The organism is Bradyrhizobium sp. USDA 4473 (assembly GCF_054063335.1).
Genome location: NZ_JBSSGE010000001.1, coordinates 5,567,391 through 5,623,034, shown reverse-complemented (window position 1 = coordinate 5,623,034; position 55,644 = coordinate 5,567,391). Strand labels below are relative to the sequence as shown.

Sequence of the window (55,644 nt, the reverse complement as noted above, 5' to 3'; positions counted from 1 at the left end):
GTCGGCCTTGGTGGCCGGACGACCGGTGAAACGCTCGTAATGGCCGAGATCGAGATCGGTCTCGGCGCCGTCGTCGGTGACGAACACTTCGCCGTGCTGATACGGCGACATCGTTCCGGGATCGAGGTTGAGATAGGGATCGAGCTTGCGAAGGCGGACTTTGTAGCCTCTGGCCTGCAGCAGAGCGCCGAGCGCCGCTGAAGCCAGACCCTTGCCGAGCGAGGAGACCACGCCGCCGGTGATGAATATGTACCGCGCCATGGGACTTTACCTTTAATCCGCTTGCTGCGATTCGCAAAACGAATCGGCTGTTCCCGGCAAACAAATCACCGGGCTGTGGGTTACGTTAAACTGAGAGCGATTTCAGAGCATTAATGGGGGTTCTGGATGCAGGATGCCAGCGCCGCATCCTGCATGGCCACCCCGCTTTATTGCGACCGTGGCGCCTGCGGACCGCTCGGAGCCTGCTGGCCCTGCTGCTCGTCGGTCTTCTTCAGCGAATCGAGGATGCCGCCGGAGGTCGGTGGCGTCAGCGGCGTGCCGCTGGCCGGCTGCGTCTGCTGCGCCGGCGCGCCGGTGCCGATGATCGAGCTCGGCTTGCGGTCGTAGCCCGCGTACCAGGACAGGAACAGGCTGGTCACGAAGAAGCCGACCGCGAGGATCGCGGTGGTCCGCGTCAGCAGGTTCGCGGTGCCGCGGCTCGACATGAAGCCGGCACCGCCGCCCATGCCGAGGCCGCCGCCTTCGGATTTCTGCAGCAGCACGGCGCCGATCATGACGGCAACGATCATGAGATGGATGATGATAACGACAGTCTGCATCGCAAGCCTTCCGTCACAAGCCGCCAAGCGGCCAGACAAACGGCGCTATCGGCTTTGCGGGTTTCGTGAAAGTCGCGCCCTGTTACACGATTGCACCGGGCATTGTCACCCCCGAGATAGTCGCAACGGCCGACATCACAAGCAGCACAGACGGCGCCCGCCGGGGCCCTTGATCGGAACCGGTCAATTCCACTATGATCGACGTATGGATACTTTAGTAGACAACCTGAGCCAGCGCCTGGCGCAGCGGATCCGGCTCGAGCGGGATGGCCGCGGCTGGTCGCTGGCCGAGCTTGCCGAACGCGCCGGCGTCTCGAAAGCGACGATCAGCAAGATCGAGCGCGCCGAGGTCAGCCCGACTGCGGTCGTGCTGGTGCGGCTCGCCTCGGCGTTCGACCTCACGCTGGCCGGCCTGATGCTGCGCGCCGAGGGCGAGGGCGAACGGTTGTCGCGCGCCGCCACCCAGCCGCTGTGGCGCGATCCGGAAACCGGCTATCTGCGCCGCCAGGTGTTCAGCCGTCCCGACCATCCGGTCGAGCTGGTGCGGGTCGAGCTGCCGCCGAAGCAATCCGTCACCCTGCCCGCCTCGTCCTACGCGCATATCCGCCAGCTGGTCTGGGTCTTGAGCGGCAGCCTCGTGATCACCGAAGGCGGCGCGCGTCAGGTGCTCGCGAGCGGCGATTGCTTCGGCTTCGGCCCGCCGGCGGAAACCACCTTCGCCAACGAGACCAACACCGGGTGCACCTATGTGGTCGCCCTGGCCCGGAGCTGACGCATGCCGCAGTTTTCGATCAAGCCGCTCGCCGACGGGCCCGGGATTCGCAGCGCGCTCAGCGGGCTGTTGATCGAGACCGTCGCCAGCGGCGGCTCCGTGAGCTTCATGCATCCGCTATCGCCGGGCGATGCCAATGCGTTCTGGCAGGACTCGCTCGGCGCTGCCGCGCGCGGCGAGCGCATCGTGCTCGGGGCATTCGAGGGCGACGATCTGATCGCGACCGTGACGCTGCTGCTCAAGCTGCCGCCGAACCAGCCGCATCGGGCGGAAATTGCAAAAATGATGACGCGGCCCAGCCACCGCAACCGCGGCGTCGCGACCGCATTGCTGCGCACGGCCGAGCGGCTCGCGATCGAGCACGGACGCACGCTGCTGGTGCTCGACACCGCGGTCGACGACGGCGCCGCGCCGCTCTACGAGCGATCGGGCTTTCAGCTCAGCGGCATCATCCCGGACTACGCGCTGAAGCCGCATGGCGGGCTCACGGGGACGATGATCTACTGGAAGCGGATCGGCGCTGCTGCAACCTAGCCCGAGGCGTCATTGCGAGGAGCGAAGCGACGAAGCAATCCATCGATCCACATATGCGGTGAAATGGATTGCTTCGCTTCGCTCGCAATGACGTGGGTGGAGCGCCGTCCGCCTAACACCCCGCGGCGATGGCCAGGAAGTCGGAGGCCTTCAGGCTGGCGCCGCCGACCAGCGCGCCGTTGACGTTGGCGACGGCCATCAGCTCGGCCGCGTTCGACGGCTTCACCGAGCCGCCATAGAGGATCCTGATCCTGTTTCCCTCGGCCTTGAAGCGATCGGTGAGCTGACCGCGGATAAACCGATGAACGTCCTCGACATCTTTGGCGGTCGGGGTCAGGCCGGTGCCGATCGCCCAGACCGGCTCATAGGCCACCACCAGGTTGGCCGCGGTCGAGCCGTCGGGCAGCGAGCCCGCAAGTTGGGTGCCGCAGACATCAAGCGTCTTGCCGGCATCGCGCTGCTCGCGGGTCTCACCGATGCAGACGATCGCGGTCAGTCCGGCGCGCCAGACGGCCTCCGCCTTCTGCCGAATCAAGGCGTCGGACTCGCCATGGTCGGCGCGCCGCTCGGAATGGCCGACGATGATGGCGACCGCGCCGAGATCCTTGAACATCTCCGCCGAGAGATCGCCGGTGTGGGCGCCCGACGGCTTCGGATGGCAATCCTGGGCGCCGACGGCAACCTTCGAGCCGCGTGCCTTGTCGGCGAACGCCCCGACCAACGTCGCCGGCGGACAGACCAGCAGGTCGGCCTTCCCTGCGACGTCGCCGGCGCCGGCCAGCATCGCGTCAAATTCGGCAAAGGAGGATTTCAGGCCGTTCATTTTCCAGTTGCCGGCGATCAGCGGCCGGATGGCGTCGGTCATGTCGGATTTTCCCATCTTCGAAGCGTCGTCAGCGCTATCAGAGCCAGGCGGCGACTTCCAGAGCGCGGCTTGGCTCCCGTTGCGCGGCGTGCAGAGCGTTTTCGAGCGAAGCGGGCACCGGTTCGCGTGAAGAAAACGCGTCCGAACAAGAGCCTACCCGCTTCAATCCGCCCCCTCACCCATGGTTGCGGGGGGGCTTCGGCCACTTTATAAGCGTTTTCAATTCGGTGACGCCCTGCTGCCGGACCAAAAGTCCCGACTTTCGGTCCCATTTGGGCGCGACCGGTTCCCCTCCTGTAAAACAAGTTGGACCCATGCTTCGAGGAATGCGGAAAGCCTCATCAAACTGGCTCGGCAAGACGATTATGGCCGTGGTGATGGGCGTTTTGATCGTCAGTTTCGGGATCTGGGGCATCGCCGACATTTTCAAGGGGTTTGGCCAGTCGACCTTCGCCAAGGTCGGCGGGACCGAGATTTCGGCCGAGCAGTTCCGCCAGATCTATACCGACCGGTTGCAGCAGCTTGGCCGCCAGTTCGGCCGTCCGCTGACCCCGGACCAGGCCCGCGCCTTCGGCATTGACCGCCAGGTGCTGCAGCAGACGCTCGCGGAAGCAGCCCTCGACGAGGAGGCGCGCCGCATGGGTCTCAATCAGTCCGACGCCGAGGTGCTGCGCACGATCTACAACGATCCGAACTTCAAGGGCCTCAACGGCCAGTTCGATCCGCAGCGCTTCCAGGCCGTGATCCGCAATTTCGGCTACACCGAAGGCCGCTACATCGCCGAGCAGCGCCGCGTCGGGCTCAGGCGGCAGATCGCCGGCACCGTCTCGTCCGGGATCGAGCCGACCAAATCGATGGTCGAGGCGCTGACCCGCTTCCAGAACGAGCAGCGCTCGATCGATTTCGTCACGCTCGGTGCCGCACAGGCCGGCACCATCGATCCACCCTCGCCCGAGGCGCTCGCTGCCTATTTCGAGGACCACAAGGTCCAGTTCCGCGCGCCCGAATACCGCAAGATCGCCTTCGTCGCGATCACGCCCGAGGAAATCGGCAAGTGGGAAACGGTGTCGGATGAGGATGCGAAGAAGCTGTTCGAGGAGCGCAAGGACCGGCTCAGCAAACCGGAGAAGCGCGAGGTCTCGCAGATCGTGTTCCCGGACGCCGGCGAGGCGCAGGCCGCCCGCGCGCGCATCGCCTCGGGCACCTCGTTCGACGACATCGCCAAGGAGCGCAACCTCAACCCGGCCGACGTCAATCTCGGCCTGGTCGCGAAGTCGGCGATCCTTGACCCCGCGGTCGGCGATGCCGCCTTCGCGCTGCCGGCAGGCGACGTCAGCCAGCCGGTGCAGGGCCGCTTCGGCATCGCGCTGGTCAAGGTCGGCAAGATCGAGCCGGGCGTGACCCCGACCTATGAGAGCATGGCGCAGCAGGTGAAGAGCGAGATCGCCGCCGAGCGCGCCCGCACCAAGGTCGCCGAGCTGCGCGACAAGATGGAAGACGAGCGCGGCGGCGGCTCCAGCGTCATCGATGCGGCGCAGAAGCTGAAACTGGCCGCTGTCACGATCGACGCGGTCGACCGCTCGGGACGTCTGCCGAACGGCCAGGTCGCGACCAACATTCCGCGCGGCCTCGACGTGGTATCGCAGGCCTTCAACAGCGACGTCGGCGTCGACAACGACCCGATCTCGTTCAACAACGGCTATGTCTGGTACGACGTGCTCGGCATCACGCCGTCGCGCGAGCGTACCCTCGACGAGGTGCGCGACCAGGTCGAGGCCAAATGGCGCGAGGACCAGATATCTGCCAAGCTGCGCGCCAAGGCGACCGAGATCGTGCAGAAGCTCGACGGCGGCGCCAAGCTCGCCGACGAGGCGGCTGCGGCCGGCGTCAAGGTCGAGACCGCGGCGAACTTCCGCCGCGAGGCAACGCCGCCCAACGTGCCGGCCGGCGTGATCGCGGCCGCGTTCCGCACCGCCAAAGACGGCGACGGCCAGACCTCGGTCGCCGGCGGCAGCCAGTGGGTGGTGTTCCGCGTCACCGACGTTACGGTGCCGCCGGTCGACTTCGCCTCCAACGAGGTCAAGCAGCTCACCGAGGCGTTGAAGCGCTCGCTGAGCGACGAGCAGGTCGCGCAATATGTCAGCAAGATCGAGTCTGACATCGGCGTGACCGTCAACGAGGCAGCCTTCGCACAGGTGACAGGCGCGAATAATTGAGCATGATCCGGACAGCGCGACGGCGCGCTGTCCGGAGATCAAGCTCCAACAACAGACCCTGAGCCAGCGAATGGACGACCTGAAATCGATCATCGGAAAAGTCGCCACCGGCGCCACGCTGACGCGTGAGGAAGCGGCATCCGCCTTCGACAGCATGATGTCGGGCGACGCCACGCCGTCGCAGATGGGCGGGCTGTTGATGGCGCTGCGGGTGCGCGGCGAGACCGTCGAGGAGATCACCGGCGCGGTGAGCGCGATGCGCGGCAAGATGCTGCCGGTCAAGGCGCCGGCCGAGGCGGTCGACATCGTCGGCACCGGCGGCGACGGCTCCGGCTCGGTCAACGTGTCGACCTGCGCGGCCTTCATCGTCGCCGGCGCCGGCATCCCCGTCGCCAAGCATGGCAACCGCGCGCTGTCGTCGCGCTCCGGCTCGGCCGACGTGCTGGCCTCGCTCGGCGTCAAGATCGACCTGACGCCCGAACAGGTCGGGCGCTGCGTCAAGGAGGCCGGCATCGGCTTCATGTTCGCGCCCGCGCATCATCCGGCGATGAAGAATGTCGGCCCGACCCGGGTCGAGCTCGCCACCCGCACCATCTTCAACCTGCTCGGGCCGCTGTCGAACCCGGCGGGCGTCAAGCGGCAGATGGTCGGCGTGTTCTCCCGGCAATGGGTGCAGCCGCTGGCGCAGGTCTTGAAGAACCTCGGCTCCGACAAGGTCTGGGTCGTGCACGGCTCCGACGGCCTCGACGAGATCACCCTCACCGGCCCGACCTTCGTTGCCACGCTCGAGAACGGCGAGATCAGGACGTCGGAAGTCACCCCCGAGGACGCCGGCCTCGGCCGCGTCGGCGGCGAGGCGCTGAAGGGCGGCGATGCCGATGCCAATGCGATCGCGCTCTCCAGCGTGCTGAACGGTAAGCCGAGCGCCTATCGCGACGTCGCCTTGCTCAACGCCGCCGCGGCGCTGATCGTGGCCGGCCGCGCCAAGGACCTCAGGGAAGGCGTGGCGATCGGCGCGCAGTCGCTCGACAGCGGCGCTGCCGCGGCGCGGCTTAAGCACCTGGTCGCAGTTTCCAACGGGTGAGCATGATCCGAAAAAGTGGGAACCGGTTTTTCGAATCAGATCATGCGCAAGCAAGGCGTTGAGTCATGTCCGACATCCTGACCAAGATCGAGGCTTACAAGCGCGAGGAAATCGCCGCTGCAAAGCGCGCGTGTCCGCTCGCCGAGGTCGAGGCGCAGGCCAAATCGGCCTCGGCCCCGCGCGGCTTCGTCCGCGCGCTCAGGGACAAGCACGCACGCGGCGACTACGCGCTGATCGCGGAAGTGAAGAAGGCCTCGCCTTCGAAAGGGCTGATCCGTGCTGACTTCGATCCGCCTGATCTCGCGAAGGCCTATGAAGCCGGCGGCGCGGCGTGCCTGTCGGTGTTAACAGATGCGCCCTCGTTCCAGGGCCATCTCGACTTCATGGTCGCAGCCCGCGCGGCGACCAATCTGCCGGTGCTGCGCAAGGATTTCATGTTCGACACCTATCAGGTCGCGGAAGCGCGCGCCCATGGCGCCGACTGCATCCTGATCATCATGGCCGCACTCGACGACGCCGCGGCCGGGGAGCTCGAGGACGCCGCGATCTCCTACGGGATGGACGTCCTGATCGAGATCCACGACCGCGCCGAGCTCGACCGCGCCTTGAAACTTCGCTCGCCGATGATCGGCGTCAACAACCGCAATCTGCGCACCTTCGAGACCACGCTCGCGACCAGCGAGGCGCTGGCGCCGCTGATCCCGCGCGACCGCCTGATGGTCGGCGAGAGCGGCATCTTCACGCCGGACGATCTCGCCCGCCTCGAGCGCGTGGGGATGTCGACCTTCCTGGTCGGCGAGAGCCTGATGCGCCAGCAGGACGTCACGGCGGCGACCCGGACCCTGCTGACGCGGCCGACCGCGCCCCGCGCCTCCGGCACGCGCTGACGCGATGGCGCGGAAGACCAAAGCCAAGAGCAAGGCTGCAAGCAAGGTTGCGAGCAAGGCTGTGACCAAGGCCGAGCCGACCGGCACGGCCCTCACCCATATCGACGCCAAGGGTGAGGCGCGCATGGTCGACGTCTCGGCCAAGCCCGCGACCGAACGGACCGCCGTCGCCGAAGGCCGCGTCCTGATGAGCAAGGCCACGCTCGTGCTGATCGAGCAAGGCCGGGCCAAGAAAGGCGACGTGCTGGCGACCGCACGGATATCGGGCATCATGGCGGCGAAGCGGACCTCCGAATTGATCCCGCTCTGCCACCCGCTGGCGCTGAGCAAGGTCACGATCGACATCGCAACCGACGCCAAGCTGCCCGGCTGCATCGTCCGCGCCAGCGTCAAGGTGACCGGGCCGACCGGCGTCGAGATGGAGGCGCTGACCGCGGTCTCGGTCGCCTGCCTGACGATCTACGACATGATCAAGGCGGTCGAGCGCGGCGTGCGCATCGAAGGCATCCATCTGATCGAGAAGATCGGCGGCAAGTCCGGGCACTACCGCGCGGGTGAGTGACCGCGCGCGCGGTCACCTCAATGAACCGCGGATCGAATGGACGGTGCCGGGCAGCTTGGCTGTCGACGCAAGGCAACCGCTCGTTAACCAATCTCGCTAACTAGCGCTCCATTTCGTTTGGATACGACTTTCGCGGGCCGGAGGTGCATGAAAGCTACTTCCGGGTGAAACGCGGGGATCCGATTGCGTCAGATGAATCCAAACGGCAGCGCGTCATTCAATATCACCTCGGTGATCGGCAGCGGTCCGATCCGCTGGCTGATCCTTGGCGGCGCCGTGCTGATGGCCGCGATCGCGATCGGCGCGACCCTGATGGCGGAGAATTTCCGCGAGCGCGCGTTGCACAACAGCGAGCGCGAACTCGAGAACACCGTGCTGCTGCTGGCGCGGCATTTCGACCAGCAGCTCGATGATCTCGAGGTGGTGCAGCGCGACCTGATCGCGTTCATGCGCGATAACGGGATCGCGACGCCGGAGAATTACAAGCGGCGGATGTCGGCCGCCGACATCCATGCGATGCTCAAGTCCAAGATGGAGGCGCTGTCCAATGTCGGCAGCCTCAACGTGTTCGACGCCGACGGCGCGCTGATCAACAGCTCGGGCGCCTGGCCGCTGCCGCAGGTCAACATCGCCGACCGCAGCTACTTCCAGATCTTCAAATCGAGCCCCTATTCGCCCGACATGCAGGTCGCGCCGGTGGTCAGCCGCGTCAACGGCGGCTGGACCACGGTCATCGTCCGCAAGGTCACCGGTCCGCATGGCGAATTCCTCGGCGTGGTCGGCCGCGGCATCGAGCCGGCGACCTTCGAGAAATTCTTTGCAACCGTTGCGCTCGGCGAAGGTGCCGCGATCTCGATGCACCATCGCGACGGCACGCTGCTGGCGCGCTATCCGCATGTCGAGGAGCTGATCGGGAAGAATTTCCGCAGCGGCCCCGCCAACCAGCAGCAGGTGTTCGAGCTGCCGGCGAGCACCACACGGTTGCCCAGCCCGGTCGACGGCAAGGACCGACTGTTGTCGTCGCGGGCGTTGACCAAATTCCCGATCGTCGTGGTCGCGACAACCACCACGGAAGCGGCGCTCGCCAATTGGCGCGAGCAGATCGGCATCCTGATCGCGGTGACCAGCATCTCCGTGCTGGCGATCGCGATCCTGCTGACGCTCGTGGTGCGCAAGCTGGTGCAGCAGCATCGCGCCCAGCAGCAGCGCCTGACCCTGGAGAAGCTCCGGCTCGACACCGCCGTCAACAACATGACCCAGGGCCTGCTGCTGTTCGATGCCGCCCAGCGCCTGGTGATCTGCAACAAGCGCTATATCGAGATGTACGCCCTCTCCGCCGATATCATCAAGCCCGGTTGCAGCTTCCGCGACGTCATCGTGCACCGCCATTTGACCGGCTCGTTCCAGGGCGATGTCGAACGTTACGTCAGCCTCGTGCTGCGCGACGTCGGCGTTCGCAACACCATGGTGATCACGACGCCCGACGGGCGCTCGATCCAGGTCGTCAACGAGCCGCTCGCCGACGGCGGCTGGCTTGCCACCCACGAGGATGTCACCGAGCGCCGCCGCGCCGAGGAACGGATCACGCACCTTGCCCACTACGATGCGCTCACCGACCTGCCGAACCGCGCCCTGTTCCACGAGGAGATCAAGCGCGAGCTATCGCATGTCACATCAGACAGCCAGCTTGCCGTGCTCTATATCGACATCGACGAGTTCAAGGGCGTCAACGATTCGCTCGGCCACATGGTCGGCGACGAGCTGCTCAAGTCCGTTGCCAGGACGCTGAGCGGCGTGATCGGCGGCGGCGATTTCGTCGCCCGCCTCGGCGGCGACGAATTCGCGATCGTGCAGACCGGCGTGAAGAGCGAGATCGAGGTCACCGACCTCATCGCGCGCATCTACGAGGCGATCCGCTCGCCCTATCAATGCCTCGGCCACCAGGTCACGACCGACGCCAGCATCGGAATCGCGATGGCGCCGAAGGACGGCACCGATCTCGACCAGATCATGAAGAACGCCGACCTCGCGATGTATGCAGCCAAATCGGCCGGCCGGCGCGTCGCGCGCTTCTTCGAGCCGGCGATGGACGCCGACGCCCGCGCCCGCCGCGAGCTCGAGATGGAGCTGCGGCAGATCATCGCGGCCGGCAGCGGGCTCGACGTGTATTACCAGCCCTGCGTCGACCTGCGCAGCAACGAGATCACCGGCTGCGAGGCGCTGGTGCGCTGGCGTCATCCGCTGCGCGGCATGATCTCGCCGGCCGAGTTCGTGCCGATCGCCGAGGAGACCGGGCTGATCAACCAGCTCGGCGAATGGGTGCTGATGACGGCCTGCAAGGAGGCCGTGAACTGGCCCGACCACATCAGGCTCGCCGTCAACGTCTCGCCGGTCCAGTTCAAGAGCGGCACGCTGGCGCTCAAGGTGATCGCGGCGCTTGCGGCGTCGGGCCTGTCAGCCGGCCGGCTCGAGCTCGAGATCACCGAGGCGGTGCTGATCCGCGACGACGAGACCGCGCTCGCCGCGCTGCATCAGCTCCGCGCCATCGGCATCCGGATCGCGCTCGACGATTTCGGCACCGGCTATTCGTCGCTGAGCTATCTGAAGCGCTTCCCGTTCGACAAGATCAAGATCGACCGCTGCTTCGTCACCGACATCGCCGACCCCCAGGGCTCGGCCGGCATCGTCGAGGCCGTCGTCAACATCGCCGCCGAGCGCAGCATGACCACGACCGCGGAAGGCGTCGAGACCGCCCAGCAGCAGCAATTGCTGCGCGAGCTCGGCTGCTCGGAAATGCAGGGCTATCTGTTCAGTCCGCCGAAGCCGGCGGTGCAGATCCGCGAGCTGCTGGCCGGGCACCGCCACGGCCCCGCGGCGGGTGCGGGCGCCACACGCCGGCGCAAACCTGTCGCCGGCGCGGCGTAGGCTTCGCTACATAGGACTCGTCATGCCCGGGCTTGTCCCGGGCATCCACGTCTAATGCATCCGCTTCGGGAAAGTCGTGGATGGCCGGGCCAAGCCCGGCCATGACGTGTAGAAAGGTTCGTCTACTAACTAGTTCGGCACCGGCCGCTTCTGCGCGGCCTTGGTGTCGGCGTTCTTGGCGTCGGCGTTGACGGTGACGCCGCGCAACTGGTTGAAGGCCGCGGCCAGCGCCTTGTCGTTCTTCTCGTCCGGCGGGACGTAGGACTGCGAGCCGGACTGAATTACGGTGACAGTGCATTTAATTGGCACGTCCCGGCGTGCACCATGCGGCATGGCTCGCCTTGCCCGTGTCGTGATCCCCGGTTGCCCCCACCATGTCACGCAGCGTGGCAATGGACGCGCGCAGACCTTCTTTGGCGACAACGACTGCGCTCTATCGCGACCTGCTCGCCGCCCATTGCGCCGCGGCCGGGGTCGAGGTGTGGGCGTGGTGCCTGATGCCGAACCACGTTCACCTCATCCTGGTGCCGTCCGATCCCGACGGGCTGCGCCGCGCACTGGCGCGCGTGCATCGCATCTATGCCGGCACGATCCAGGCGCGGCGCAAACGCACCGGTCATTTCTGGCAGGGCCGGTTCGGCGCCGTCGCGATGGACGAGCCGCATTTCGCGGCGGCGCTGCGCTATGTGTCACTCAATCCCGTGCGGGCGCGTTTGGTGCAGCGTGCGCAGGACTGGCGCTGGTCGAGCACGCGGGCGCATTTGCGCGGCAAGGACGACGGCATCACGGCGCTGGCGCCGGTGCGCGATCGCTTTCCGGATTTCGCCGATCCTGGCATGCGAACCGGAGGCGGATCTGTTTGAGAGGCTACGCGCCGCGGAGAGCATCGGGCGGCCGCTCGGTGACGAGCGTTTCCTTGCCCGCATCGAGCGCAAGACGGGCCGCATTCTCAAACCAGGCAAACGCGGGCCTAAGGCGTCTGTGGAGCAGCACGATTGAGCGCGTGTTAAGTGCACTGTCACCGTAATTGCTCTGCGCTGAATTCAACCTATCAACTCAGACTTCAGACGTACTACTCTGTTGTAACCAATCAACCGTTTACCGTATATACCAGCCGTCCCATTGGGACTGTATTAGCCGACTATTTCGTCCGATGGGGCGTGCGTACGGCACCGATTCGCTGAGGAGCCTAGCGATGGAGTACAAGTTCACCCGCCATCAAGTGCCGAGGAAAGCTCGACCAGACGCTGAAGCGGCGGGTAAGATCTACCTAATCAAGAACGTCAAGGAACTCCGCGCGACGTATCAAGTACGCCTACTTGCGTTCAACGCGTCGACGACCGGGAGGAAGCTGATTCTGAAACTGCCGAAGAAATCCCGGTTGGCTCCATCCCTGAAGGAATTAATACGCGACCTGCCAAATGTCATTAAGCGGGAACCTCTTTGATGGGCCTTTATCTTTGTGTTTTTGCCGATGACGAAGACATCGCGGGTGTCGAAGTTGGCTCCTACGCCGATTTTGATTTTTTTCGAAGCTATGTGGTCAACGAGCTGGAAGGTGGCAAAGCAGGAACCAGATTTCCAACGCTGATCTTGCATTCGGATTGCGATGGAGAATGGAACGTTCTGGAGTGCAAGAAGCTCGCGGACGAACTGGATGCGGTTGCGGAAGATGCGAGACAGCGACCGGCTGTGGCGTTTCCGTCGGAATGGCAACGGACGGTTGCCAGATCGATAGGTCTTGCGCCGAGAAATGCATTAGAATCGTTCATTGATGTTGACGGAGAGCTCCTAGTCGAGAGAATGCGAGGATTGGTTGATGTTGCACTAGAGCGGCAATTGCCGATCCTCTTCCAGTAGATGCCTCGACGTCATGTTCCGCGCCGATATCCGCGATGTTGCGGACGCTGCGGACGCTGCGGCGCTGGCTCGACAGGCAGCCGAGATTATAGAGCCGCATAATCCGGAATTACGGTGACAGTGCACTCAATTGAGGACCACGCGCTGACGTGCACCATGCGGCCCGTGTCGTGTCCGCGGTTGCTCCCACCACGTCACAAAGCGTTGCAATGGCCGCGCGCAGACCTTCTTTGGCGATGGCGGCTATGCGCTTTATCGAGCGCCAGCCGCCATCGGCTCCTTTGCATGGGGTTGTTTTCCATATTTTGGCAGCACACCCCTGCGACGGCAGCTGCGCAACGCGCGCCCGATGACAGGCTCGGCGCAATCCGGGACCTCGCCTCCGGGAGACCGGTCCCGGATTTCGCTTCGCTCCATCCGGGCTACACAGCTCAGCGCCTAGTTCGGCACCGGCCGCTTCTGCGCGGCCTTGGTGTCGGCGTTCTTGGCGTCGGCGTTGACGGTGACGCCGCGCAGCTGGTTGAAGGCCGCGGCCAGCGCCTTGTCGTTCTTCTCGTCCGGCGGGACGTAGGACTGCGAGCCGGTCTGCTCGGCGCCCTCGGCCGAGAGATGGCCGCGCATCGAGGCCTCGCCCTTGATCTCCGAGCGGGTCTTGAACTCGTCCGGCACCTCCTGCAGCACCTCGATGTCGGGCTTGATGCCGAGCGCCTGGATCGAATGGCCCGACGGCGTGAAATAGCGCGCCGTGGTCAGCGCCAGCGCGCCGTTGCCGGTGCCGAGCGGGATGATGGTCTGCACCGAGCCTTTGCCGAACGAGCGGGTGCCGATCAGGGTCGCGCGCTTGTGGTCGTGCAGCGCGCCGGCGACGATCTCGGAGGCCGAGGCCGAGCCGCCGTTGATCAGCACCACCAGCGGCTTGCCCTTGGTCATGTCGCCGCCATGGGCGGTGAAGCGCTGGGTCTCTTCCGGATTGCGGCCGCGGGTGGAGACCACCTCGCCGCGCTGCATCAGGGTCGAGGTCACCGACACCGCCTGGTCGAGCAGGCCGCCCGGATTGTTGCGCAGGTCGATGACATAGCCGTCGAGCTTGTCCTGCGGCACCTGCTTCTGGATATCCGTGATCGCCTTGCGCAATCCGTCGGTGGTCTGCTCGTTGAACGAGGTGATCCGGATATAGCCGATGTCGTTGCCCTCGACGTGATACTTCACCGGGCGGACGCGGATGATCTCGCGGGTGATCGAGAGCTCGATCGGCTTGTCGGCGTCCTTGCGCACGATCTTCAGCCGGATCGAGCTGTTGGGCGCGCCCTTCATCTTGTTGACGGCCTGATCGAGTGTCATGCCCTGGATCTGGTCGTCGTCGATCGAGGTGATCACGTCGCCCGACATGATGCCGGCGCGCGAGGCCGGGGTGTCGTCGATCGGCGCCACCACCTTGACGAAGCCGTCCTCCATCGTGACCTCGATGCCGAGCCCGCCGAACTCGCCATGCGTGGTCTCCTGCATCTCCGCCCAGCCCTTCTCGTTCATGTAGCGGGAGTGCGGATCGAGCGAGGAGATCATGCCGTTGATCGCCCCTTCGACGAGCTTGGAGTCCTCGGGCTTCTCGACGTAGTCGGTCTTGACCTTCTCGAACACCTCGCCGAACAGGTTGAGCTGCGAATAGGTGTTGGAGTTGTCGGAATGCGCGGCGGCATTGGCGACGGCGAACAGATGCGCCCCCTGCGGCGAGGCCACGAGCAGGGTGAGACACGCTCCCGCAACCGTCCCGAGGAAGAAGCCAACATGTTTGCGCATTATCCGTGATCCCTTCGCTATCGGCCGGCAACGTTTCGCAACATTCGGCCCGCCTCACCCCGACGCGGGGCACCACACAACGGCTTTTTGGTCGGATCAAGGCCGCTTCGTCACCGGACCATTACGGTCCTGTCACGAGGCCCCGATCGGCGCCAAATCAGCACTTAGTCAGGCACTTGGCCGGCCTCAAGTCAGCTCCCGGTCGGCCTCTGGGCCAGTTTCCAGCAATCCGTTCTGCCAGGTCGATGGCCGGGTGCCGAATCCGCGCTTGGCCCTGGTGCCTAACCAATAGCCAAACTGCGGAGGAACATTGCGAAATGGCCCTTCAACCCCGAGTTTCAATGCCGCATCCATCGGCCAGTTGGGGTTATTGAGGATTTCCCGGCCGACCGCGATCAAATCTGCTTGTTTGTCACGCAGGATCCGCTCGGCCTGGTCACCATGAATGATCAAGCCGACCGCCATGGTCATGATATCGGCGTGGGTGCGGACATATTCCGCCAGCGGCACCTGATAGTTGTATTTGATCTCCTTGCCCAGGATCGGCGCCATCTCGCTGATTCCGCCCGACGAGCAGTCAATCACATCGACGCCCCCAAGCTTGAGGATGCCCGCCAGCCGGGCGCTCTGCTCCGGACCCCAGCCGGCATTGTCCTCGACCGACAGCCGCACGAACAGCGGCTTGTGCTCCGGCCAGTGCGCGCGCACGGCCTCCGTCACCTCGATCAGGAAGCGCATCCGGTTCGATTCGGTGCCGCCATATGCGTCACTGCGCTGGTTCGAACGCTCCGAGAGGAATTCATGCACGAGATAGCCGTGGGCGCCGTGCAATTCCAGCACCTCGAACCCGGCTTCATGGGCGCGCCGCGCCGCCTGCCCCCAGGCCGCGACGAGGTCTTTCACCTCGTGCGTTTCCAGCGCCCGCGGCACCGGCCAGCGCTCGCTATGGGCGATCGCGCTCGGCGCCACCGGCGTCCAGGCATCCCAATCCTCGATCGCCGCAGAGCGTTCGAGCGGACGGTCGCCCTCCCAGGGCCGGCTCGCACGCGCCTTGCGGCCGGAATGGCCGAGCTGGATGCCGGCGACCGCGTTCTGCTGCTTGATGAAGCCCGCGAGGCGGCTGAGCGGGGCGATGAACTTGTCGTCCCAGATGCCGAGATCGCCGACCGTGCCGCAACCGCGGCGCTCGACCTTGGTCGATTCGACGATCACGAGACCGGCGCCGCCGGCGGCGAACTTGCCGGCATTCATCAGGTGCCAGTCGGTCGGGAAACCCTTCTCGGCCGAATATTGATGCATCGGCGGCACCACGATGCGGTTCTTCAGCGTGACGCCGCGGATGGTGATCGGCGAAAACAGCAGCGTCTCGGACATCGCTTCCTCATTTGACGGGCACGCCCCGGTGCGGCCGGGTCGATCTTGTATGTGCCGCCGACGATATACGCGCTGCGCTGGGGCCGATAGGGGCCGGCGGAGCACGCGGAAGCAGCCATTGTCCCACCGATGCAGCGCGGGCTCGTCGGCAATCGTGTGTTCCATCGCGACAAATTCCTCCGCGCACAGGAAATGATCGTCGCGAAACGTGTTGTCCCCGGCAACCCAGGGAGGACTCTCATGAGGACCAGCACGATCGCGCTGCTCATCGCAGCCACCATGGCAACGGCGCCGTTCGCGGCCGCGCAGAACCTGCAAAACGAGGCCGACAAGGGCGCCAAGACGCGCAACTCCGGTGAATCCGGCTATGTCGGCGACCAGCAGCGTCCCGGAGCGGCCGCCACGCCTCCGGGCCGCCCCGATGCCACGACGGGTTCCACGGACGCCGCGACATCTCCGAGCGCCCAGAATTCCGGCACCGGCATCAGCGGGGCGCCGGGCAACAAGAACGGACCGGCGGCTCACGACCAGAGCACGGTTGGCTCAAGCTCGCAAAACCTGCACGTCCGGGAGCAGGATCCGTCAAACGTCAAGGGATTGCCCGGCAACAAGAGCGGTCCGCCGGCAAAACGCTGAGCGAGTGACGTTGAGGTCAACCGGAGCGGCGCGGCGCGAGACGTCACTCGCGCGACGCTGGTGAGCCGTCTTGTTATTGAGCCGTCTTGCTACTGAGCGGTCTTGCGGATTGCGGAGACGTCGGTCGGGCAGCCGGCTCCGCAATCGACCGATCTCTTCTGATCGGCAACGCGCCACACCAGCAACGCGACCAGGACAATGACGGTGACGGTGAGCTTGGCCAATGCGTCGTGATTCAATGTCGGCTCCGAACAACAATCGGCATCAAGGAAAGAAACCCGCTGCAAACATAGGTCGGCACCGACGGCGATCGGTCCCGCTCGAGTCGCATTCGACACGAGTTGATTGACGTCATCATGATACGGTCCTGGCGCGGCCTGCAACCGTCCCGCTCCGCATGGCAGCACGGCATCGAGGCCCGCAGCAGTTCCTTCAGTCCCAGTGCTTACGTCGCAAAGCAGCGAAGGTCCACGCGCAGCTGAGTTGGTTGACCGGAAGCCCTTAGCCCATATGGGCTAGGTTCGCGGCAAAGTCGTCGCTGCGACGCGCGAACTCGTCCAGAATGTCCTGCAGCGGCCGAAGTATATGAGACGCTATTTCGTTTTTCGCCGCGGGCGCGAAAAGCCGTTCCAAATATCCATGGCTTGACGCGGAAAACCATTCCAACGACGAAATGTAGCCCGGATGGGCGAAAGCGAAATCCGGGGCCGCTCCATCGACTCAACCTGGGCCTTACCCCGCATGTCGCGGAGCGCGCGTTCGCGCGACCCGTTGGCTCATGCGGGTTACTTCGCAACCTCATACACATCCGGATCGTAGCTCGAATTCGGATGGGCGAACGCGTGGCGCAGTGCGGGCGACATCGGCACGTTGTAATTGATGCCTTTCGGCGGCGTCGGCTGCTCCAGCCACTTGCTGTACATCACCCCGATCTGCGGGCTCTGGTAGAGCTCCGCGGTGGCGCGGTCGGCGAGCGCCTTGAACGGCGCGTCCTCCCGGCGCAGCATGATGCCGAACGGCTCTGCCTTCGAGAACGCCTCTTCGCTGATCATGTAGAGCGCAGGCTCTTTCGACCGCGCGATCGCGACCGCGAGCTGGACGTCGTCGAGCGCATAGGCCTGGGCGCGATCGGTCTCCAGCATCAGGAACGCCTCGGCCTGGTCCTTGGCCGGCAGCACGTTGATGCCGAGCTTGCGCTCGGTATTGACCTTGATGAGCTGCGTGAGGTTGACCGAGCCCGCCACGGCGGTGACCGACTTGCCCTTGAGATCGTCGATCCCGTTGATCCCGGCCGATTTCTTGGCGGCAAAGCGCGTCGCGCTCAGGAAGTGGGTGTTGGTGAAGGTCACCTGCTTCTGGCGCTCGGCGCTGTTGGTGGTCGCCGAGCAGTGCAGATCGAGCGTGCCGTTGACCATCAGCGGGATGCGATTGGACGAGGTCACCGGCAGATAGTCGACGGCGATATCGGGCATGCCGAGCTGCTGCTTCACCGCGTCGACGATCTTCAGGCAGATATCGAGCGCAAAGCCGATCGGCCGCGCATTGTCGTCGAGATAGCTGAACGGAACCGAAGCTTCCTGAAAGCCGAGCGTGATCTTCTTGGTCTCCTTGATCTTCTGCAGCGTGCCCGACAGCTCCTCGGCCGCCGCAGGGCTTGCGGCGAGCGTGAGAGCGAAAAGGACGGCGGGCAAACGCATCTTGCGGCTCCTGTGCGGGGATCAGGCGGTCCTGATAGCGCACAGATGAGCCGGGAACCAGATAACGCTGTGTCTAGCAGCTATCGCAGTTTGCGATGGTCGGTCGGCCTACCGCTGCGCGCCACCGCCAGCAGGCGGTCGCCGATCAGATGCACCGCGCCGCGGGTCCAGGAATAATCGGCGCCCATCCGCAGGCCGCTGTCGCCACGCGCGACGACCGCGCCGCTGCGGGCATCGCGCACCTGGAAGCCGACCGTGTATTCGGTCCGGCTGACCCGCCTGATCACGCCGATCAGCGATTGATCGGCGCCGAGTTGTTGCGCAATCGCCGCCTCGCAACCGTCGCAGTCGCGCAGCGCGCGCGCCTTGACCGGCTCGGCGGTCACCGCGCCGGTGTCGACCAGGCGGTAGCGCCCGGATTGCGCAATGCGGTCGCGCACGCCCTTCGTCACCTCGGCAAGAGTGGCCAGGTCGGAGCCGGCAAGCCCGGCGACCGGTGTCGCGGAAGTATCCTCGAGCTCGAACTCGAACACCGCAAGCCCGGTCGGTGCCGCAGCGGCAGCCGCGTCCGGCGGCAGCGCCGCCGCGAGGGCGTCGCGCACCTCGCGCGACACGAACATCGCGGCGTGGTCCCACGCCTCATCGGTGTCGCCACGGAACGTATAGAGCTTCTCGTACAGCACCTGGCTCGCGCTGACGTCGATCACCGCGACCTTGGCCCATTGGACCAACGTGCTCATCTTCTGCACGCCGCCGATCACCTTGATCCGGGCCTCGCCCGCGGGCGCCGTGGGCGCGACCAGCCGATAGCGCGGCTCCGCGGCAACATCGGCGCGCAGCTTCTGCACCAGTGCCTCGAGCCGCTTCTGGTGCGCGGCGGCCTGGTCGATCACCTCGCCCGACGTATCGAGATAGCTGAAATCGTCGATGCTGACGCCGAGCGGGAACGCCGCCGCCGCCGCTGCGGCGGTGCCGGCGCGCAGCGGACAGATTCCGGCCAGCAGGCCGATCAGGGTAACGGAGAGCAAGACGAGGCGGGACTGGCGCATGGTCGGTGGCCTTTCAGCTGTTGGTGCGGGCGGCTCGCTCGCAGCCTAGGCCGGCGAGCCTCCGTGCCGCAGCGGCGCACCTCCCGGCCGACGCCGGGAAAATTTCACGACGACGATCCGCGGCCGAAGAACGCCCATGGCGGCGCTTCTCGGCGCTTCCGTTCTGCCGTTTAATATGCGGGACGGCCCTGCCCGCGACCGAGCGCCAAGGGCCGTCTGCGACCCCTTGAGGATGCGCCGATGTGGATTTGGTCCGGAAGCGATCTGAAGCTGCGGCTGATGCTGCGTGTGGCCGCGGTGACGGCGCTCTGCTTTGCCGCCATCGCCGGCTACTTCCTGATCGAGTCCGATCGCGCGGTGCGCGCCAGGATCGCGGCCATTGCCGACGTCACCGCCAAGACGCTGGAGTTGCAGCAGAGCAAGATCCAGTGGCTGAACAACCCCCGCGCTGAATTCCCCGATCTCGACAGCGTTGCCGGCTCGGTCATGGCGCCCGGCCTGTGCCTGGCCTTTCGCAGCACCAGCGGCGAGATCAGCCAGCGCTTCTGCGGCGGGGCGCAGACCGATGCGGCCGCGCCGCCGCAGGTCTTCGCGGCGCTCTATCGCCGCCTGTTCGATCCCGGCCGCGAAGCCGTCCGCCCGGTGGTTTCGCGCGGCCAGGCGATCGGCCAAGTGATCGGTGAGGCCGTGGTCTGGGTCGATCCGGCGGTGCTGACCGCCGAGGCCTGGCACGATGCCGGCCGCCTGATGGCGGCGCTGCTGATCGCACTGCCGCTGCTCTGCGCGCTGGTCTATGCGGCGCTGGCGCGTGCGCTGCGTCCGACGCGTTTGATCCGCGACGGGCTCGAGCGGATCGCCAGAGGCGACCTCGCCGCGCGCCTGCCGCCATTCGACCTCGCCGAACTGTCGGCGATCGGCGACGTCTTCAACCAGCTCGCCGAACGCCTCGCCACCGCGCTCTCCGAGCGCAGCGCGCTGACGCAAAAACTGATCCTGGTGCAGGACGAGGAGCGCCGGCACCTCGCGCGCGAGCTGCATGACGAATTCGGGCAATCGCTGGCCGCGATCCGCGCGCTCGCCGCCTCGGCGCGCCTGACCGCGGTTCAGGATTGTCCGCCTTTGCTCGCCGAATGCGACGGCATCGCACGGACCGCGACCGACATGATGGAGACGTTGCGCGGCGCCCTGTTCCGGTTACGCCCGCCCGATGTCGACGAACTCGGACTTGCGGCGAGCCTCGAGGGCCTGATCGCCGGCTGGAACGGCCGCAGCCGGGGAGCGCCGCAATTCGAGATCGCCATGGCGGGATCGCTCGAGCGCATTCCCACCTCGGTCAGCGCCAATCTCTACCGCATCGTCCAGGAAGCGCTCACCAACGCGGCCAAGCACGCCGGCGCCACCCGCGTGACGCTGCGGCTTCAGATGCGCGAGGCCGCGCCAGGCCATGCCGGCGAAATCGCGCTGGCGATCGAGGATGACGGCCGGCCCGGCGATTCCCCGATCAAGTCCGGCATGGGCCTGCTCGGCATGCGCGAACGGGTCGCTGCGCTGGGCGGACGGCTGAGCTTTGAGACCGGACAGCCCGCTGGCTCTTCGCTCCGCGTCACCGTTCCCGTCGCAGCCGGTCCGGGCGTCGCTCCGGTGGAATACGCGGCATGAGCAATACAGCGCGAACCATCATGCTGGTCGACGACCATGCCGTCGTGCGCGAGGGCTACCGGTCGATGCTGCAGAAGCAGCCGGGCCTCCGTGTCGTCGCCGAAGCCTCCGGCGGCGCCGAGGCCTATCGTCTCTACAAGGAGACCGGGCCCGACCTCGTGATCATGGACCTGTCGATGCCCGGCATCGGCGGCATCGAAGCCATCCGGCGCCTCCGGCAATGGGACAAGCACGCAAAAATCCTGGTGTTCACCATGCACCAGAACGCGGCCTTCGCCGTGCAGGCGATCCGCGCCGGCGCCAGCGGCTACGTCACCAAGACCAGCCCGCCGGAGACGCTGGTGCACGCCGTGATGGATGCGCTGTCCGGCAAGATCGCGATCAGTCCTGACATCGACCACCAACTCGCGCTCAGCCGCCTCGCCGGCGAGACCGCCGCCGCCGACCTCTTGACTGCGCGCGAGTTCGAGGTGCTGCGCATGTTGCTCGCGGAGAAAACCACCGAGGAGATCGCCGGGGCGCTGCACCTCAGTCCCAAGACGGTCGCCAACCTGCATTCCCTGGTCAAGGACAAGCTCGGCGTCGGCACCGATATCGAGCTGGTCCGCCTCGCGCTGCGGCAGGGCATCCTGACGCGGATCGATCTGGGCGAGTGCTGAGCCCGGTTGGTTGTGCCTGGGCCGTTCGACCAGCGACAGAGCGCGTCCTCATCTGGAACGCGGCTCCCATCCCGGTTGTTGTATGTCATCGTCGGCAATGACCTTCGGGCGCCGGTTGCGCCCGCGCCCTCCGAAGCAGCCGGACCTCCCTGATCGTCCTGGCTCAAGTGACAGGGAACCGGGACGATGGCTGAAACTCTCTCGGACGCACTGGTGCGCAAGATCTGCGTATCCAACAGGCTTGATCAAGCGGATATCGAGGCGCTCAGGACACTCCCGATTCAGAGGCGTGAGGTCCGCGCGCGCGAGATCATCGTGGCGGACGGGCAGAGAGCGACCCAATGCTGCCTGGTCGCGGACGGTTTCGTGTTCCGCGCCAAGTCGACGCCCGATGGGCAGCGACAAATCCTGTCACTGCATATTCCAGGGGAGATTCCGGATCTTCAAAGCCTCCACCTCGGCATCATGGACCACGATCTGGTCGCACTCACGCCCTGCACGCTGGGCTTCATCCCGCATGAGGCCTTGAAGCGGATCAACGCGGCGTTCCCGAACATCGCCGCCGCGCTCTGGCGCGAGACGCTGATCGACGCGTCCATCTTCAGGGAATGGATCCTCAATGTCGGCCGCCGAACCGGCACTCAGCGCATGGCCCACCTGCTGTCGGAAATGCGGCGCCGCCTGGAGGCGGTCGGCCGGACCTCGGGCGAGACCTTCCGGTTTCCGATCACGCAGGCCGAACTCGCCGACTGCCTGGCCCTGTCGACGGTGCACGTCAACAGGGTTCTGCAAGAACTTCGAAGCGAGGGACTGATTGAGATAGACCGCGCCGCCTTCAATCTGCTCGACCGCGCGGGGCTGGAGGAACGCGGCCAGTTCGATCCCCACTATCTCCATCTCCACCCATCCGTGTGACGGGCAACCGAGATTCTTTTAGACCTTCAAGACGGCGGCAGCGTCAATCGGCTGCGCAAAGAAAGGCCCCAGCGAGGGGGTACACACGCTGAGGCCAGAGCAACTTGGTCACGCCACCCTAGACCTCGCGCCCGACACTTTCTCGTGCCCGTTCGGAGTACCGGAATCGTACGGGGTTTGACGATGCGGGCCTTATTTCCGCGTTCGTCCGTATCGTTGAAAGTTCCTGGAAAGGAACCGGAACGGAAACTGATCACAATTAGTTGGATCGAATGATTTCGAAGATGGAGCGTCAACGCCGTGACCCGCAAAACCCTACAGGCACGTTCAGAGCAGGCGCTCGTCGTTGTTATTCTGAGCACCGGGGCGCTGATCGCATATCTCGGTTTGGCGCTTTCCAGGATGTGAGCGCTGTCCGGCAAAAAACGAGTCGGCCGAGAACGCTTGTTTGAGCGACCACCCAATATTGAAACCTCAACCGGGGAACTGCGGCTCGATCAGCGACATGATCATCAGCGTGACGATCAATATCGAGGGCGCGCAGGCAACCACCGCAGCCAACCAAAGGTCCGAGTGGGCAAAGATGTCATAATCGTCCCGCATGGGTGGCCTCCAAACGAATCCAACCATGTACGGAAAAACATTGGTTTGCCGACTGTTCCATTCGCGTTCGAGGAACGACCGGTCTCGATGAGCGTCGCCTGCAGAGCTCGCGCACGGCCGGCGATGAAGCGAGACGAGGAACCGACATGGCGTGCAACAGTCGATTGCGGCGAGGTAGCTCAACCGATCTTGCGGCGCATCGCGTTCGGGAACGCCCACTGAGGAACGCTTGGGCGAAATTCAATCTCCTCGGCTAGACCGGAACAGATCGACCAGTCATGTACCGCATTTACTATTTTGCTGCCTTCCTCGCTGTGACGGGATCGGTCTTCGGCTTGCTGGTCGCCCTTGAGAAGACCGTCGGCGGATGACGCCAGGGAGGAAACAAGTTTTGCATCGAGTGGCACGGAAGCGCTCGATGGGGCGATCCGGCGACCCTGGCCGGGTTATGCCGAGCCTAGCTTTTTCTCGATGTAAGCATTCACCGTTTCGGCGAAGCCGCGCTGATCTCCCACAACGGCATTGAGCTGCGTCAGCACGTCTTGCTGGAGGAGCCGGAGTCCGCTCCTCCTGGCTCCAAGCAAGGTCGCGTCCCAATACTCGTTGACCGCTCTCTCGGCCAGCGCAATGCGGTTCACGTCGCCTTCTGCGATCAGTCGGCGCAGAACTCCCAGGCAAGCATCCAGGTGGGGCATCCCTCACCCGCCTCCAGTCCAGGGAGCTCGGAAAGAAAGGGCCCCAGCGAGTGGGCACCACACTGAGGCCAAGGTCCGTTCGTCCATCGTGTTCGGCGTCACCCGGTCAGGAGCCAGCTCACGCTGGCGACGAGCGCGATGAATGACATTCCGGCAAAGCCGAGAAAGCCCATCTCCACGCTGTCCATTCGATGAGGTGTCAACATCCCCGCAGTTTGCATCTCGTCTCCGAGACCCGCATTTAAAAATGCATGTCAGAAGCCATGTCCTAATTTCGCTGAGCCCCAAACAGCGGCCGCTCCACCAATTCGGATTTCAGAAACAACGGGCGTGAAGCGACGAGAACGTTTCGGCTCTCGTCGTCCCTGACCGAACACGCCGTCAGCCACGTCACCCCGCATGCTCGCGCCAGTTGGTTCCTGCCCGCAGCAAAAATTCCGCCAGCACTGGATTAACCTATGTAGATGCCATGCAAGGCCATTGGTGGCCGAATTCGCGCGACAATTGTTCGCGCGGGCCGAACGCCATGGGAAAGAAACGACGAAATCGGGTTAAGCAAACGACGTCACTGACCTTCAGACTGCTAAAGCTTGCCGAAACGGCCAGGACCAGGGCAAGCGGCTTGCCGCCTGGAGCCGAACGTGAACGCATGCTGAGGAAGTCACTTGAAGCCCGGCGTGCCCTCGAGATCGAGAAGTTCCTAGCAACCCCGGGGGCTGCAATGCCTTCATAGGCTTGTCGCGCATCCATCGTCCAAACGGCATCCGAAATGTCAGCCGAGCCGATCGAATATCAGGGTCATCGTCTAACGATCGTCGAGCAGCGAGGCGGCGGCTTCCTCGTCGAGATCACGCCTCTTGCGGGCGGTCCTCCGATCAGAACGCAAACCTTCCAGAGCACTCAAGAGGCGATCGCCAGGGCCAAGGCGACCATTGAGAAGCATCCAAGCAAGTGAAGCCGTACGGTTTGCAAGCAAAGCGTCCAACGCGTCGGCGGGCGGACCGGAGCAACATGATTGCTGGACCGATGCGAAAGCTCCATTTTCGAGTTGCGCGACATCCCACGTACTTTAACCAGGTTAAGGCGGGAACTTGGTAGCGGTTGCACGGTGTCGCCGCGCACGAAAGCACAGGGTATCGCGTGATGCGATGCTGGCTTCTGCGGGCTGGGGCACTCCGATGATCCTTCCAAAAGGACCCCTATTCATCATCAACATTTCAAACCCCGACGCCTTCTCGGGGAAAGGCAGCATCATCATGCTTGAATTGGCGGACGAGGATGCCGCTGTAAGAATAGCTCGAAAGATCGCTGCCGAGACAGGACGCTGGGTGACTGTGCGGAAAGAAGACATGGAAGTCGTTGGAACGATATCGCCGCCTACGACACATTAGGCGCGGTGATGACACGCCCCTGAAGACCACGAAGGTGTGCCCCTGGCTCGGGGACAGAGCCAAGGGCACCGGAAACGCCGACCTGCCGTTCCTGTTGGGTGGCGTTTGTTATCCAATACGCGGTGCCAGGTGCTGTCGTTCCTAATGAGCGATCGCCCGACAAGAGACGGCCCAGCGAGGGGCGCGATTATCGACGTCGGCCGCTCCTGGACGCCTGGAGAAGAAGGGTGCAGCCCGCTGAGGGCACACGTCGGACGGCGATGTGTTTGCAGGGTGTTGCGGTCCGGACACGACGGGCAACTCAGCAAAACCTGTCAATCACCGTGCGCGAAAATATTTCGCTTTATCCGAAGCGCAACTCGGTGTATGAATTCCCCGTCTCACCCGACACGAGGGGCGCTTCGCGGTCGTCACGAACGCGGGTCGAGATGCGGTGGACGCCGAATGCGCAGTTGACGAACGCGCATGAGGCGGACGGCGAAATCGTGCAGGCCTGACGCCCTAGCGGTAGGTGTCTCTTCCGATTGCGCAATGCGCGTTGTGAAGACGGTGACAACAAAGCCAAGTCTCGCCGGGGAGAGCACGTATAAGCCGTAAGCCATCGCGCAGGGAAAGCCGGATTGCTCCGGTTACACCTGTGGTCCTACCCCCGAGCTTTCTACCCCATTGCTCGGGGCCCATGGGTGCGATCGGCACCCGGCTTTCCCTGCGCCCTCACCAACGGAGAGGGCGGAACGAGAAGCAAGACTCGGACAAATCATGTCGCGAGAATGCGGACGTATGATTCACAAGCGGCGCCACACATTCGCCGTCGTCCCGGCGAAGGCCCGGGACCCATTACCCCAAAAGCGAATTGTTGCGCGACGCTGGGGCCACAGCTTGTTTTCAACAACACAACCCTGTGGTTATGGGCCCCGGCCCCCGTGCGCAATTGCGCACTAGGCCGGGACGACACTGAAATTGTGGCGCGAGCATGCGAAGCTATGGATCGAGCGGGAGCCACTGTCAGCACATCAGTCGCATGCCTCCCGCACAAATCGGGGACATTGCCGCCTGCCCGCAATTTTCGTACATGGTTCCACGCAATGACCTCGCACCCCCTCCCCGATTCCGTCGACGTGCTGCTGTTCGATATCGGCCGCGTCGTGCTCGACATCGACTTTGACAAGGTGATGGCGCACTGGGCGCAGCATGCCGGCTGCGCGCCGTCCGACCTCGCCACGCGCTTTGTCGTCGACGACAGCTTCAAGCATCACGAGATCGGCCGGATCGACGATGCGGCGTTCTTCGAAAACCTGCGCCGGACGCTCGGCATCGACCTCACGGACGCCCAGTTCCTCGAAGGCTGGAATGCGATCTTCACCGGCGAGATGCCCGATATCGCCCCCCTGCTCGCGGCCGCGGCGAAGCGGATGCCGCTCTATGCGTTCTCCAACACCAATCCGGCCCATGTCGCGCATTTCTCGGTTGTCCACGCCGAGTTGCTGAGCCATTTCCGCACCGTGTTCCTGTCCTCGAGCATCGGCTATCGGAAACCCGACGCCGCGGCCTACGATCATGTGGTAAAAGCCATCGGCGTGCCGGCGTCGCGGATCCTGTTCTTCGACGACCTGGCCGCCAATATCGAAGGCGCGCGGGCGCGCGGCCTTCATGCCGTCCACGTGACATCGACGGATGACGTGGCAAGGGCGCTGACCGCGCTCGGTATTTGAACCCTGGACTTGAGGAGCTCCGAGCGTGGCCCTGATGCCGGTTGCCGATGCCCTGTCCGCCGTCCTGGCCGGCGCCGAACCGCTGCCGGAGGAGATGGTCGCGCTCGATGCCGCCTATCACCGCACCCTGGCACGCGACCTCGCCGCGCGGCGCACCCAGCCGCCGCAGCCGATGTCGGCGATGGACGGCTATGCGGTGCGCGCCGCCGATGCGGCTGACCTGAAGGCGCGGCTCAAGGTGATCGGCGAAGTCGCCGCCGGCCGGCCGTTCGAGCGCACGGTCGCCTCAGGCGAAGCGGTGCGGATCTTCACCGGCGGCGTGATCCCCGACGGCGCCGACGCCGTCATCATCCAGGAGGACACCGCCGTCGACGGCGACCACATCACGATCACCGAGGCTGCCGCCGTTGGACGGCACATCCGCCCCGCCGGTGTCGACTTCCGCGAGGGTGACGTTCTGCTCGCCGCCGGCAGCCGCCTCTCCGACCGCGCGCTGTCGCTGGCCGCCGCCATGAACCATCCGGAAGTCGCCGTGCATCGCCGGCCGAAGGTCGCGGTGCTGGCGACCGGCGACGAGCTGGTGATGCCGGGCTCGCAGCCCGGACCCGGCCAGATCGTCTATTCCAACGGCTATGCGCTGCGGGCGCTGGCGCGTGCCGAAGGCGCCGAGACCATCGATCTCGGGATTGCCGCCGATACGGTTGAGGCCACCACGGCCGGCATCCGCCGGGCCCGCGACACCGGAGCCGACATCCTGATCACGACCGGCGGCGCCTCGGTCGGTGACCACGACCTGGTCAAGCGGTCGCTGGAGGCCGAGGGCGTCGCGATGGCGTTCTGGCGGATCGCGATGCGGCCCGGCAAGCCGATGATGCATGGCCGGCTCGGGGCGATGCGGGTGATCGGCCTGCCCGGCAATCCGGTGTCGTCCTATGTCTGCGCCTTCCTGTTTCTGGTGCCGTTGATTCGGGCGCTGAGCGGCCGAAAAGCGATTCATCATCGCCGCGCGACCGCTTTGCTCGGCCGCGACCTCGCTGCCAACGACCAGCGCGAGGACTATCTGCGCGCGCGTCTCGAGACGCGCGACGACGGCACGCTGATCGCAACGCCCGTGATGCAGCAGGATTCTTCGCTGCTCGGGAATCTCGCTGCGGCACGGGCACTTCTCGTGCGTCCGCCGTTTGCGCCGGCCGCCGTCGCCGGCAGCGAATGCGAGATCCTGATGCTGCCCGAATAGGGTTTTCTCACCGCGGCGATTGTGCGCCGCCGGGCGTGTTCACCGGAAATTAAGTGGTTGCGGAACACATATCGAACATATAGTGTCCGTTCATGATTTGTTTCGAGTACTGGTGTCTACAATCGGGAGGCCGCCCAGGAGCGCTTGCAGCAAGCACCATGCTCCCTTGGTCAGGCCCGGTCTGCAGATCCCACCGAAGAGTCTCGGAATCGAACGACGCTATCAACCGGGGGAATACTCGAGATGCTCACGCGCAAACAGTACGAACTTCTGCGTTTCATCAATGAACGTCTGAAAGAGGCCGGCGTCCCGCCCTCCTTCGACGAGATGAAGGATGCGCTCGACCTGCGCTCGAAGTCCGGTATCCACCGCCTGATCACTGCGCTGGAGGAGCGCGGCTTCATCCGCCGCCTGCCCAACCGCGCCCGCGCCATCGAAGTCATCAAGCTGCCCGAGCTGTCGGCCGGCGGCGGCAACGGCCGACGCGGCTTCACCCCGAGCGTCATCGAAGGCACCCTCGGCAAGCGCACCTCTACACCGCCGATCGCCGAGGATGACGGCAATCGACCGGTCGCGGTCCCGGTCATGGGCCGGATCGCTGCCGGTACGCCGATCGAGGCGCTGCAGACCCGCAGCCACACCATCAGCGTGCCGCCCGACATGCTCGGCTCCGGCGAGCATTATGCGCTGGAGGTGCGCGGCGACTCGATGGTCGATGCCGGCATTCTCGACGGCGACATGGCGCTGATCCAGCGCAACGACGTCGCCAACACCGGCGACATCGTGGTGGCGCTGATCGACGAGGAGGAAGCGACCCTGAAGCGCTTCCGCCGCCGCGGCGCTTCGATCGCGCTGGAGCCGGCCAACACCGCCTATGAAGTGCGCATCCTGCCGCCGAACCGGGTCCGCATCCAGGGCAAGCTGATCGGGCTCTATCGCAAGTACTGAATTGCAAATAGTTGCGGCGGCGAGGCAAATACTTGCGGCGGCGAGGAACGAGCGACAGATCGGATCGTTCCTTGGAAGATAGCGCGGCATGCGGCCTGCTCGATGCGCTCCGATACCTCTCACGCAGTGTCGCGTGTTTGTGATTGAGGCGGTCTCGGGCGAGTCGTACAATCGCCCAGAAACGAGCTGACACTCGTTCGCTATCGTCCACTCTGGTAGAGGCCCTATGCCTCAAGGAGAGGCACGGGTCGCTACCTCCATTTGAGGAGCCATCCGATGTGTGACTATAGTCTGCACGCCGTGGCATCGCGCCCCGCCATTGTCGGAGAGACGCTGATCACCACGACCTTCCGCGGCACGTCGACCCGCGGCTTTGCGTCGGAGAACGATCCGACTGTCGCGGTCTGCATGCTGCCGGGCACCGAGCTCGCTTTCGCCGAGAACGTTCGCTACGACAGCCGCTGGATCTGGACCAAGACGCTGAATTTCCGCGTCGGCGTGTTCAACGAAGTCGAGCCCGACGTGCCGGATCGCCATCATGATGCGGTCGAATTCCCCGACGGCAGCCATGTGCTGGTGACCCAGCTCGTCGAGGGACAGCGCGTCAGCGTGCTGCAATTGCCGGCACTGCATCCGCCGGTCGCGCAGAAGCCGAAGGTTGTGGAGCGGCGGCCCTCCGCATTTGCGTCGCTGTTTTTGGGTTGAACGCATCGTCGCCGCAGGATGACCCGGCGGCGAGTGACCGAAACGATTTCGAGCGACCCCGGACGTCGGGTTCCGGGGCGCGGCAGGAGATTTCCGTCGGCGGCCGCCTTGGCGCATCATCAGGCGCAGAGGACGTGCACTTACGGAAACCTGCTCGGTGGTCGAAAAGGTCACATGGCAAAAGGCTGGACGCGTCACGGAGCCGGGCCGCTACATGTTCCGGTTCGGCTGGCTGACGGTGACGGCTGACGACCTGAAGGTCTGGCAGCAATTCCCCGAGGCGTCCTTCACCCTCGTCAAGAAGCCCGACGCCGGCCCCGATTCCGACGAATACCATCTCGGCCTGTTCGAATTGCCGGCCGGTCCCTCGCCAGACCCCGGCTAATCCTCACCCTGCAGATCGCTCTCCCCCGGCGTGGCGTCGACGGCCGGCCGTGGCGCGGTGGCGGGGGCGCGGAGCGTCGCCTCGGCCTCGCCGTCGCCGGGAACCGCAGGCGACCATGGCCGGTCGATCCCGCCGGGCTTGACCGCATCGATGGCGTAGCCGTCACTGGTCCGCCGCAGCACCAGCGCGCCGTGACGCCGCAGCCGCTCGGCGTCGACCACCGAGGCCGCGCAGCCCCGCGGCGCCGGCCGGGCGGTGACGATCAGCGCCGCGCGCTCGCAATCATCCACCAGCGCCTCCGGCCGGCTGGCCAGCGCGACGAAGGCGCCGCCGGGCCCCTGGACCACGCAGCCGCTCGGATCGCAGGAGACGCCCTCGCCGAGCGATGCATCAGTGGCGGTCCGCGCATCGGCGTCCGCCGCCAGCCACTCCTTGACCAAAAACGCATCCTTGGCGCTGTGCATCAGATGCAACCGCCCGTCCCCGCCGCGCACCGCGACGTTGCGGCCATCGGCGGAAATCAGCACGTCCGGCTGCGGCACCCTGAGCGCCCAGACCGAGGCCACCACCAGCAGCACCGCGCCCGACCAGCGCAGCGGCGTGCGCAGCAGCCCGAGCAGGATCAGGCCCGCGCTGGCTGCGATCAGCGGCCCGATCCCGAACGCCGCCATCCGGCCGACCGCACCGGGCAGCGCGGCGACCCATTGCGTCACCAGGATCATCCAGTCGATGCCAAAGCCCATGATCGCCCAGAACACGCCGTCGAAGCCGAACGGCATCGCTACGAGCCCGAGCAGGCCGGCCGGCATCACGACCGCAGACACCACCGGCATCGCCGCGAGGTTGGCGAGCAGTCCGTACGGCGTCACGCGATGGAAATGAAATGCGGCATAGGGCGTCGTCGCGAGCCCTGCCACGAGGGAAGCCAGCATCAGCATCGTCAGCTCGCGCCCGCCCCACAGCGCAACCCGCGCGGTCGCCGAATGATCCGGCGACGCCAGCAGGTTCGGCAGCCCGATCTGCACCAGCGCCACCAGCCCGAGCGTCGCGGCGAACGACATCTGGAAGCTCGGATGCACCAGCGCCTCCGGCGCAATCGCGAGCACGATCAGCGCCGCCACCGCCAGCGTGCGGAAGGTGATGGCGCGGCGGTCGACCATCACCGCGATCAGCACCACCGCCGTCATGAAGAACGATCGCTGGGTCGCGACCTCGGCTCCCGACAGCAGCAGATAGAACGCCGCGGCGACGAGCGCAGCCGCCGCCGCCCATTTCTTGATCGGGTATCCCGCCGTCAGCGCCGGAAACAGCGCCAGCAGCGCGCGGATCGTGAAAAACACCACGCCCGCGACCACGGCCATGTGGTAGCCGGAGATCGACAGCACATGGCCGAGCCCCGAGATGAACATCGCATCGTTGACCGGCGTCGTGATCGCGTCGCGCCGGCCGGTCAGCAGGGCGGTCGCGATCGCGCGCTGATCGCCGTCGAGCGTCGTGCGGATCCGCGCGTCGATGGCATCGCGCAGCCACTGCATGAAGGCGGCATAGCGCAGCGCGAGGCCGCCGGCGGCCGGCGGCTCCCTGGTCTTGACCGCGCCCATCGCGAAGCCGGAGGCGCCGATGCCCTGGAAATACAGGTCGCGGCCGAAATCATAGGAGCCCGGACGTTGCGGCCCGAGCGGCGGCATCAGCCGCGCCTTCAATTCCACGAAGCTGCCGACGTCGGGCGCGGTGCCCTTCTTCACCGAGAGCCTGACGCGCTCGAGTTTTGGCACCTCGCGCTGGCTCTCCATCGATACGACGCGCAGCACGAAGCGGTCGGTCTTCTCGCGGATATCGCGCGTCTCGACGAAGCCGGTCAGCGCTACGGAATATATCGGACGCGCCAGCACGCCGTGGGCGATCCGCGCCGTCTTCCATGTCGCCATCGCAAAGCCCGCAGCGACCGCAGCAAGTATCACGACGGCGGGAAACACGCTGCGCCGCCGCAGCAGCAGCGCCAGCAGGCAGAGCGCGATCGCGACGCTCGCCGCGACCGGCAGCACCGGCTCGTGCTCTGCCGCGAAGTAGAACGCAATGCCGGTGCCGAACGCCACCGGCACCCACGGCAACAGCCGTCCGGCGCCGGCTTCCGCGCGCGCCCATTGCCGCAAGGTCTCGACGTAAGGCCGCCAGATACTGGCACGTACCGGAAGATAGCTGCCAACCGGCGCAGCCGCCCGCGGCGGCCACGTCCCCGCGTAGCCGCGTTTGCCGCCCGGCGTCGTGCCCTGCTCCGCCATTCCGCTCGCGATCCCTGCCGGGCAGCAGGCTAGCGGATGCCGCAGTCACCCGACTAGCGGAACGGAACCGAAACACGCAACCGAAGGCTGTGATCTCCGGGGACAGGGGACGCGCTGAGGTGCGCTAGATCAACGGCGTCTGTGACGAGACGTGATGGCAGGCGATCTTCCAGCCGCCGTCCTCGCGCGCGATCACCCAGGTGATCTTGACGGCGAGCGAAGGCGCATCGCCGTCGAGAAAGAACGACGCGATGCCCGCCATGTTGACGAGATCGGTATTCACCCGCTCGGTCCTGACCTCGCTGAAGCGAACGCGCGGCGCCTGCCAGCGCGGCAGGCCGTCGAAATAGGCTTTGACGTCGTCGCGGCCGCGATACAGCGTCGGGTTCGAGCCGAAGAAGAACGCGTGCTGCGAGTACAGCGCGGCAAGCGCCTCCGCGTCGAGCTTGCTGAATCCCGCGGACCATTTCGCGACTATGGCGGAGGCGATGTCGTCGCTTTCACTTGGCATCGATCGCCCCGTCAGCTGTCCTTGCCGGACTGTTCTAGCCCTTGTCTAACCCTTGTTGCCGCCGACTTCCTTGGCGAAGGTGTCGCGCAGCCCGATGGTGCGATTGAACACGAGCCTGTCCGGCGTCGAATCCGCGTCGCGCACGAAATAGCCCTGCCGCTCGAACTGCATCACCTCGGGCGAATTGCTCTCGGCGATCGCAGGCTCGACCCGCGCATCGCTGAGCACTTCCAGCGACTGCGGATTGAGGTCGGCGACGAAATCGGCGGCGTTCGGGCTCGGATTGGCGAACAGCTGATTGTAGATCCGGATCTCCGCCGGCTTCGACTGCGCCGCCGGCAACCAGTGCATGGTCGCCTTGACCTTGCGGCCGTCCGGCGCGTTGCCGCCCTTGGTCGCGGGATCATACGTCGCGCGCAGCTCGACGATCTCGCCGGCGTCGTTCTTGATCACGCCGGTGCACCTGATGAAGTAGGCGTAACGCAGCCGCACCTCATTGCCGGGTGACAAACGGAAGAACTTCTTCGGCGGATTCTCCATGAAGTCGTCGCGCTCGATATAGAGCTCGCGGCCGAATGCGATTCTGCGCGTGCCGGCGTCCGGATTGTCGGGATGGTTGATCGCCTCGATCTCCTCGACCTGCCCTTCCGGATAGTTCTCGATCACAACCTTGAGCGGTCGCAGCACCGCCATGCGACGCAGCGATGTGCGGTTCAGCTCCTCGCGGATGCAGAATTCGAGCATGCCGACATCGACCACGCTGTTGGCCTTGGCGACGCCGATGCGCTTGATGAATTCGCGCACCGCGGCCGGCGGCACGCCGCGGCGCTTGAGACCGGCGACGGTCGGCATCCGCGGATCGTCCCAGCCCGAGACGTGGCCGTCACGGACCAGCTGGGTCAGCACACGCTTGGACAGCAGCGTGTAGGTCAGGTTCAGCCGTGCCATTTCGTACTGGCGCGGCTTCGAGGGCACCGGCAGCTTGTCGAGCAGCCACTCATAGAGCGGACGGTGATCCTCGAACTCCAGCGTACAGATCGAATGGGTGATGCCTTCGATCGCGTCCGACTGGCCGTGGGCGTAGTCGTAGCTCGGATAGATCGACCATTTGTCGCCGGTGCGCGGATGGTGGGCGTGCAGGATGCGGTACAGCACGGGATCGCGCAGGTTGATGTTGCCGGCCGCCATGTCGATCTTGGCGCGCAGCACGCGGGCGCCGTTGGGAAACTCTCCGGCCTTCATGCGGCGGAACAGGTCGAGGTTCTCCTCGACCGAGCGGTCGCGGAACGGCGAGTTCTTGCCCGGCTCGGTCAGGGTGCCGCGCGACGTGCGGATCTCCTCCTGCGACTGATCGTCGACATAGGCATAGCCGGCCTTGATCAGGCCTTCGGCCCAATCATACAGACGGTCGAAATAATCCGACGCGAAGAAGAGGTTGGTGCCCCAATCGTAGCCGAGCCAATGGACGTCGGCCTGGATGGAGTCGATGTATTCCTGCTCCTCCTTGGTCGGATTGGTGTCGTCGAAGCGCAAATTGCACTGGCCGCCGAACTCCTGCGCGATGCCGAAATTCAAGGCGATCGACTTGGCGTGGCCGATATGCAGGTAGCCGTTCGGCTCCGGCGGGAAGCGGGTCACGATCCGGTTGTGCCTGTGGGAGGAGAGATCGGCCTGGACGATGTCGCGGATGAAGTCGCGCCCTGCCTCTGCCGTCGTGTCAGTCGTCATCAAAGGGTTCCCTGGAGGAGTCAGTTCAACCTTCTGCCAAATTCGTGCCCTCCGGCCAAGCCTGGTTTGAAGCTGGTTTCAGGTCTGGTTTGGCGGGCAAAAGGCCAACCGAGGCTTTAGTTATGTCCGGTTCCTGCTATACACCACCGCCGTTCCCAGCATACGTCTCGTTCGATCATGACCAATCCCGTCGTTACCCGCTTCGCCCCCTCACCGACCGGCTTCCTCCATATCGGAGGTGCCCGCACCGCGCTGTTCAACTGGCTCTATGCCAGGAAGCTCGGCGGCAAGATGCTGCTCCGGATCGAGGACACCGACCGCGAACGCTCGACCAAGGAGGCGATCGACGCCATCCTGGACGGCCTGAAATGGCTGGAGCTCGACTGGGACGGCGACGTCATCTACCAGTTCAGCCGCGCCGCCCGCCATCGCGAGGTCGCCGAGGGCCTGCTCGCTGCCGGGCGGGCCTATTACTGCTACGCCACGCCGGAGGAACTGGCCGCGATGCGCGAAAAGGCGCGCGCCGCGGGCCGCACCCGTCTCTATGATGGCATGTGGCGCGACCGAGATCCGGCGACCGCGCCGTCCGACGTCAAGCCGACCATCCGCCTCAAGGCGCCGCAGACCGGCGAGACCGTGATCGAGGACCAAGTCCAGGGCCGCGTGGTCTGGCAGAACGAGAACCTCGACGACCTCGTCCTGCTGCGCGGCGACGGCACCCCGACCTACATGCTCGCGGTCGTGGTCGACGACCACGACATGGGCGTCACTCACATCATCCGCGGCGACGACCACCTGATCAACGCCGCGCGCCAGAAGCAGATCTACGACGCGATGGAGTGGGAGTTGCCGAGCATGTCCCACATCCCGCTGATCCACGGCCCCGACGGCTCGAAACTGTCGAAGCGGCACGGCGCGCTCGGCGTCGACGCCTACCGCGCGCTGGGCTATTTGCCGGCCGCCTTGCGCAACTACCTCGTCCGGCTCGGCTGGAGCCATGGCGACCAGGAGATCTTCTCGACCCAGGAGATGATTGACGCGTTCGACCTCTCGGGCATCGGCCGCTCGGCGGCGCGGTTCGATTTCGCCAAGCTGGAGAACCTCAACGGGCACTACATCCGGCAGAGCGACGATCAATCCCTCGTGACCCAGTTCGAGCGCGTGCTGGATTATGTTCCTGAAGGTGCCGCGCTGAGGGCCAAGCTCAACGATACGACCCGTGCGCAATTGCTGCGGGCGATGCCGAGCCTGAAGGAGCGCGCCAAGACGCTGATCGAGCTGATCGCGGGCGCCTACTTCATCTTCGCCGATCGGCCGCTTGAGCTCGATCCGAAAGCGGCGGCGCTGCTCACGCCGGACACGCGCGCGCTGATCGGCCGCCTGCGAACTGCGCTGGAAGCCGTCAACGACTGGACGGCGGAAAGCACCGAGACCGCCATGCGGAATTTCGCCGAACAGAACAATCTCAAACTCGGCGCCGTCGCCCAGCCGCTGCGCGTGGCGCTGACCGGACGCACAACGTCGCCGGGCATCTTCGACGTGCTGGCCGTCCTGGGACGCCAGGAGTGCCTCGCCCGCCTCGCCGATCAGGCGGCGTGATCCTGCATGGACCCCCTCCAGGGTCCATCTTGCAGCGCACATTGCAATGAGCTACCCATCCCCGGACGCCTTCTCAACAAGCCGTTCCGCCCCGCCATGGGCCGCAATTTAGCGACTGGGCAAGGTCGGTTTTCGCAACGAATTCATCGGGGATATCGCGATGGACGCAAAATCCAGCAAGACAGCCACACTCACCATCGGCAACAAGAACTACGATTTCCCGATCCTGAGCGGCACGGTTGGGCCTGATGTCATCGACATCGGCAAGCTCTACGGCCAGGCCGGGGTGTTCACCTACGACCCCGGCTTCACCTCGACCGGCAGCTGCCAGTCGAAGATCACCTATATCGACGGCGACGCCGGTATCCTCGAATACCGCGGCTATCCGATCGAGCAGCTCGCCGAGCATGGCGATTTCCTGGAGACCTGCTACCTCCTTCTCCGCGGGCAGCTTCCGACCCCGGCGCAGAAGAAGGAGTTCGACTACATGGTCACGCACCACACCATGGTGCATGAGCAAATGGCCCGCTTCTTCCAGGGCTTCCGCCGTGACGCGCATCCGATGGCAATCATGGTTGCCGCGGTCGGCGCGCTGGCTGCGTTCTATCACGACTCCACCGACATCAACGATCCGAAGCAGCGCGAGATCGCTTCGATCCGCATGATCGCGAAGATCCCGACCTTGGCTGCGATGGCCTACAAGTACACGGTCGGCCAGCCCTTTGTGTATCCGAAGAACTCGCTCTCGTTCGCCGAGAACTTCCTCAACATGTGCTTCGCGGTGCCCTGCGAAGACTACAAGATCAATCCCGTTCTCGCCGACGCGCTGGACAAGATCTTCATCCTGCACGCCGACCACGAGCAGAATGCCTCGACTTCGACGGTGCGTATCGCCGGCTCCTCGGGCGCCAACCCGTTCGCCTGCATCGCGGCCGGCATCGCCTGCCTGTGGGGACCGGCCCATGGTGGCGCCAACGAGGCCGCACTGGCAATGCTGGCCGACATCGGCACGGTCGACAAGATCCCCGACTTCATCGCCAAGGTGAAGGACAAGAACAGCGAAGTCCGCCTGATGGGCTTCGGTCACCGGGTCTACAAGAACTACGATCCGCGCGCCAAGATTATGCAGAAGATGTGTCACGCGGTGCTGAAGGAGACCGGCCACGGCGACGATCCGATGCTCAAGGTTGCGCTGGAGCTCGAGAAGATCGCGCTCAGCGATCCCTACTTCATCGATCGCAAGCTGTATCCGAACGTCGACTTCTATTCGGGCATCACGCTGAAGGCGATGGGCTTCCCGACCTCGATGTTCACCGTGCTGTTCGCGGTCGCCCGCACCGTCGGCTGGATCAGCCAGTGGAGCGAGATGATCGAGGATCCGCAGCAGAAGATCGGCCGTCCGCGCCAGCTCTACACTGGCGTCGCGCGCCGCGACTATGTGCCGATCGACAAGCGCAACTAAGCTGCATCACTGGGAATACCGAGACGGCGCCGTCATTCCCGATGGCGCCGTTTTCGTTTGCCGCGCGCAACCTCGGTTGCGAGCGCGTCGAGGCGCGGCAGCCAGAACGCCCTGAACCGGTCGAGCCAGTCGTCGACCTCGCGCAGCCGCCCCGGCTCCACCGCATAGATGCGGCGGGTACCGTCGGCGCGCACCGACGCAAAGCCGGCGTCCCGCAAGATCCGCAGCTGCTGCGAGACCGCCGACTGCGTGATGCCGAACTCGCGCTGCACGACCACGACGACCTCGCCCGAACTGTGCTCACCGGTCGCCAGCAACTCCAGGATGCGCCGGCGGACGGGGTCGCCGAGAATGTCGAAAGCGTGCATGGGCCGCTAGCCCCCGCCGCCCGGCTCGGGCTCGCCGCAGTAGAACGCTGTCGTGTTGGCCCCGGCCCTGCGCGCCGCCGCCTCGTCCGTGCCCGCCTTGATCGAGGCGCTGCACCAGTCCGCGCTGCTGCGGCGAATGAAGTCCTTGCCCTCCTCCGAGCCGGGCCACGCCGCCGCGGCCGCGCGATCGAACTGCCCGCCAGGGCCTGCGGCAATGTAGAGCGCGAGCCCCATCAGGGCGAGGTCCCAGCCGACGCCGACGGCGCCGGGCCCATAGCGATCCCAGAAGTCGCCCTCGATCAGCGAGAGATGCTCCAGCTCGAGCCGCGTGCCGCCGGCATTGTCGTCAGTCAGGGTCACGGTGACCCAGCTGATCGTGCCCATCGCCTCCCAGGTCACCGCAAGCCTGCGCGGCGGTTCGCAGGTCGTGATCTCGCCGCCTGCCTGCCCCTGGAACTGGTAGCGGCCGCCCAACCTCAGATCTCCCGAGATCGGCAGGAACCAGCGCGGAATGCGCTCGGGATTGGTCAGCGCATCCCAGAGATCGGCGATGTCGGTGTCGTAGCTCCGGGTCGCAATCACCGCCCGCGCGGGTTTGCCATCGCGTTCCCGGACGGCGACGTCGCGAACGACGGCTCCGACATAGGCAACCGGATCGATCTTCATGGCGGGCTCTCCCGTAATATTAAACATAGCTAATATTAGCGTTATCTAAAATTCCAGCGCAAGCGAAACCGTTGCGGCAGGATGTCGCCGCGGACGAGGTCATCGATTGGCTAACTCGAACGCCGGTCCATCTCGGCCAGCACGATGTCGGCGGCGCGGACGCTGGGCGGCTGGTCGCCGGTCGACATCTTGCCGTCCATCGTCGCGAATGCCACGAGCTGCCGCAGCCGATCGGGCGAATCCTTGAGCACGTCGCCCAGTGCCGCCGCGAGCTTGTCCGGCGTGCAGTTCTCCTGCAGGAACTCGGGGATGATGTCGCTGCCGATCACGAGATTGGCGAGGATCACCGACGACACCCGGATGGCGCGGCGCAGGATGAACGCCTCGGCGGCGCCGACGCGATAGGCCGTCACCATCGGAATGCCCGACAGCGCGAGTTCCAGCGTCACCGTGCCCGACTTCGCGAGCGCCGCCCGGGCTGTGCGGAACGCGGCGCGCTTCTCGGTCTCGCCGATCGCAAGCCGCGGCACCACCGGCCATGACGCGGTGCCTTCGCGCACCATCGCCTCGAGATGCGGCATGGTGGGCAGCACGAGCTCGAACGGCGTCTGTGTGCTGAGCCGGCCGAGTGCCGCGCCGAACAGCGCGAGATGATGCCGGATCTCGCTGCGCCGGCTGCCCGGCAGAACCAGCAGGACCGGCGGTTGCGCGTCGCGCCGCTTCTGCTCCTCCTCGTTCGGCCGCAGCGCCGCAAGCTGCTCGGTCAGGGGATGACCGACATAGCTGCACGGCGGTCCTTGCAGCTTGCGGTATTCCTCCGGCTCGAACGGCAATAGCGCCAGCACGTGATCGACATAGGTTCGCATCGCGCGTGCCCTGCCCGGCCGCCAGGCCCACACCGATGGCGACACGTAGTCGACGATCGGAATGTCCGGATTGCGCACGCGAACGCGACGGGCGACGCGATGGGTGAAGTCGGGGCTGTCGATGATGACCAGCATGTCAGGCGCGTCGGCGAGCACGGCATCGGCGGTGCGGCGGATCAACCGCAGGATCTTCGGCAATTGCTTCACGACGGCGGCAAAGCCCATGATCGAGAGCTCCTCGATCGGAAACAGCGGCGTGATGCCCTCGCCGGTCATCGCGCGGCCGCCGACGCCGGAAAACGTCACGGCGTCGCCGAGACGTTCGCGCAGCACCTTCATCAGCGCCGCGCCGAGGCGATCACCGGATTCCTCGGTCGCGATGAGGAAGACCTTGCGGCTGGTGGTGGGACGAGGCGCCTGCATCAGCCGGCCAGCCCGATGACAAACAGACCTTTGGCGTCGGCAGTCTCGATCAGCGCCTGCGGCTCGGCCGCAAGCGTGTTGCCGGCGATCACCGCGATCCCCGCGATGCCGGCCGCCGCGGCGCCCTCGACCGTGCGCGGACCGATCGTCGGCAGATCGAAGCGCAGATCCTGCTTGCTCTTCGGCGCCTTCACCAGCACGCCGCGGCCGGCCTTGGCGCGGATACGTCCCTCGGCGCGCAGCCGGGCCACGCGCGCGAGCAAGCCGTCGGTGCCTTCGATGTCCTCGACCGCAACCACATGGCCGTCGATCACCACGGCCGCCTGGCCGATGTCGAACGGGCCGAGCGCGTCGAGCACGCCGCGGCCGCGCCCGATATCGGCGAGCGCGGCGCTGTCCGGCGTCATCCGCGTCACGGCGCCCTCCGGCATCAGGAGATCGGGCGCGACGTCCTTGATGCCGACCATGCGAAAGCCCTGCTGCTCGAGGATGCGCCCGACGCTCGACAGCAAATGATCGTCGCCGCCGCGAAAGGCGCGCACGACGTGGCCGAGCAGGCGCAGCGTGCCCCAGTCGAGCCGGATCTCCGACAGCGCGGGACGCACCAGGGTGCCGATGAAGATCAGGTCGCGGCAGCCTTCGTCGCGGAACAGCCGGGTCGCCCGCCCGAGCTGGCCGACCGAGATCCAGCGGTGGCGAAACTTCTGCAAGCGCGCCGGATCGCAGGCGCCGCGCAGCGCGAACAGCACCGGCGTGATGCCGCGTGCGGCGAGCTGATCGGCAACCGCGAACGGCATGGCGCCGCCGCCGGCAATCACGCCGACCGGCGAGGAAAGCGAGGGAGCCGCGGACGTCATGCTGGCGGCCATCCCCTGCTCATTTGCTATCGGCGGGAAGACAGAGCGGCCGGTGCTTGCCACCCTCGATGAAGGTGAGGATTTCCGCGATCGCGGAATCCTCGCTCGCGAGCGGCTGCACCGCGGCCAGCCGCTCGGCGAAGACGCCGGGGCCGTGGAACAGTTTTTGATAGAACGCGCGCACCGTGGCCAGCCGCGCCTTGGTGAACTGGCGCCGTCGCATGCCGATGATGTTGAGGCCTTCGAGCGCCGCGTACTGACCGTTGGCCAATCCGAACGGAATGATGTCGCCGCGCACGCCGCAGACACCGCCGATCATCACCTGCGAACCAACGCGGGTGAACTGGTGCACCGCCGACAAGCCGCCGATATAGACGAAGTCGCCGATCTCGCAGTGGCCGCCGAGCGTCGCCGAGGTCGCGAAGATCGCGTTGTTGCCGACCGTGCAGTCATGGCCGACATGGCTGTTGTTCATGAAGAAGCCGCGGTCGCCGACGCGGGTGAGCCCGCCGCCCTTGATCGTGCCGACATTCATCGTCACGCCCTCGCGGATCGTGCAGGCCTCGCCGACCTCGAGACGGGTCGGCTCGCCGCGATAGCTGAGATCCTGCGGCGGCCCGCCGAGCGCGGCAAATGGCGAGATGACGCAGCCGGCGCCGATCTTGGTGTGGCCGCTGATGGTGACATGCGCGATCAGCTTGCAGTTCACGCCGAGCACGACATTGGGGCCGATGATGCAGTACGGACCGATCTCGGTGCCGGCCCCGATCACAGCTCCATCCGCAATCCGCGCAGTGGGGTCGATCATGCTCATGCAGTTCAGATCCGGAATTCGTTAATGGCGCCAAAGCGCTACGCTGTCGATTGGGCGGTCGTTAGCGCGACTTTGCCCGCCCTGTCCAGTGACGTATCATGACCACCTGTTGCAAGAGAAGGTCGCAACCGATCCCATGGTCCGGGCCGCCGCGCTGATCCTCAGCCTGTTCTCTCTGCCGATCGGCCCGGAGACGGTCGATCTCGGCAACAGCACGACGGTCGATCTTTCGCGCTTCGACTGCCGCGACATCAATCGCAGCACGATGGTGCAGCGGGTCTGCTACAGCGCCGGCGAGCGCACGCTGCTGGTCGCGGTCAGGGGCAGCACCCAGCGCTATTGCGGCGTCCCCAGCGCGACCTTCGACGCACTGATGAGCGCGCCGTCGATGGGCGTCTACCTCAATCGCGTGTTACGAATCGCGGGCGCCGACGGCCGATATGGCTGCGCGAGGTCGTAACGGCTAGCGCCTTTCCCGCTCGGATGGAATCGGAGCGGGGCTCTAGATTCTTGTTTTAACGCATTCTCTTTACGCGAACCGGTTTTCACTTCGCTCGAAAATGCTCTGGTCAAGTCAATCCGTCAGCATCGCGCCGACATCGGCTTCGGCGACGACCTGGCCGTTGACCTTGGCATCGCCGTGAAACCACCACATCGTCTTGCGGCGGCCGAGCGAGCGCATGTGGTACTCGATGGTGTCGCCGGGCATCACCGGCTTCCTGAACTTGCACTTGTCGATGGTGAGGAAGTACACCGCGCGCGGCTTCGCGGTGCCTTCGACCGACTTGATGCCGATCACGCCGGCGGTCTGCGCCATCGCCTCGATCATCATCACGCCGGGATATACCGGCCGCTCCGGGAAATGTCCCTGGAACGGCGGCTCGTTGAAGGTGACGTTCTTGATGCCGATGCCGCTGTAGTCGGTGCGGATCTTGATCACGCGGTCGATCAGCAGCATCGGAAAACGATGCGGGAGCGTCTTCAGGATATCGTTGATATCCACGAGCTCGAATTTGACCGGTGCCTCCTCCATCACTCCTGTTCCTTGCCTTTGGCTTCATTGTCGCGCACCAGGCGCTCCACCGCGAGAATTTCCCTGAACCACTGCTTGGTCGGCTTGGCGAAATGCCCGCCCCAGCGGCCGTTGGGCGGGATGTCGTCCTTGACCGCGCTCATCGCCGTCACCTGGGCGCCGTCGCCGATCTTGAGGTGGTTGTTGATGCCCACCTTGGCGCCGAGCGCGACATTGTCGCCGATGGTCAGGCTGCCAGCGAGCCCGATCTGGGCCGCGAGCAGGCAGTGCCGGCCGATCGTCACATTGTGGCCGATCTGGACCTGATTGTCGATTTTGGTGCCCTCGCCGATCACGGTGTCGCGCAGCGAACCGCGGTCGATGGTCGAGGCGGCGCCGACCTCGACATTGTTCTGGATCACCACGCGGCCGGTCTGCGGCACCTTCACGTGCCCGGCCGGCCCGAAGAAGATGAAGCCGTAGCCGTCCTGGCCGATGTTGCAGCCTGGATGGATCAGCACGTTGTTGCCGATCAGCGCGAACTGAATGGTGGTCTTGGCACCGACATTGCAGTCGCGGCCGATCTTGACGTCGGCGCCGATCACCGCGCCGGCACCGATGATGGTGCCCGCGCCGATCTCGACCCGCGGGCCGATCACGACCAAGGGATCGACGATGACGCCGTCCTCGAGACGCGCGGTGGGATCGATGATCGCCGACGGGGCGATGCCCTCGGTGTCGAACCAGGATTGCGGCCGCAGCGCGTCGGCATGCCAATCGCGGGCCAGTTCGACGAACGCGAAGAACGGCTTGGCAATCCGCAGCACCGCCGTGCCCTTCGGCACCTGCGCCTCGAAGCGCGGGCTGACCAGGCAGGCGCCGGCCTTGGTCGCGGCCAGCTGGTCTGCGTATTTGAGATTGTCGAAGAACGCGAGATGCATCGGACCGGCCTCGTCGAGCGAGGCCAGCCCCCTGATCTGAAGCGCGCCCCGTTCGGGGTCGACCAGTTGCGCCTTCGTCAGCGCGGCAATGTCAGCCAGCGATGACGAAGGAGGACTTTTGAAGAAGCTCGGCTGCGCCATTCCATCCGTCGCAGTCCGATCGAGCAGCGGTATTAGAACGTCGTACCGCCGCCAAACCGGAATTCTTGCACGCGGTCATACGCACCCTTGGTCAGCGGCACCGCGTAGTCGAAGCGCAGCGGACCAAACGGCGACTGCCAGATCAGACCGACACCGACCGAGGTACGGACAACCTTGCTGTCGTCATACTGCAGGCCAAGGCAGGTGCCCGGAGACGGCGGGTTGTTGGTCGGCTTGATACAGCCGGGCGTGTTGACCTCGCCCGTCGCCGTCCACGACGTCGGACCCTGGTAGTCGTACAGGCCGCCGGCGTCGGCATAGACCGCGCCCTTGAGCCCGACTTCCTTCGGCAGGAACCAGAACGGCATCTGCAATTCCGCCGACACGCCCCAGTACTTGGTGCCGCCGATGGCATCCTGGGTGCCGTAGGGATTGATGTCGCGCGGACCGATGCCGTTCGGCGCGAAGCCGCGGACCAGGTTCGGACCCATCTGGAAGTGATCCAGCATGCGCAGCTCGGTGCTGCCCATCTTGTTCAGGATACCGCCCTGGGCGTGGATCACGCCGACGATGTCGGAGACCAGCGGGGTGTAGTACTTCGCGTCGATCGCGCTCTTGATGTAGCTGACGTCGCCGCCAACGCCCGCGAAGTCCTGCTTGAAATCGATGATCAGGCCGTCGGTCGGGTTCTTGTTGTTGTCGAGCGTGTTGTAGTTGAGCGTGTAGCCCAGTGCCGAGGTGATGGTCGCACCGGCCGCCAGTTCCTTGCGGACCGGCAGCGAGGCTTCGCCGTCGCTGTAGCACCACAGGCCGTTGGCCGAGGCGTCGGTGGCACCGAGCGCGTTGGCGGCGGCTGCGCCGTTCGCCTGCACCCAGGCCGGCGACGGGTTGAACGCCAGCAAGCCGTTGCTGGTGTTCATGTTACAGTTGGCCAGCGTCGACGGCAGGGTGATTTCCTGCTGATAGATCGAGTAGCGCAGCTGCAGCGACAGGTCTTCCCGCAGGCTGAAGCCGAGGCGCGGGCTGAAGCCGAGCGTCTTGGTGCCGTAGGCGATGTAGCTGTTGGACAGCTGCTGGCGCTGATAGAAGTCGAGGCCGAGCGCGACGCGGTAGTCGAGCAGATAGGGCTCGACGAACGACAGCGAGTAGCCGCGGGCATACTGGCCGTAGGTCACCGACGCCTTCGCGAACAGGCCGCGGCCGAGCAGGTTGCGCTCGGAGACGCTGACTTCGGCCAGCGCGCCGTCGGTGGTCGAATAGCCGCCCGACACCGAGAAGTCGCCCGTCGACTTCTCCTCGAGATCGACGATCAGGATGACGCGATCGCTGGAGGAGCCCGGCTCGGTGGTGATCTTCACCGTCTTGAAGAAGTCGAGGTTCTTCAGCCGGCGCTCGGCGCGGTCGACCAGCGCGCGGTTGTAGGCGTCGCCTTCCGAGATGTCGAATTCGCGGCGGATCACGTAGTCGCGGGTGCGGCTGTTGCCGCGGATGTTGATGCGCTCGATATAGGTGCGCGGGCCTTCGTCGATCGCGAAGGTGATCGACACCGTGTGATTGTCGAAATTGCGATCGCCGCGCGGCCGCACAACCGCGAAGGCGTAGCCGCGGCGGGACGCCTCGATCTGCATTTCCTCGACCGACTTCTCCAGCGCCTCGGCGTTGTAGAGCGAGCCGACATTGACGCGCGAATAGGAGCGCAGCGCGTTCGGATCGAGCGTATTGATCGACGAGGTGAAGTTGACGGATGCGACGCGATACTGCTGGCCCTCTTCGATCTTGAAGGTGACCAGGAAGCCCTTCTTGTCGGGATCGTATTCGGTCAGCGCGGCGACGACCTGGACGTCGGCATAGCCGTTCTTGAGGTAGAAGCGGCGCAGCAGGTCGCGGTCGGCCTCGACCCGGTCGGGGTCGTAGACGTCGTTGCCGCCGAGGAAGCTCAGCAGGTTCGATTCGCGGGTCTTGATGACGTCGCGCAGGCGGGACGCCGAATAGGCATTGTTGCCGATGAATTCGATCGACCGCACGCCGGTCTTCACGCCTTCATTGACCTCGAAGATCAGGTCGACGCGGTTGTTCGGCTGCTCGATGATCTGCGGATTGACCCGCACGTCGTAACGGCCGGAGCGGCGGTAGATTTCAGCGATGCGCAGCGCATCCGACTGGACCATCGGGCGCGAGAAGGTGCCGCGCGGCTTGGACTGGACTTCGGCGGTAAGCTGCTCGTCCTTGATCTTCTTGTTGCCCTCGAAGGCAACGCGGCCGATCACCGGGTTCTCGACCACGACCACGACGAGGCGGCCGCCCCGTTGATCGATATGAACGTCCTGAAACAGGCCGGTCTCGATCAGCGCTTTCAGGCCGTCGTCGATCTGGGCCTGGCCCAGCCGACCGCCCGGTCCGGGATGGAAGTAGGAGCGGATGGTTTCCAGCTCAACGCGGCGGTTCCCCTCCACCGTGATCGAATCGACGGTCTGCGCTTGCGCAGGCGCAGACACAGCTACGGCCGCCAAGGTGGCAGCCACCGGCACGGCGAACATGACCAAGGCGGCGAACAGCCCCCCCCTCACTCGCATTCCAAACATCATGCGCAACGCGCCCTTATCTTAGCAATGCCGGATCGTTCCCCAACGACCCGACAGATTCCCAACCTGCCGCTCAGCTTGTAACCAAATTTGCCAAGGGGGCAAACTTACTACAGCAGAACATTTCCATTTTCGTACCAAGACGTTGCCCATTGGCAACGCCACAAAAAAGCCTGCTTCAGGACCCGGCGATCCTGAGGATGTCGTTATAGGTCGCAAACACCATCAACATCAGAACCAAACCCAGCCCGATTCGGAAACCCACCTCCTGCGTCCGCTCCGACAACGGGCGGCCGCGAAGCGCCTCCGCGCTGTAGAACAAGAGGTGTCCGCCATCCAAAAGCGGGATCGGGAACAGGTTCAGCAGGCCGATCGAGACCGACAGGATGGCGCAGAGATTGACCACGAACTGGAACCCGGCACTCGCGGCCTGCCCCGACAGCTTGGCGATTCCGATGACCCCGCTCACCTCGCCCGGATTACCGGTCCCGACGAACAGCGACCCCAGGAACTTGAAGGTGCTGGCAATGATGTACCAGACCTGCTCGACGCCGATCTTCAGGGCTTCGAAGACGCCGACCGGGGCGCTGGATGCCTCGCCGACCTGAGCCTTGTGCTCGATTCCGAGCACGCCGATTCGGTGGGCATTGCCGAACGGGTCCTTGACCTCCTTCAGCGCCGGCGCCGCCTTGAGCGAAACAATCGCGCCATCCCGCTTCACCTTGAAGCCAAGCTCTGAACCAGCGTTCGACGCTACGATCCGTTGCATGTCGGCAAAGCTCTGGATCGCGCTGCCGTCGATCTCCACGACGACGTCGCCAACCTTGAAACCTGCATTCGCCGCGACGCTCTCGGCCACCAGGCCGTCAACCCGGGCGATCGTGCTCGGCTTGCCGTAGTAAAGCGCCATGCCTGCGAAAATCAGGGCGCCGAGGATGAAATTCGCGACCGGGCCCGCCGCAACGATGGCGGTGCGCTTGCCGACCGACTTGTGATGGAAGCTGCCCTCGCGCTCCTCCGCCGTCATGGCGGCGAGCGTCTCGGCCTGCGGCGTCGATGCCTCGCTGTCATCACCGAAGAACTTGACGTAACCGCCGAGCGGGATGGCCGAGATCTTCCAGCGCGTGCCATGCCGGTCGTTGAAGCCGGCAAGCTCCGGTCCGAAGCCCAGCGAGAAGGTCAGAACCTTCACGCCAGCCCAGCGCGCGACCAGAAAGTGGCCGAGCTCGTGAAAGAAGACGACGATGGTCAGGACGAACAGGAAAGGAACGATGTAACCCAGGAGCCCATGGCTCAACGCATTGATACTATGAAGAAAATACTCGGGCATCAGATTCCCCTCGACAAGAGCCATCAGGCTCCGTCCCCAACCCTCTAGGTTGCCTTTAAGGCAATTTGAGGCAATAGGGCGGCAGCTTTATTTCTCGCGATATGGTCAACGGAAATCGCGTCATCCGCCGAGTGCAGCGGTGGCTGATTCCCGGACCGTATCCAATCGTTCAGCGTCGCCTCGACCAGCCGGGCGATCGCTCCGAACTTGATCTTGCCGGCAATAAACGCGGCGACCGCGATCTCGTTCGCGGCGTTGTAGACCGTCGTCGCACCATGCCCCATCCGCAGCGCCTCGTAAGCCAGCCGCAGCCCCGGGAAGCGCTGGAAGTCCGGCGCCTCGAAGGTGAGCTGTCCGATCTTGGCGAGATCGAGCTTGGCGGACGGGCCGACGACGCGGTCGGGCCAGCCGAGGCAGTGCGCGATCGGGATCCGCATGTCCGGGGTGCCGAGCTGTGCCACCACCGAGCGGTCGGAGAACTCGACCATGCCGTGGATGATCGACTGCGGGTGCACCAGCACGTCGATCTCGTCCGGCGCCAGCGCGAACAGATAGGACGCCTCGATGACCTCGAGGCCCTTGTTCATCATCGAGGCGGAATCGATCGTGATCTTCTGCCCCATGCTCCAGTTAGGATGCTTCAGCGCCTGTTCCAGCGTCGCCTGCTCGATGTCGGCGGGCGCCCAGGTGCGGAACGGGCCGCCGGACGCGGTGATGATCACCCGCGTCAGTTCTTCGCGATTGCCGGACGCCAGCGCCTGGAACAACGCATTGTGCTCCGAGTCCGCCGGCAGGATGCAGGCGCCGGCCTTCTTGGCCCGTTCCATGAAGATGTCGCCGGCGCAGACCAGGCACTCCTTGTTGGCGAGCGCGACGGTGGCGCCGCGATCGACCGCGGCAAGCGCCGGCTTCAGTCCGGCCGCGCCGCTGACCGCCGCCATCACCCAATCCGCCGGCCGCGCGGCGGCCTCGATGATCGCGCTCTCCCCGGCCCCGCATTCGATCCGGGTTCCAGCGAGCGCGTCCTTCAGTTCTGAAAGCTTCGCGGGATCGCCAATCGCGGCGAACCGTGCGCCGAACTCCTTGGCGAGCTTGGCGAGACCCTCGACATTGCTGTTCGCGGTCAGAGCCTCGACCTGATAGCGGTCGCGCGCGCCACGCAGCAGATCCAACGTGCTGTCGCCGATCGAGCCGGTGGCACCGAGGACGGTCACGGTCCGCACGGCCGACGCCGCCACGGCCTTGTTGTTACGCAACGGAACTGCGCTCATCTCATCACCAAACCATAAGACCGCGGCCGACGCCATCGGCGCCACCACGGAGAAAGCCGAAAATCGCCGCCACAATGACGGCCGCGACGAATCCGTCCAGGCGGTCCAGCAGGCCGCCATGACCGGGAATGATGTGGCTCGAATCCTTCACCCCGAACCGCCGCTTCACTGCGGATTCGAAGAGATCGCCGAGCTGCGAGACCACCGACAGCACGGCGCCGAGCGCCAGCAGCGGCCCGGTCGTGCCGATCTCGAAGGCGGCAAAGCCGGCGGCAACCGCGAGGCTCGCCACGAAGCCGCCGATCGCGCCGGCCCAGGTCTTCTTCGGACTGACGCGCACCCAGAGCTTCGGCCCGCCGATGCTGCGGCCGGCGAAATAGCCGCCGATATCGGTGACCCATACGATCAGCAACACGAACATCAGCGCGGCAAAGCCCTTCGCCGGATCGAGACGCAGCAGCACCGACGCGATCTCGGCCCCCGCCGCATAGAGCAATCCGGCGACGGCCCAGCCACGCCGCACGCCCGATGTCAGCACGACGGCAACCACGCCGACCAAAAGCACGTCCAGGGCCGCATCGACGCGGCCGGCCATCAGGCAAACTCCGGCAAGCAGCAGCGCGAGGGCACCGGGCACCACGACGCGCGGCTCCCGCCCGAGCCCGGTGACGACAAGCCATTCCACGTACAATCCGATCGCCGCCACCGTCACCAGCAGCGACCAGGCGATGCCGCCCAGATAAGCCAGCGCGATCGCGAGCGGCGCCAGCACCAGTGCCGCAACCACGCGCATCACGAGGTTGCGCGACCCCTGCTCGTTTGCTGCCGGCGGCTGCTCGCTTGCTGCCGGCCGTTGCTCGCTTGCTGCCGCCGACGCGGCTTCGCCCTCGGTCACGAGCCGGTTTTCACAGCGAGGCCGCCGAACCGGCGCTCGCGCTTGCCGTATTCCGCAATGGCGCCTTCGAGCGCCGCCTTGTCGAAATCCGGCCAATGGATCGGCACGAATACCAGTTCGCTGTAGGCGGCCTGCCACATCAGGAAGTTCGACAGACGCTGCTCGCCGCTGGTGCGGATGATCAGGTCGGGATCCGGGATATCGGGCGCATCGAGATACTGCCCGAGCGTGTCGGCATCGATGGAGTCAGCGTCGCGCTTGCCTTCCGCGACTTCACGGGCAAGCCGCCGTGCGGCGGCGGCGATCTCCGCACGGGAGCCGTAGTTGAAGGCGACAACGAGGTTGAGCTTGTCGTTGTTCCTGGTCAGCTCCTCGGCCTCGTTGAGCAGCGCGCAGATATCGGCATCGAGACCGTCACGCTCGCCGATCACGCGCACCCGCACGCCGTCACGGTGCAGCGTCGCCAGATCGTTGCGGATGAAGCGGCGCAACAGGCCGAACAGATCGCCGATCTCGGTGGCCGGGCGCGACCAATTCTCCGAGCTGAACGAAAAGATCGTGAGGTAGACGATGCCGAGTTCATGGGCGGCACGCACCACGCGGCGCAGCGCCTCGACGCCGCGGCGATGGCCCTCGACGCGCGGCAGCCCGCGCGAAGCGGCCCAGCGTCCGTTGCCGTCCATGATGACAGCCACATGCAACGGACTGCCGGAGCGATCCGGTCCGTCGGTTGCTGGGGCGGCGGCGTTCGACATAGGCTCGTTCCCGTAGGCCCTCAGACCGTCAGGATTTCCTTTTCCTTGGCGGCAAGCAGCTGATCGACTTCGGCGATCACGCCGTCGGTCGCCTTCTGCACCTCGTTCGACAGGCGCTCCTGATCGTCCTCGGAGATCTCGTGATTCTTCTCGAGCTTCTTGATGATGTCGAGGCCGTCGCGGCGCACGTGGCGGACCGCGACCTTGGCCGCTTCGGCGTATTTGTGCGCGACCTTGACGAGCTCCTTGCGGCGCTCCTCGTTGAGTTCGGGAATCCGCAACCGCAGCACCTGGCCTTCGGTCGCCGGCGACAGGCCGAGGTTGGAGTCGACGATCGCCTTCTCCACGGCCTTGACCATCGTCTTGTCCCAAACCTGCACCGAGAGCAGGCGCGGCTCGGGTACGCTGATGGTTGCAACCTGGTTGAGCGGCATATGCGAGCCGTAAGCCTCGACCTGGACCGGCTCCAGCATGGATGCCGCGGCGCGGCCGGTGCGCAGGCCACCGAGCTCGTGCTTGAGCGATTGTGTGGCGCCCTGCATGCGGCGCTTCACGTCGTTGATGTCAAACCCAGCTGCGGCCATGACGTTTCTCCCTTCACTAGAAACCGGCTATCGACGCCCTCGGGTCCAAAAAGCTTGGACCTTGAGGCGCGGCAATCAGCCGGCGACGACCGTGCCGTGTCCGGACCCGCGCAGGATCGCACCGATCGAACCGGGCTCCGCGATCGAGAACACGATGATAGGCAGCGACGTCTCGCGAGCAAGTGCGAAAGCGGTCGCGTCCATGACCTTGTAGCCGCCCTCGATCGCCTGCGAATGGGTCAGGCGGTCGAAGCGCTTGGCTTTGGGGTCCTTCTTCGGATCGGCGCTGTAGACGCCGTCGACATTGGTGGCCTTCAGCACCGCCTGCGCGCCGATCTCGGCCCCGCGCAGCACGGCGGTGGTATCGGTGGTGAAGAACGGATTGCCGGTTCCACCGCCGAGCAGGACGATGCGTCCCTCGGCGAGATATTTGTGCGTCGCAGTACGGGTGAACAGCTCGGAAATCTCCGGCATCACGAAGGCCGACAAGGTCCGCGCCGGGTTGCCCTTGCGCTCGATCGCCGCCTCCAGCGCGAGGCAGTTCATCATCGTGGCGAGCATGCCCATGGTGTCGCCGGTCGGCCGCGACACGCCGCGCGAGGAGACCTCGACCCCGCGGACGATGTTGCCGCCGCCGATCACGACAGCGACCTCGACACCGAGCTTGCGGGCTGCGATCAGGTCATCGGCGACGCGGTCGACCGTCGGCTGATCGATACCGAAGCCCTGGGAGCCGGCCAGATATTCGCCGGACAGCTTGATCACCACGCGACGATAGATCGGCTCGGCCATGATGCGATCGCTTTCTTATCCCGCGCAGGCAGGCCTCCGGCGCGAAGCGCCGGAGGCCTTGGTGTCAGCGGTTACTTCTTGCCGCTGGCGGCCGCGACTTCGGCGGCGAAGTCGCTCTCCTGCTTCTCGATTCCCTCACCGAGAGCATAGTTCACAAAGCCAGCGATTTTGATCGGGCCGCCGACCTTACCCTCAGCTTCCTTCACCGCCTGGGCAACCGACTTGCCGCTGTCGTGGATGAAGGCCTGATCGAGCAGGCAGACCTCCTTGTAGTAGGTCTTGAGGCCGGAATCGACGATCTTCTCGATGACGTTCTCCGGCTTGCCCTGCTGGCGGTACTTGTCGGCCAGCACGTCCTTCTCGCGCTTGACGGTCTGCGGATCGAGCCCGGCCGGGTCGAGCGCGAGCGGCTTCGCCGCCGCGACGTGCATGGCGAGCTGGCGGCCGAGCACGGCGAGCTCGTCGGCCTTGCCGGTCGACTCCAGCGCCACGATGACGCCGATCTTGCCGGCGCCCTCGATGACCGCGTTATGGACATAGCTCGACACCACGCCCTGGCTCACCTCGAGCGAGGCGGCGCGGCGCAGCGTCATGTTCTCGCCGATGGTGGCGATCGCATCCGAGATCGCGGTCTCGACGGTGGCATCGCCGACCTTGGACGCCTTGATGGTCTCGACGTCGGCACCATGCTTCAGCGCGACCTGGGCGATCATCTTGACCAGGCCCTGGAATTGCTCGTTGCGCGCAACGAAGTCGGTCTCGGAATTGACCTCGACCAGCACGCCCTTGGTGCCGGCGGTCAGCGCGCCGATCAGGCCCTCGGCGGCGACTCGGCCGGCCTTCTTGGCGGCCTTCGAGAGGCCCTTCTTGCGCAGCCAATCCTGCGCAGCGGTCATGTCGCCGTTGTTCTCGGTCAACGCCGCCTTGCAATCCATCATGCCCGCGCCGGTCGACTCGCGGAGATCCTTGACCATCGCTGCTGTGATCGTTGCCATCGTTCAATGTCCTTCTTGCCTGTACAGAAACCGCGGCGCCCGATGACGCCGCCGTCTGCAACAGGGAAATCGTTGTTCGTGGAAGCAAAGCGGCGGCCGGGCAGACCCCGGCCACGCCGCGTAACTCTTATTCCGCTTCGGCGAGCGTCTTGGCCTGGGCGACCCAGGCGTCGGCACGGCTCGGCAGACCGACTTCTTCGCCGATCTTGTGCGCGGTGTCGTGGTCGAGCTCGGCGAGCTGCCAGTAGTGGAAGATGCCGAGGTCGTTGAGCTTCTTCTCGATCGCACCGGACACGCCGGTGAGCTTCTTGAGGTTGTCGGCGGTGCCGCGCGGACCGGCGAGGCCCTGGAAGCCGGACGGCGCAGCCGCCGGGAGGTCTTCCTGCACGGGCGCAGCCGATGCACCGATATCGATTCCGGACTCGCCCTGGGCGCGGGAGATGCCGTCGATGGCGGCGCGCGCCACGAGGTCGCAATACAGCGAGATCGCGCGGCCGGCGTCGTCATTGCCCGGCACCACATAGGTGATGCCCTTCGGGTCCGAATTGGTGTCGACGATCGCGGCGACCGGGATGTTGAGCCGCTGAGCTTCCTGGATCGCGATGTCTTCCTTGTTGGTGTCGATCACGAAGATCATGTCGGGAAGACCGCCCATGTCCTTGATGCCGCCGAGCGAGCGGTCGAGCTTGTCGCGCTCGCGCTGCAGCGTCAGCCGCTCCTTCTTGGTGTAGGAGTTGGCTTCACCCGACGACAACACGTCGTCGAGATGACGCAGGCGCTTGATCGAGGCCGAGATCGTCTTCCAGTTGGTCAGCGTGCCGCCGAGCCAGCGCGAATTGACGAAGTACTGCGCCGAACGCCTCGCCGCGTCGGCAACGCCGTCCTGGGCCGAGCGCTTGGTGCCGACGAACAGGATGCGGCCGCCCTTGGCGACGGTATCGCTGACCGCCTGGAGCGCACGGTGCAGCATCGGCACGGTCTGCGCGAGGTCGATGATGTGGATGTTGTTGCGGGCGCCGAAGATGTAATCCTGCATCTTCGGGTTCCAGCGATGGGCCTGGTGGCCAAAGTGAACGCCAGCTTCAAGCAACTGACGCATAGAAAAATCGGGCAGCGACATAGTGATAATTCTCCGGTTGGTTCCTCCGGAAACGTGTGAGCAGACGAGCCTTATGGCCCGGCTGCCACCGGACGGCCTTTTGAGCCATGTTTCCGTGTGAGATGGCGCGCTATATAGCGCGATTTGCGCCAGAAGCAAGGAAATACGGCCGGTTACACCCGCCGGCTGAGCCCAAATCGTGCCGAAACGGCCCCGTTTGGCGGCCTAATGCCTATCGCAAGTGCGCGCGGCCAAAATATCGAAAAACAACCCCATGCAAAGGAGCAGGCCCGCGACCGACGTGGTCACGCACGATTCAAATTTTGTCTTTTGACCTTGGGGCGGGCAAACATCCGCCCACGCCGTCGTTGCCACCGTGCGCGGCGATGAACATGGCGACGGCCGACCGGCAATAGGATTCGATTTCGTCGTCGTGCTCTGCTTTCGCCTGATCGAAGCGTGCGATCATCAGGAGATCGGATCCTTTGAACAGCGCGGCGAACAAGCGGGCGGACCGGAGAGGATCGGGCACGTTCAGAACCGCCTTCGCGTGCAACTGACGCAACAGGACCTCGATTTCGGCGATGACATGGGCGGGGCCGGCTTCGAAATGGAGCTTGCTCAACGCGTTTTGACTCGTCTTGTCGGCCATGACCATGGCTTCGAGGCTGCGGACGTCTGATCTCAACAGCGTGCGAAGCAGCGATGATCCCACCGCCACGAGCTGATCTTCGACCGAACCGTCGACGCCTTCAAGAAGGGCCTGTGGTGCAAACAACTGATGGCAGCCGGCCGCCATGGCCGCGCTGAACAGCGCCTCCTTGTTCTCGAAGTGCCTGTAGATGCTGAGCTTGGATATCTTCGCCCGCTGGGCGACCTTGTCCAAGGTCGTCGCTTGAAAACCCAACTCCACAAAGAGCTCGCGCGCGGCGTCGACGATCGTTTGGCCAAGCGCCTCGTTGACGGGCCGGCCGCGCCGGCCCTGGCTGTTTTCGGTCACGGCAATTCCAGTACTTGACAGTATTCTAATTGTTAAATTACGATACCATGCAGTATCTGAAGTGTGCAAGCCAATGCGCAGGAGCCCATCACCATGGATGACGTCGTCATCATCGGCGGCAGCTTTGCCGGTCTCGCGGGCGCCCTGCAGCTCGGCCGTGCCCGCCGCGCGGTTACCGTTCTCGATACCGGCCTGCCACGCAACCGCTTCGCCGGACACTCGCATGGCCTGCTCGGCCACGATCACAAGCCGCCGCTAGACATTCTGGCCGAGGCGCGACGGCAGTTGGCGCGTTATCCCACGATCAAGCTTGTCAGTGCCCGGGCCGACAGCGTCTCCGGCGCCATCGACAATTTCTCTGTCCTTACTGGCGATGGCGAAAGCTTTGGGGCGCGTCGTCTGATCCTGAGCTATGGCGTCGCCGACCAGATGCCTGATGTTCCGGGCTACGCCGAAAGCTGGGGCACGTCCATCGTGCCATGCCCCTATTGCGACGGCTTTGAAGTCGCCGGCCAGCATTGGGGCCTCGTCTGGTCCAGCCCGCAGTCGCACAATCAGGTCAGGCTGTTCCACGATTGGACTGACAAGTTGACGCTCTTCGCCGATGGTCACGACATTCCGCCCGATATCCAGGCCGATCTGGCGCGCCGCAACATACCTCTCGTCGATGGCCGGATCGTCGA

General features: G+C 65.2%; 55 protein-coding genes and 1 pseudogene (2 of these 56 running past the window's edge). 24 read left to right on the top strand and 32 right to left on the bottom strand.

The window, feature by feature from the left end:
- Positions 1 to 261, bottom strand: partial view of a CTP synthase gene (locus ACVW17_RS26545; protein ID WP_456754650.1) — the 5' end (the start) only. 1,371 nt of this gene lie to the left of the window's left edge; only the first 261 of its 1,632 coding nucleotides appear in the window; the start codon lies at positions 259 to 261; the stop codon falls past the left edge of the window.
- Between the two features lie 167 nt (positions 262 to 428).
- Positions 429 to 821, bottom strand: coding sequence for a preprotein translocase subunit SecG (gene secG / locus ACVW17_RS26540; protein WP_456754649.1), 393 nt, complete (start codon positions 819 to 821; stop codon positions 429 to 431).
- A 205-nt stretch (positions 822 to 1,026) separates the two neighbouring features.
- Between secG and ACVW17_RS26535 the strand changes: the two genes are divergently transcribed.
- On the top strand, positions 1,027 to 1,593 hold the full coding sequence (locus ACVW17_RS26535; protein WP_456754648.1) for a helix-turn-helix domain-containing protein: 567 nt from the start codon (positions 1,027 to 1,029) through the stop codon (positions 1,591 to 1,593).
- 3 nt (positions 1,594 to 1,596) lie between these two features.
- Positions 1,597 to 2,127 carry a GNAT family N-acetyltransferase gene (locus ACVW17_RS26530; RefSeq protein WP_456754647.1) on the top strand — a complete coding sequence of 177 codons (531 nt, stop codon included), beginning with the start codon at positions 1,597 to 1,599 and terminating at the stop codon, positions 2,125 to 2,127.
- A 112-nt stretch (positions 2,128 to 2,239) separates the two neighbouring features.
- Here the strand turns inward: ACVW17_RS26530 and tpiA are convergent, their stop codons facing one another.
- Complete coding sequence (gene tpiA / locus ACVW17_RS26525; protein ID WP_456754646.1) at positions 2,240 to 2,992, bottom strand: triose-phosphate isomerase; 753 nt, start codon at positions 2,990 to 2,992, stop codon at positions 2,240 to 2,242.
- A gap of 314 nt (positions 2,993 to 3,306) precedes the next feature.
- Between tpiA and ACVW17_RS26520 the strand changes: the two genes are divergently transcribed.
- The 5 genes from ACVW17_RS26520 to ACVW17_RS26500 all read left to right on the top strand — a co-directional run bounded on the left by ACVW17_RS26520 (position 3,307) and on the right by ACVW17_RS26500 (position 10,666).
- A complete protein-coding gene (locus ACVW17_RS26520) occupies positions 3,307 to 5,208 on the top strand; it encodes a peptidyl-prolyl cis-trans isomerase (RefSeq protein ID WP_456798023.1) in 1,902 nt (633 codons plus the stop codon).
- A gap of 70 nt (positions 5,209 to 5,278) precedes the next feature.
- Positions 5,279 to 6,292: an anthranilate phosphoribosyltransferase gene (trpD, locus tag ACVW17_RS26515; protein ID WP_456754644.1), complete on the top strand. Its 1,014-nt coding sequence runs from the start codon at positions 5,279 to 5,281 to the stop codon at positions 6,290 to 6,292.
- A 65-nt stretch (positions 6,293 to 6,357) separates the two neighbouring features.
- Positions 6,358 to 7,179: an indole-3-glycerol phosphate synthase TrpC gene (gene trpC, locus ACVW17_RS26510; RefSeq protein WP_456754643.1), complete on the top strand. Its 822-nt coding sequence runs from the start codon at positions 6,358 to 6,360 to the stop codon at positions 7,177 to 7,179.
- A gap of 4 nt (positions 7,180 to 7,183) precedes the next feature.
- Entirely contained in the window at positions 7,184 to 7,741 is a 558-nt protein-coding gene (moaC, locus tag ACVW17_RS26505; RefSeq protein ID WP_456754642.1) for a cyclic pyranopterin monophosphate synthase MoaC, read from the top strand.
- A 192-nt stretch (positions 7,742 to 7,933) separates the two neighbouring features.
- Positions 7,934 to 10,666, top strand: a complete 2,733-nt coding sequence (locus tag ACVW17_RS26500; RefSeq protein ID WP_456754641.1) for a bifunctional diguanylate cyclase/phosphodiesterase — start codon at positions 7,934 to 7,936, stop codon at positions 10,664 to 10,666.
- 129 nt (positions 10,667 to 10,795) lie between these two features.
- Here the strand turns inward: ACVW17_RS26500 and ACVW17_RS26495 are convergent, their stop codons facing one another.
- Positions 10,796 to 10,975 (bottom strand): hypothetical protein, encoded by a 180-nt coding sequence (locus tag ACVW17_RS26495; RefSeq protein WP_456754640.1) that lies wholly within the window; start codon positions 10,973 to 10,975, stop codon positions 10,796 to 10,798.
- Between the two features lie 104 nt (positions 10,976 to 11,079).
- Between ACVW17_RS26495 and ACVW17_RS26490 the strand changes: the two genes are divergently transcribed.
- The 3 genes from ACVW17_RS26490 (at position 11,080) to ACVW17_RS26480 (ending at position 12,526) form a co-directional block, all read left to right on the top strand.
- Entirely contained in the window at positions 11,080 to 11,529 is a 450-nt protein-coding gene (locus ACVW17_RS26490) for a transposase (protein WP_456754639.1), read from the top strand.
- A 332-nt stretch (positions 11,530 to 11,861) separates the two neighbouring features.
- Positions 11,862 to 12,113, top strand: a complete 252-nt coding sequence (locus ACVW17_RS26485; RefSeq protein WP_456754638.1) for a hypothetical protein — start codon at positions 11,862 to 11,864, stop codon at positions 12,111 to 12,113.
- Complete coding sequence (locus ACVW17_RS26480) at positions 12,113 to 12,526, top strand: Imm70 family immunity protein (protein ID WP_456754637.1); 414 nt, start codon at positions 12,113 to 12,115, stop codon at positions 12,524 to 12,526. The genes ACVW17_RS26485 and ACVW17_RS26480 overlap by 1 nt, the downstream gene beginning before the upstream one ends.
- Before the next feature lie 438 nt (positions 12,527 to 12,964).
- On the opposite strand, the gene ACVW17_RS26475 is transcribed toward ACVW17_RS26480, so the two are convergent.
- Entirely contained in the window at positions 12,965 to 14,323 is a 1,359-nt protein-coding gene (locus ACVW17_RS26475; protein ID WP_456754636.1) for a S41 family peptidase, read from the bottom strand.
- 186 nt (positions 14,324 to 14,509) lie between these two features.
- Positions 14,510 to 15,697 (bottom strand): NADH:flavin oxidoreductase/NADH oxidase, encoded by a 1,188-nt coding sequence (locus ACVW17_RS26470; RefSeq protein WP_456754635.1) that lies wholly within the window; start codon positions 15,695 to 15,697, stop codon positions 14,510 to 14,512.
- 450 nt (positions 15,698 to 16,147) lie between these two features.
- Here ACVW17_RS26470 and ACVW17_RS26465 point away from each other — a divergent pair.
- Positions 16,148 to 16,333, top strand: a pseudogene (locus ACVW17_RS26465) (hypothetical protein); the annotation flags it as partial.
- 89 nt (positions 16,334 to 16,422) lie between these two features.
- Here ACVW17_RS26465 and ACVW17_RS26460 read toward each other — a convergent pair.
- The 3 genes from ACVW17_RS26460 to ACVW17_RS26450 form a co-directional block, all read right to left on the bottom strand.
- Positions 16,423 to 16,572: a hypothetical protein gene (locus ACVW17_RS26460; RefSeq protein WP_456754634.1), complete on the bottom strand. Its 150-nt coding sequence runs from the start codon at positions 16,570 to 16,572 to the stop codon at positions 16,423 to 16,425.
- A gap of 546 nt (positions 16,573 to 17,118) precedes the next feature.
- Positions 17,119 to 18,030, bottom strand: a complete 912-nt coding sequence (locus ACVW17_RS26455; RefSeq protein ID WP_456754633.1) for an amino acid ABC transporter substrate-binding protein — start codon at positions 18,028 to 18,030, stop codon at positions 17,119 to 17,121.
- A gap of 80 nt (positions 18,031 to 18,110) precedes the next feature.
- Positions 18,111 to 19,079, bottom strand: coding sequence for a DUF2380 domain-containing protein (locus ACVW17_RS26450; protein ID WP_456754632.1), 969 nt, complete (start codon positions 19,077 to 19,079; stop codon positions 18,111 to 18,113).
- 240 nt (positions 19,080 to 19,319) lie between these two features.
- Between ACVW17_RS26450 and ACVW17_RS26445 the strand changes: the two genes are divergently transcribed.
- The 3 genes from ACVW17_RS26445 to ACVW17_RS26435 all read left to right on the top strand — a co-directional run bounded on the left by ACVW17_RS26445 (position 19,320) and on the right by ACVW17_RS26435 (position 22,312).
- Complete coding sequence (locus ACVW17_RS26445) at positions 19,320 to 20,738, top strand: histidine kinase (protein ID WP_456754631.1); 1,419 nt, start codon at positions 19,320 to 19,322, stop codon at positions 20,736 to 20,738.
- Positions 20,735 to 21,397: a response regulator gene (locus ACVW17_RS26440; RefSeq protein WP_456754630.1), complete on the top strand. Its 663-nt coding sequence runs from the start codon at positions 20,735 to 20,737 to the stop codon at positions 21,395 to 21,397. The genes ACVW17_RS26445 and ACVW17_RS26440 overlap by 4 nt, the downstream gene beginning before the upstream one ends.
- Positions 21,398 to 21,583: 186 nt before the next feature.
- On the top strand, positions 21,584 to 22,312 hold the full coding sequence (locus tag ACVW17_RS26435) for a Crp/Fnr family transcriptional regulator (protein ID WP_456754629.1): 729 nt from the start codon (positions 21,584 to 21,586) through the stop codon (positions 22,310 to 22,312).
- A 474-nt stretch (positions 22,313 to 22,786) separates the two neighbouring features.
- Here ACVW17_RS26435 and ACVW17_RS26430 read toward each other — a convergent pair whose 3' ends face one another.
- The 3 genes from ACVW17_RS26430 to ACVW17_RS26420 form a co-directional block, all read right to left on the bottom strand.
- Entirely contained in the window at positions 22,787 to 22,915 is a 129-nt protein-coding gene (locus ACVW17_RS26430; RefSeq protein WP_456754628.1) for a hypothetical protein, read from the bottom strand.
- A gap of 179 nt (positions 22,916 to 23,094) precedes the next feature.
- Entirely contained in the window at positions 23,095 to 23,322 is a 228-nt protein-coding gene (locus ACVW17_RS26425) for a hypothetical protein (RefSeq protein WP_456754627.1), read from the bottom strand.
- Positions 23,323 to 23,361: 39 nt separating this feature from the next.
- Positions 23,362 to 23,610, bottom strand: coding sequence for a hypothetical protein (locus ACVW17_RS26420; RefSeq protein WP_456754626.1), 249 nt, complete (start codon positions 23,608 to 23,610; stop codon positions 23,362 to 23,364).
- 769 nt (positions 23,611 to 24,379) lie between these two features.
- Here ACVW17_RS26420 and ACVW17_RS26415 point away from each other — a divergent pair.
- The 6 genes from ACVW17_RS26415 to ACVW17_RS26390 all read left to right on the top strand — a co-directional run bounded on the left by ACVW17_RS26415 (position 24,380) and on the right by ACVW17_RS26390 (position 29,988).
- Positions 24,380 to 24,565 (top strand): hypothetical protein, encoded by a 186-nt coding sequence (locus ACVW17_RS26415; protein WP_456754625.1) that lies wholly within the window; start codon positions 24,380 to 24,382, stop codon positions 24,563 to 24,565.
- A gap of 1,521 nt (positions 24,566 to 26,086) precedes the next feature.
- Positions 26,087 to 26,713, top strand: coding sequence for an HAD family hydrolase (locus ACVW17_RS26410; RefSeq protein ID WP_456754624.1), 627 nt, complete (start codon positions 26,087 to 26,089; stop codon positions 26,711 to 26,713).
- 25 nt (positions 26,714 to 26,738) lie between these two features.
- Positions 26,739 to 27,950, top strand: a complete 1,212-nt coding sequence (locus ACVW17_RS26405) for a molybdopterin molybdotransferase MoeA (protein WP_456754623.1) — start codon at positions 26,739 to 26,741, stop codon at positions 27,948 to 27,950.
- A gap of 243 nt (positions 27,951 to 28,193) precedes the next feature.
- A complete protein-coding gene (gene lexA / locus ACVW17_RS26400; protein WP_076857656.1) occupies positions 28,194 to 28,898 on the top strand; it encodes a transcriptional repressor LexA in 705 nt (234 codons plus the stop codon).
- A 276-nt stretch (positions 28,899 to 29,174) separates the two neighbouring features.
- Positions 29,175 to 29,603, top strand: a complete 429-nt coding sequence (locus tag ACVW17_RS26395; protein WP_456754622.1) for a hypothetical protein — start codon at positions 29,175 to 29,177, stop codon at positions 29,601 to 29,603.
- Between the two features lie 157 nt (positions 29,604 to 29,760).
- Positions 29,761 to 29,988 carry a hypothetical protein gene (locus tag ACVW17_RS26390; protein WP_456754621.1) on the top strand — a complete coding sequence of 76 codons (228 nt, stop codon included), beginning with the start codon at positions 29,761 to 29,763 and terminating at the stop codon, positions 29,986 to 29,988.
- Here ACVW17_RS26390 and ACVW17_RS26385 read toward each other — a convergent pair.
- From ACVW17_RS26385 to ACVW17_RS26375, 3 genes are all read right to left on the bottom strand, one after another.
- Positions 29,985 to 32,270, bottom strand: coding sequence for a ComEC/Rec2 family competence protein (locus ACVW17_RS26385; RefSeq protein ID WP_456798022.1), 2,286 nt, complete (start codon positions 32,268 to 32,270; stop codon positions 29,985 to 29,987). The two genes, ACVW17_RS26390 and ACVW17_RS26385, sit on opposite strands and share 4 nt — an antisense overlap.
- Before the next feature lie 124 nt (positions 32,271 to 32,394).
- Entirely contained in the window at positions 32,395 to 32,781 is a 387-nt protein-coding gene (locus ACVW17_RS26380) for a YybH family protein (RefSeq protein WP_456754587.1), read from the bottom strand.
- Between the two features lie 45 nt (positions 32,782 to 32,826).
- Positions 32,827 to 34,509 (bottom strand): glutamine--tRNA ligase/YqeY domain fusion protein, encoded by a 1,683-nt coding sequence (locus ACVW17_RS26375; RefSeq protein WP_456754586.1) that lies wholly within the window; start codon positions 34,507 to 34,509, stop codon positions 32,827 to 32,829.
- 177 nt (positions 34,510 to 34,686) lie between these two features.
- On the opposite strand from ACVW17_RS26375, the gene gltX reads away from it, so the two are divergent.
- Positions 34,687 to 36,108, top strand: coding sequence for a glutamate--tRNA ligase (gene gltX, locus ACVW17_RS26370; RefSeq protein ID WP_456754585.1), 1,422 nt, complete (start codon positions 34,687 to 34,689; stop codon positions 36,106 to 36,108).
- Positions 36,109 to 36,268: 160 nt separating this feature from the next.
- Positions 36,269 to 37,570, top strand: coding sequence for a citrate synthase (gene gltA, locus ACVW17_RS26365; RefSeq protein ID WP_456754584.1), 1,302 nt, complete (start codon positions 36,269 to 36,271; stop codon positions 37,568 to 37,570).
- A 32-nt stretch (positions 37,571 to 37,602) separates the two neighbouring features.
- Here the strand turns inward: gltA and ACVW17_RS26360 are convergent, their stop codons facing one another.
- The 5 genes from ACVW17_RS26360 to lpxA all read right to left on the bottom strand — a co-directional run bounded on the left by ACVW17_RS26360 (position 37,603) and on the right by lpxA (position 41,564).
- A complete protein-coding gene (locus ACVW17_RS26360; protein WP_456754583.1) occupies positions 37,603 to 37,938 on the bottom strand; it encodes an ArsR/SmtB family transcription factor in 336 nt (111 codons plus the stop codon).
- A 6-nt stretch (positions 37,939 to 37,944) separates the two neighbouring features.
- The gene (locus ACVW17_RS26355; protein ID WP_456754582.1) at positions 37,945 to 38,604 is read right to left on the bottom strand and encodes an SRPBCC family protein; all 660 of its coding nucleotides are present in this window, start codon (positions 38,602 to 38,604) and stop codon (positions 37,945 to 37,947) included.
- A gap of 110 nt (positions 38,605 to 38,714) precedes the next feature.
- Complete coding sequence (gene lpxB / locus ACVW17_RS26350; RefSeq protein ID WP_456754581.1) at positions 38,715 to 39,893, bottom strand: lipid-A-disaccharide synthase; 1,179 nt, start codon at positions 39,891 to 39,893, stop codon at positions 38,715 to 38,717.
- Positions 39,893 to 40,750 (bottom strand): LpxI family protein, encoded by an 858-nt coding sequence (locus tag ACVW17_RS26345; RefSeq protein WP_456798021.1) that lies wholly within the window; start codon positions 40,748 to 40,750, stop codon positions 39,893 to 39,895. The genes lpxB and ACVW17_RS26345 overlap by 1 nt, the downstream gene beginning before the upstream one ends.
- A 19-nt stretch (positions 40,751 to 40,769) precedes the next feature.
- Positions 40,770 to 41,564, bottom strand: a complete 795-nt coding sequence (gene lpxA / locus ACVW17_RS26340; RefSeq protein ID WP_456754580.1) for an acyl-ACP--UDP-N-acetylglucosamine O-acyltransferase — start codon at positions 41,562 to 41,564, stop codon at positions 40,770 to 40,772.
- 109 nt (positions 41,565 to 41,673) lie between these two features.
- On the opposite strand from lpxA, the gene ACVW17_RS26335 reads away from it, so the two are divergent.
- Positions 41,674 to 42,024, top strand: coding sequence for a KTSC domain-containing protein (locus ACVW17_RS26335; RefSeq protein ID WP_456754579.1), 351 nt, complete (start codon positions 41,674 to 41,676; stop codon positions 42,022 to 42,024).
- A gap of 114 nt (positions 42,025 to 42,138) precedes the next feature.
- On the opposite strand, the gene fabZ is transcribed toward ACVW17_RS26335, so the two are convergent.
- The 12 genes from fabZ to ACVW17_RS26275 all read right to left on the bottom strand — a co-directional run bounded on the left by fabZ (position 42,139) and on the right by ACVW17_RS26275 (position 54,961).
- Complete coding sequence (gene fabZ / locus ACVW17_RS26330; protein WP_456754578.1) at positions 42,139 to 42,597, bottom strand: 3-hydroxyacyl-ACP dehydratase FabZ; 459 nt, start codon at positions 42,595 to 42,597, stop codon at positions 42,139 to 42,141.
- The gene (lpxD, locus tag ACVW17_RS26325; protein WP_456798020.1) at positions 42,597 to 43,658 is read right to left on the bottom strand and encodes a UDP-3-O-(3-hydroxymyristoyl)glucosamine N-acyltransferase; all 1,062 of its coding nucleotides are present in this window, start codon (positions 43,656 to 43,658) and stop codon (positions 42,597 to 42,599) included. The genes fabZ and lpxD overlap by 1 nt, the downstream gene beginning before the upstream one ends.
- A gap of 32 nt (positions 43,659 to 43,690) precedes the next feature.
- A complete protein-coding gene (bamA, locus tag ACVW17_RS26320) occupies positions 43,691 to 46,243 on the bottom strand; it encodes an outer membrane protein assembly factor BamA (RefSeq protein WP_456754576.1) in 2,553 nt (850 codons plus the stop codon).
- 175 nt (positions 46,244 to 46,418) lie between these two features.
- A complete protein-coding gene (gene rseP, locus ACVW17_RS26315) occupies positions 46,419 to 47,570 on the bottom strand; it encodes an RIP metalloprotease RseP (RefSeq protein WP_456754575.1) in 1,152 nt (383 codons plus the stop codon).
- Positions 47,571 to 47,614: 44 nt separating this feature from the next.
- Positions 47,615 to 48,841 (bottom strand): 1-deoxy-D-xylulose-5-phosphate reductoisomerase, encoded by a 1,227-nt coding sequence (gene dxr, locus ACVW17_RS26310; protein ID WP_456754574.1) that lies wholly within the window; start codon positions 48,839 to 48,841, stop codon positions 47,615 to 47,617.
- A 4-nt stretch (positions 48,842 to 48,845) separates the two neighbouring features.
- Positions 48,846 to 49,736 carry a phosphatidate cytidylyltransferase gene (locus ACVW17_RS26305; protein ID WP_456754573.1) on the bottom strand — a complete coding sequence of 297 codons (891 nt, stop codon included), beginning with the start codon at positions 49,734 to 49,736 and terminating at the stop codon, positions 48,846 to 48,848.
- Complete coding sequence (locus tag ACVW17_RS26300; RefSeq protein WP_456754572.1) at positions 49,733 to 50,491, bottom strand: isoprenyl transferase; 759 nt, start codon at positions 50,489 to 50,491, stop codon at positions 49,733 to 49,735. Before ACVW17_RS26300 ends, ACVW17_RS26305 begins: the two co-directional genes overlap by 4 nt.
- Before the next feature lie 20 nt (positions 50,492 to 50,511).
- Positions 50,512 to 51,075 (bottom strand): ribosome recycling factor, encoded by a 564-nt coding sequence (gene frr / locus ACVW17_RS26295; protein WP_456754571.1) that lies wholly within the window; start codon positions 51,073 to 51,075, stop codon positions 50,512 to 50,514.
- A 75-nt stretch (positions 51,076 to 51,150) separates the two neighbouring features.
- The gene (gene pyrH / locus ACVW17_RS26290) at positions 51,151 to 51,867 is read right to left on the bottom strand and encodes a UMP kinase (protein ID WP_456754570.1); all 717 of its coding nucleotides are present in this window, start codon (positions 51,865 to 51,867) and stop codon (positions 51,151 to 51,153) included.
- Between the two features lie 71 nt (positions 51,868 to 51,938).
- Positions 51,939 to 52,862 carry a translation elongation factor Ts gene (tsf, locus tag ACVW17_RS26285; RefSeq protein ID WP_456754569.1) on the bottom strand — a complete coding sequence of 308 codons (924 nt, stop codon included), beginning with the start codon at positions 52,860 to 52,862 and terminating at the stop codon, positions 51,939 to 51,941.
- A gap of 127 nt (positions 52,863 to 52,989) precedes the next feature.
- Positions 52,990 to 53,982 carry a 30S ribosomal protein S2 gene (locus ACVW17_RS26280; protein ID WP_456754568.1) on the bottom strand — a complete coding sequence of 331 codons (993 nt, stop codon included), beginning with the start codon at positions 53,980 to 53,982 and terminating at the stop codon, positions 52,990 to 52,992.
- Positions 53,983 to 54,277: 295 nt separating this feature from the next.
- The gene (locus ACVW17_RS26275) at positions 54,278 to 54,961 is read right to left on the bottom strand and encodes a TetR/AcrR family transcriptional regulator (RefSeq protein ID WP_456754567.1); all 684 of its coding nucleotides are present in this window, start codon (positions 54,959 to 54,961) and stop codon (positions 54,278 to 54,280) included.
- A gap of 93 nt (positions 54,962 to 55,054) precedes the next feature.
- Here ACVW17_RS26275 and ACVW17_RS26270 point away from each other — a divergent pair, with 93 nt between their 5' ends.
- Positions 55,055 to 55,644 carry the 5' portion of an NAD(P)/FAD-dependent oxidoreductase gene (locus ACVW17_RS26270; protein WP_456754566.1) on the top strand. 304 nt of this gene lie beyond the right edge of the window, so only the first 590 of its 894 coding nucleotides appear in the window; it begins with the start codon at positions 55,055 to 55,057; its stop codon lies beyond the right edge, outside the window.

Excerpts from the sequence above, each read along its gene's own strand:
- ACVW17_RS26440 (WP_456754630.1), top strand. The coding sequence starts at position 20,735 with ATGAGCAATACAGCGCGAACCATCATGCTGGTCGACGACCATGCCGTC.
- ACVW17_RS26345 (WP_456798021.1), bottom strand. The coding sequence starts at position 40,750 with ATGACGTCCGCGGCTCCCTCGCTTTCCTCGCCGGTCGGCGTGATTGCC.
- ACVW17_RS26500 (WP_456754641.1), top strand. The coding sequence starts at position 7,934 with ATGAATCCAAACGGCAGCGCGTCATTCAATATCACCTCGGTGATCGGC.
- tsf (WP_456754569.1), bottom strand. The coding sequence starts at position 52,862 with ATGGCAACGATCACAGCAGCGATGGTCAAGGATCTCCGCGAGTCGACC.
- frr (WP_456754571.1), bottom strand. The coding sequence starts at position 51,075 with ATGGCCGCAGCTGGGTTTGACATCAACGACGTGAAGCGCCGCATGCAG.
- trpD (WP_456754644.1), top strand. The coding sequence starts at position 5,279 with ATGGACGACCTGAAATCGATCATCGGAAAAGTCGCCACCGGCGCCACG.
- ACVW17_RS26535 (WP_456754648.1), top strand. The coding sequence starts at position 1,027 with ATGGATACTTTAGTAGACAACCTGAGCCAGCGCCTGGCGCAGCGGATC.
- ACVW17_RS26375 (WP_456754586.1), bottom strand. The coding sequence starts at position 34,509 with ATGACGACTGACACGACGGCAGAGGCAGGGCGCGACTTCATCCGCGAC.
- ACVW17_RS26360 (WP_456754583.1), bottom strand. The coding sequence starts at position 37,938 with ATGCACGCTTTCGACATTCTCGGCGACCCCGTCCGCCGGCGCATCCTG.
- ACVW17_RS26455 (WP_456754633.1), bottom strand. The coding sequence starts at position 18,030 with ATGCGTTTGCCCGCCGTCCTTTTCGCTCTCACGCTCGCCGCAAGCCCT.
- ACVW17_RS26470 (WP_456754635.1), bottom strand. The coding sequence starts at position 15,697 with ATGTCCGAGACGCTGCTGTTTTCGCCGATCACCATCCGCGGCGTCACG.
- lpxB (WP_456754581.1), bottom strand. The coding sequence starts at position 39,893 with ATGCAGGCGCCTCGTCCCACCACCAGCCGCAAGGTCTTCCTCATCGCG.
- lpxD (WP_456798020.1), bottom strand. The coding sequence starts at position 43,658 with ATGGCGCAGCCGAGCTTCTTCAAAAGTCCTCCTTCGTCATCGCTGGCT.
- moaC (WP_456754642.1), top strand. The coding sequence starts at position 7,184 with ATGGCGCGGAAGACCAAAGCCAAGAGCAAGGCTGCAAGCAAGGTTGCG.
- gltX (WP_456754585.1), top strand. The coding sequence starts at position 34,687 with ATGACCAATCCCGTCGTTACCCGCTTCGCCCCCTCACCGACCGGCTTC.
- ACVW17_RS26410 (WP_456754624.1), top strand. The coding sequence starts at position 26,087 with ATGACCTCGCACCCCCTCCCCGATTCCGTCGACGTGCTGCTGTTCGAT.
- ACVW17_RS26395 (WP_456754622.1), top strand. The coding sequence starts at position 29,175 with ATGTGTGACTATAGTCTGCACGCCGTGGCATCGCGCCCCGCCATTGTC.
- rseP (WP_456754575.1), bottom strand. The coding sequence starts at position 47,570 with ATGCCCGAGTATTTTCTTCATAGTATCAATGCGTTGAGCCATGGGCTC.
- ACVW17_RS26475 (WP_456754636.1), bottom strand. The coding sequence starts at position 14,323 with ATGCGCAAACATGTTGGCTTCTTCCTCGGGACGGTTGCGGGAGCGTGT.
- ACVW17_RS26355 (WP_456754582.1), bottom strand. The coding sequence starts at position 38,604 with ATGAAGATCGATCCGGTTGCCTATGTCGGAGCCGTCGTTCGCGACGTC.
- ACVW17_RS26485 (WP_456754638.1), top strand. The coding sequence starts at position 11,862 with ATGGAGTACAAGTTCACCCGCCATCAAGTGCCGAGGAAAGCTCGACCA.
- gltA (WP_456754584.1), top strand. The coding sequence starts at position 36,269 with ATGGACGCAAAATCCAGCAAGACAGCCACACTCACCATCGGCAACAAG.
- ACVW17_RS26385 (WP_456798022.1), bottom strand. The coding sequence starts at position 32,270 with ATGGCGGAGCAGGGCACGACGCCGGGCGGCAAACGCGGCTACGCGGGG.
- ACVW17_RS26300 (WP_456754572.1), bottom strand. The coding sequence starts at position 50,491 with ATGTCGAACGCCGCCGCCCCAGCAACCGACGGACCGGATCGCTCCGGC.
- lpxA (WP_456754580.1), bottom strand. The coding sequence starts at position 41,564 with ATGAGCATGATCGACCCCACTGCGCGGATTGCGGATGGAGCTGTGATC.
- secG (WP_456754649.1), bottom strand. The coding sequence starts at position 821 with ATGCAGACTGTCGTTATCATCATCCATCTCATGATCGTTGCCGTCATG.
- ACVW17_RS26480 (WP_456754637.1), top strand. The coding sequence starts at position 12,113 with ATGGGCCTTTATCTTTGTGTTTTTGCCGATGACGAAGACATCGCGGGT.
- ACVW17_RS26420 (WP_456754626.1), bottom strand. The coding sequence starts at position 23,610 with ATGCCCCACCTGGATGCTTGCCTGGGAGTTCTGCGCCGACTGATCGCA.
- trpC (WP_456754643.1), top strand. The coding sequence starts at position 6,358 with ATGTCCGACATCCTGACCAAGATCGAGGCTTACAAGCGCGAGGAAATC.
- ACVW17_RS26530 (WP_456754647.1), top strand. The coding sequence starts at position 1,597 with ATGCCGCAGTTTTCGATCAAGCCGCTCGCCGACGGGCCCGGGATTCGC.
- ACVW17_RS26415 (WP_456754625.1), top strand. The coding sequence starts at position 24,380 with ATGTCAGCCGAGCCGATCGAATATCAGGGTCATCGTCTAACGATCGTC.
- ACVW17_RS26435 (WP_456754629.1), top strand. The coding sequence starts at position 21,584 with ATGGCTGAAACTCTCTCGGACGCACTGGTGCGCAAGATCTGCGTATCC.
- ACVW17_RS26445 (WP_456754631.1), top strand. The coding sequence starts at position 19,320 with ATGTGGATTTGGTCCGGAAGCGATCTGAAGCTGCGGCTGATGCTGCGT.
- ACVW17_RS26520 (WP_456798023.1), top strand. The coding sequence starts at position 3,307 with ATGCTTCGAGGAATGCGGAAAGCCTCATCAAACTGGCTCGGCAAGACG.
- dxr (WP_456754574.1), bottom strand. The coding sequence starts at position 48,841 with ATGAGCGCAGTTCCGTTGCGTAACAACAAGGCCGTGGCGGCGTCGGCC.
- fabZ (WP_456754578.1), bottom strand. The coding sequence starts at position 42,597 with ATGGAGGAGGCACCGGTCAAATTCGAGCTCGTGGATATCAACGATATC.
- ACVW17_RS26450 (WP_456754632.1), bottom strand. The coding sequence starts at position 19,079 with ATGCGCCAGTCCCGCCTCGTCTTGCTCTCCGTTACCCTGATCGGCCTG.
- bamA (WP_456754576.1), bottom strand. The coding sequence starts at position 46,243 with ATGATGTTTGGAATGCGAGTGAGGGGGGGGCTGTTCGCCGCCTTGGTC.
- ACVW17_RS26280 (WP_456754568.1), bottom strand. The coding sequence starts at position 53,982 with ATGTCGCTGCCCGATTTTTCTATGCGTCAGTTGCTTGAAGCTGGCGTT.
- tpiA (WP_456754646.1), bottom strand. The coding sequence starts at position 2,992 with ATGACCGACGCCATCCGGCCGCTGATCGCCGGCAACTGGAAAATGAAC.
- ACVW17_RS26380 (WP_456754587.1), bottom strand. The coding sequence starts at position 32,781 with ATGCCAAGTGAAAGCGACGACATCGCCTCCGCCATAGTCGCGAAATGG.
- lexA (WP_076857656.1), top strand. The coding sequence starts at position 28,194 with ATGCTCACGCGCAAACAGTACGAACTTCTGCGTTTCATCAATGAACGT.
- ACVW17_RS26430 (WP_456754628.1), bottom strand. The coding sequence starts at position 22,915 with ATGCGGGACGATTATGACATCTTTGCCCACTCGGACCTTTGGTTGGCT.
- pyrH (WP_456754570.1), bottom strand. The coding sequence starts at position 51,867 with ATGGCCGAGCCGATCTATCGTCGCGTGGTGATCAAGCTGTCCGGCGAA.